Here is a 57,671-nt window from a genome sequence, read left to right on the forward strand (position 1 = left end):
CACGTCGGACCAGCCGAGGGCGGTGCCGATGACCATGCCGAGGACCTCACCGATGGCACAGCCGGTGAGGCAGTGCAGCGTGGCCGAGACCGCCAGACGGGTCAGCGCGCGGCCGGTCGGGCGCTGGGTGTGCATCGCGTGTTCCATCTCTGCTCCTCCGTCGGGCGCCGGACGGGCGCCTCGCCTCCCCCCACCATTGATACCCCCATGGGGTATATGGGCGCAAGGGTCCTCCGCCGCCTGTCCCGCGGCGCTCGGCCGGCGCCTGACAGGCTGCGGTCCATGACGGTCGTGCGCTCGGTGGTGCTGTTCGTCCTGGCCGCGGTCGCCGAGATCGGCGGCGCCTGGCTGGTCTGGCAGGGCGTGCGGGAGCACCGCGGCTGGCCGTGGGTCGGGCTGGGCGTGCTCGCCCTCGGGGCTTACGGCCTCGTCGCGACCCTGCAGCCCGACGCCCACTTCGGCCGGGTCCTGGCCGCGTACGGTGGCGTGTTCGTCGCCGGCTCGCTGGCATGGGGCGTGGTGGTCGACGGCTTCCGGCCCGACCGCTTCGACATGCTGGGTGCGCTGGTCTGCCTGGTCGGTGTCGCGGTGATCGCGTATGCGCCCCGGTCGGCGTAGCACCCCGGTCTCCGGGCCGAGTACGACCGGCGCGAGGTGGTCGCGCGCAGCAGCGGGGTGCGCGCGGCGGACCGGGTCAGCGCGGCCCGCGGTCGGCCTGGGTGGCCGGCGCGTCGACGAGCACCGCCCGCTGCTCGTCCGGGGCTCCCCTGTCGCGGAGACCCGGTCGGACGTCTCGTGGACCTGCTGCCCGACCGGCCCGGGCAACGCCTCGCGCATCGGGGCGCCGATGAACCCCGGCCGGGCGACGAACTCCCGGTGGACGGCGTCGGCGGCCAGGGAGGCCCGTTCCGCAGGGCCGTCGGCGGGGCACCCCACCCTCCTGACGCCACCGGCCCGGCCCCTCGCAGGGGGCCGGGCCGGTGGCGACCTCAGGGTGCCGGTGCGGTCAGCTGCAGCCGCTGGTGGAGCCGCAGCCCTCGCAGACGTAGCAGCTGCCGGCCGGGCGCATCTTCGTGCCGCAGGTCATGCACAGCGGCGCGTCGGTGGCGGTCCCGGTGACCAGTTCGAGCAGCTCGGCCGAGGAGTGCGCCTCCTTGGCCGGCTTGTCGGCGGCCTTGGTCGACACGGCCTCCGGCGCGGTGGGGGCCTCGGTCGGTGCGGAGCCGCGCAGCGCCTCGAGGTCGACCTCCTCCTCCTCGACGACCGCGGTCGTCGAGGCGGAGACGCCGTAGCCGGACACCTGTGCCGCACGCTCCTCGGCGGTGAAGATGCCGAGGGTCGCGCGGGTCTCGACCGGCAGGTGGTCGAGGGCCAGGCGGCGGAAGATGTAGTCCATCACCGACTGGGCGATGCGGATGTCGGGGTCGTCGGTCATGCCGGCCGGCTCGAAGCGCATGTTGGTGAACTTCTGGATGTAGGTCTCCAGCGGCACACCGTGCTGCAGCGCGATCGACAGCGAGATCGAAAAGGCGTCCATGACACCGGCCAGGGTCGACCCCTGCTTGCCCAGCTTGAGGAACACCTCGCCGAGGCTTCCGTCCTCGTACATCCCGGCGGTCATGTAGCCCTCGGCGCCGGCGACGCTGAACGACGTCGTCATGCTCTGCCGCTTCTTGGGCAGCCGGCGGCGCACCGGGTGCGACGTCGTGGCGACCGGCGCCGCCTCGACCTCGACCGCGGTCTCGGTCTTCTTCGCCTTCGCGTCGGACAGGGGCTGGCCGACCTTGCAGTTGTCGCGGTAGATCGCCAGCGCCTTGAGGCCGAGCTTCCAGCCCTGGAAGTAGATGTTCTCGACGTCCTCGACGGTCGCCGTCTCCGGCATGTTGACCGTCTTGCTGATCGCGCCGGAGATGAACGGCTGCACCGCGGCCATCATCCGGACGTGGCCCATCGGGGAGATGGCCCGCTCGCCCATGGCGCAGTCGAAGACCTCGTAGTGCTCCGGGCGCAGGCTCGGCGCGTCGACGACGTGGCCGTGCTCGGCGATGAACTCGACGATCGCCTCGACCTGCTCGTCCTGGTAGCCCAGGCTCTTCAGCGCCCGCGGGACCGTCTGGTTGACGATCTGCATGGAGCCGCCGCCGACCAGCTTCTTGTACTTGACCAGCGAGAAGTCCGGCTCGATGCCGGTCGTGTCGCAGTCCATCATGAAGCCGATGGTCCCGGTGGGGGCCAGCACCGAGGCCTGCGCGTTGCGCCAGCCGTTGTCGGCGCCGAGCTCCAGGCAGTCCTGCCACTGGGCGGTCGCGACCCGCAGCACGTCGGCGTCGTCGGCGCCGACCGGGCGGATGGCGTCGTTGGCCGCGGCGTGCTTGCGCATCACCCGGGCGTGGGCGTCGGCGTTGCGGGCGAAGCCCTCGTAGGCGCCGACGATGCCGGCCAGCTCGGCCGAGCGGCGGTAGGCGGTGCCGGTCATCAGCGAGGTGATCGCCGCGGCCAGCGTCTGGCCGCCGCGCGAGTCGTAGGCGTGGCCGGTGGCCATGAGCAGCGCGCCGAGGTTGGCGTAGCCGATGCCCAGCTGCCGGTAGGCGCGGGTGGTCTCACCGATCGGGTCGGTCGGGAAGTCGGCGAAGCAGATCGAGATGTCCATCGCCGTGATGACCAGCTCGACGGCCTTGACGAAGGTCTTGGCGTCGAAGGTCCCGTCGTCGTTGAGGAACTTCATGAGGTTCAGCGACGCCAGGTTGCACGAGCTGTTGTCCAGGCTCATGTACTCCGAGCAGGGGTTGGACGCGTTGATCCGGCCCGTCTCGGGGTTGGTGTGCCAGTCGTTGATGGTGTCGTCGTACTGGATGCCCGGGTCGGCGCACTCCCACGCGGCCCGGGTGACCTTGCGGAAGAGGCCCTGGGCGTCGACGGTCTCGATCACCGAGCCGTCGAGGCGGCCGCGCAGCGCGAAGCCGGTGCCGTCCTCGACCGCCCGCATGAACTCGTCGGAGACGCGGACCGAGTTGTTCGCGTTCTGGTACTGGACGCTGGTGATGTCCCTGCCGCCGAGGTCCATGTCGTACCCGGCGTCGCGCAGCGCGCGGATCTTGTCCTCCTCGCGCGCCTTGGTCTCGATGAACTCCTCGATGTCGGGGTGGTCGATGTCGAGGACGACCATCTTGGCCGCGCGGCGGGTGGCCCCACCGGACTTGATGGTCCCGGCGGAGGCGTCGGCCCCGCGCATGAAGCTGACCGGGCCGGAGGCGGTGCCACCGGAGGAGAGCAGCTCCCTGGAGGAGCGGATGCGGGAGAGGTTCAGGCCGGCGCCCGAGCCGCCCTTGAAGATCAGCCCCTCCTCGCGGTACCAGTTGAGGATCGAGTCCATCGTGTCGTCGACGGCGAGGATGAAGCAGGCGCTGACCTGCTGCGGCGCGCTGGTGCCGACGTTGAACCACACGGGGCTGTTGAAGCTGAACACCTGGTGCAGCAGCATCCACGTCAGCTCGTGCTCGAAGACCTCGGCGTCGCCCTCGCTGGCGAAGTAGCCGTGCTCGCGGCCGGCGGCACCGTAGGTGAGCACCACGCGGTCGATGAGCTGGCGCAGGCTGGTCTCGCGCTGCGGGGTGCCGACGGCACCGCGGAAGTACTTGGTGGTGACGATGTTGGTGGCGTTGATGCTCCACTCGGCCGGGAACTCGACGCCGCGCTGCTCGAAGTTGATCGACCCGTCGCGCCAGTTGGTCATGACGACGTCGCGCCGCTCCCAGGTCACCTCGTCGTACGGGTGCACCCCGGCCGTCGTGTAGACCCGCTTGACCTTCAGGCCCTTCCCCCGGGTCGGCGCCTTGGCGGCGGTCCGACGCGTGCGGCCGGTCACGCGGTCCTCGATCTCGGTCACGAGCTCTCCCTTGGTGAGTGGTCCGGGCGGCTGGGGAAGAGAGCCGCCCTGTTCCTATCTGGCACTGCTGACGGTTTCGGTGGTGCGGGGTGGGCCGGCGACGCTGCCGGCCGGGTGCGGTGACGGGTGGGCGGCGGTCAGCCGTCGCGGGTGGCCGACGGGCTGCGGGCCGACCCGCGGCGGCGGGGCGCCGGGGGCTCGATCTGCAGGCCGGGCAGCGGCGGGGTCCCGCCGCGGTGGTGCCGCGCCCGCAGCTCGGTGATCTCCTTCTCGAAGTCCTCGACCGAGGTGAAGGCCCGGTAGACGCTGGCGAAGCGGAGGTAGGCCACCTCGTCGAGCTCCCGCAGCGGCTGCAGGATGGCCAGCCCCACCTCGTGGCTGGGGACCTCCGCCACGCCGCTGGCGCGGATGGCGTCCTCCACCTGCTGGGCGAGCTGCTGCAGCTGGTCCTCGTCGACCGGCCGGCCCTGGCAGGCCCGGCGGACGCCGGCGACGACCTTCGAGCGGTTGAACGGCTCGCTGACGCCGCTGCGCTTGACGACGGCGAGCACCGCCTCCTCCACGGTGGTGAACCGGCGGCCGCAGGCCGGGCACGAGCGACGACGACGGGTGGTGGCCCCCTCGTCGGCCTCGCGCGAGTCGATCACCCGGCTGTCGGGGTTGTGGCAGAACGGGCAGCGCACTGCGGATCACCTCCCTCCGCGGACGGTGGTGCCGGCGGCCGGACGGTGCTCCGGGAGGAGCTCGCTCGACGTCGACGTGTGGACTTCCCTGGGGACATCCGGTGGATGTCCGGGGGAGGTCCTGAGGACGGCCTGTGGACGACTTCCGACGGTGCAACTACTAGATGTAGGGGGACCTTAGGTCGCCCAACACAAGATCTGCAAGCCGAACGCGGGCGTGTCGATTCCGCCGAGATGCGCTCGTGACCCGGTGGTGACCAGGCGCGAGCAGGTCCCCCACCCGTCACACGACGCGCCGGGGCGTCCCGCGTGTCGGCGCGCACGGCACCGCGGGGTGGTGTAGACGCCGCCGCCCGGACACCGGCGGCCGGACGCCGGTGGCCGGACGTGCGACGGCCCGGGCGGCGGACCGTTCCCGGCCGCGGCCGCCCGGGCCGGGGGACGCCGTGCGCGCCGGCTAGCGCGAGGGGCGGACCGCGGGACGGCCGCCGCGGTGGGACACGAGGTCGTCGAGGCGGATCGGGCGGGTGAGACCGTCCTCCTCGGCGCCCGCGGTCGGGGCGGCCGGGGTGGGGACGGCCGCGGACACGGCGGCGGTCACGGCGGGCATCTCGGCGGTCAGCGCACGGTGCCGGCCGGAGTCGGCGGGTGCCCGGTGCCGGCCCGCGGTGACCACGCCGACGGCGGGCTGCTCGGCGGTGACGTCACCCCCGTGGCGGCGTCCGGCGCGGCGCGGCCGGCCCACCGGCTCGACGACGGCCATGGCCACCGTCGGCGCGGACACGGGCACACCCGTCGACACCGACACCGTGGCGTCGGCCGCCGACGCGGCACCCGGCTCGCCGGCGAGCGCGAGGTGCCGCTCCGGCAGCCGGACGGCGGCGAGGTCGAGCCAGCGGCCCTCCCCGTCCGCGGCGGGCAACGGGCCGGAGCGGTCGTCGCGCGAGCGGACGAGCGCCTCGCAGCCACCGGCCTCGTCGTGCCGCCAGCCGAGCATGGCGCCGGGCACCCAGGTGCCGTCGAGGAGCACCTCGACGTCCTGCGGGGCGCGGAAGACGACCGAGGCGCGGCTGTTCACGGCTGCTGACACGCCGTCGACCGTAGGTGCCCGACCGGCCCGGCCCCGGGAGCGACCTCGCGCGGAGGGTTGACGAACTCGGCGCCGCGGCCTCGTCCATGTCTGCCGGGCCGCCGCGTGCCGGGCCGCCGCCTGCCCGGCAGCGGCCGCCGGACGGGAGGTGCGCCGCCGGTCACGGCAGCCGGAGGACCTGGCCGGGCACCAGCACGGCGCCGTCGAGGTCGTTGAGCTCCTCGATGGCGTCGACCACCGCGCGCACGTCCTGCCCGTCGCCGGCCACCTCGCCGGCGAGGGACCACACCGTGTCGCCGGGCCGCACGACGACGCTGCTCTCCCCCGCCAGGCGCAGCCCGGCCTCCCCGCCGGTGACCCACGGCGTCACCACCGACCCCAGGACGACGCCGGCCCCCAGGACGAGCGCGAGGACCAGCCGCCGACCCCGGCGGGTCAACCGGAGCCGCGCCGGCGCCCGCCCGGGCCCGGTCCCCCCGCGGACCGCCCCGGCGGCGACCCGGGCGCGCGGCAGCCGCCCTCCCGGGCGGACCGGGTCGCGGCGGGCCCCCGGAGCCTCGGCGGATGGCCCGGCGGTGCGGGCCGGTGGAGCGGCGGGGCGGTCGGGGACCGGCCGCAGGTGCCCGGTGACCCGGGGACCCGATCCCGGCAGGGGTGCCCGCCCGGCCGGCCGCGCCGGACGGGACGGCCGCTCGCTGCGGGACCCCGGCTCCAGCAACGGCCGCCACGGGACCTGGACCGCTGCGTCGAACTCCAGCACGGCCTGCCGCACGCTGCCCATGACCAGTCCTCCTCGTCGGTCCACCGTCCGAACGTCGAACACGCGTTCGATCGAACGTCTGTGCGATGTCTACCGCATGCGTCCGACACGGTCGACCCGACACCTCGCCACGGTTTCGAACACACGTTTGAAGTACCGGCGTCGAGGCGCTACCGTCCGACCAGCACCCGTCCGCCGTCGCCTGCGGGCACCGGCGGGGCCGCGGCCGCGGGTCCCGGAGAGGACGGCGCGACCCGGCAGCGGGCGGACACGAGGGGCTGTGGGGGCACAGCCGGCGAGGAGGAGACGTGGCGGGCAGCAGCGGCACCGGCCAGCGCACGCGGACCGGCGGGGCGGCGACCCGGCGCACCCCGAGGGCCGCCGCGGACGCGGCCGGTCCGGGCGGCGGGACCGGGGCGGTGCGCACCTTCCCCGACCGGACCGAAGCCGGCGACGGCCTCACCCAGCGGCAGCGGCGCGTCCTGGAGGTCATCCGCGACTCGATCGAGCGCCGCGGCTACCCGCCCTCGGTCCGCGAGATCGGCGAGGCCGTCGGCCTGTCCTCGGCCTCCTCGGTGGCCCACCAGCTGTCGGTGCTGCAGAAGAAGGGCTGGCTGCGGCGCGACCCCAACCGCCCGCGGGCGCTCGACGTCCGGCTCCCCGGGGACACGCCGGCCGAGACCGCCGCCCCCGCGGCCGAGGCGGGCGCCGGCGCGCCCACCTACGTGCCGCTGGTCGGCCGGATCGCCGCCGGTGGCCCGGTGCTCGCCGAGCAGGCCGTCGAGGACGTCTTCCCGCTCCCCCGCGAACTGGTCGGCGACGGCACCCTGTTCATGCTGCGCGTCGCCGGCGACTCGATGGTCGACGCGGCCATCTGCGACGGCGACTGGGTGGTCGTGCGCCAGCAGCCCACCGCGGAGAACGGCGAGATCGTCGCGGCCATGCTCGACGGCGAGGCCACGGTGAAGACCTACAAGCGCCGCGACGGCCACGTCTGGCTGCTGCCGCACAACCCGGCCTACGAGCCGATCCCCGGCGACGAGGCGACCGTCCTCGGCCGCGTCGTCACCGTCCTGCGGCGGGTCTGACCGGAGTCCGGGGCGGCGGTCGACCGCCGCCCCGGTCAGGCCCCCGGCGGACCGGGGGTGCGTCGGCGGCGCAGCCGGCCCCCGACGAGGACGAGCAGGGTGGCCACGCCGGCCGCGACGAGCGCGGCGGTGACCACGGACAGGCCGGTGCTGCCGTCGTCGAGCAGCGACGACAGCGACGGCTCCGCCGCCGGGCCGGGCGCGGGCGTGGTCGCGGGCGTCGCCGCGGGGATCGGCACCTGCGTCACGTCGCCGGGCACGCCCTCCCCGGCCACGAGCAGGGCCTGGCCGTCGGCGGTGAAGCTGACCGCCTCCCCCTGCGGCGCCTCCGGCAGCGCGATCCGCACCGGCTCGCCGGCCAGCGCGCCGGGCACGTCGGACCCGGCCAGCGTCCAGACGTAGGCGTCGGTGTAGGTGCGCAGCGCGATGCGGCTGCCGTCGCGGGCGACCGCGCCGCCGGTCACCAGCAGCTGCCCGGCGCGGCCCACCGGACCGCCCGGCGTGCCGGTCAGGGTGAAGGTCACCGTGCCGACGTCGGCCAGGGCGACCGTGCCGCCCTCGACCAGCGGCGCGGCCGGCCGGTAGAGGTGACTGGCGCCGAGCACCTCCTTGGTCACCACGTACGGGGTGCCGTCGGGGGCCAGCAGCAGCGCCTCGGCGTCGTGCGCACCGTCGGGGTAGGTCAGCCGGTACAGGGCGGTGGACCCGTCGGGGCGCAGCGCCACGAGGGCGACGGTGTCGCGGGTGGCGTTGTTGTCGCCGGTGTCGGCCAGCCACACCGTGCCGTCGGCGCCCACGCCGAGGTCCTCGGGGTCGTAGGGGTCCAGGGGCGCGGTGACCACGTCGGCCACCGCGCAGGTGCCGTCGAGCACGTACAGGGCCACCTGCTCCCCGCCGTCGACCACGGCCAGCAGCCGGTCGCCGACGTCGACCAGGCCGGAGAGCTCGGCCAGCCGCGGGTCGGTGACCGTGCACCGCGTGCTCGGCGCGGCGGGCTCCTCCGCGGCGGCCGGCGCCGGGAACGCGGCCGGGCCGAGCCCCAGCAGCAGAGCCGCGCCGGCGCCTGCGACCCGGCGCCGCACGTCAGGACGGGGCGGTCGGGCGACCGGCGCGGGCACTCGCCCAGCGTGACAGCAGCACTGCGTCGAGTGCGTGAACCACGCCCAGCAGCAGCAGGCCCACGGCCGCCCCGACCACCGCGTCGGTGACCCAGTGGAAGTCCAGCGAGACCATCGCGATCCCGGTGACGACCGGCCCCGCCACGCTGAGCCACCACAGGACGCGCTGCAGCCGGGCCCCGAGCCGGTACTCGACGGCCTGCCAGCGGGCCACCCCCCACATGAGCACGGCGTTGGCCACGTGCCCCGAGGGGTAGGAGGCGCCGTCGCGGTGGAAGAACGACCCGGGGTAGGCCGGGGCCGTGCGCCCGGTGCCGAACTTGAACGCGTACACCACGACGGTGAGCAGGGCGAGCGCGGTGAGCACCCGGACCAGGGGCAGCAGCGTGCGCCGGCGGACGCACAGCCAGCCGACCAGGACGGCCAGCACGGCGAGGATGGTGCCGCGGCCGCCGATCTGGGTGACCGCCCAGACCGGCCAGTAGGCCGGCGAGTCGCGCAGGTCCCAGGAGCTGACCAGCTCGGACACCTGCAGGTCCAGCCGCTCCAGGTAGCCGCGGCTGAGCAGGTCCGCGGTGACCGCCACGGTGACCAGGAGGGCCCCGAGCAGCAGCCACCACGGCGGGCGCCCGGTCGTCCCCACGCGCGCCGGCACGGCCGGGGCGTCGCCGGGGTCGTCCCCGGCCGACGCGCCGGCCTCGCGCCGCACCACGCCGCTGGTCACCCGCTCACGGTACCGGGGCCGTGACCGGCCCGTGACCTCCCGCGGCCGACGGCGAGCCGCCCGGACACCCGATCGGGTGCCCGGGCGGCCGGGACGGCGGGGGGTCAGGCGACCGGCGCCGCGAACCCCTCGAGAGCCGCGGCCAGGCCGCCGTCCACGCGGGCGGAGAGCCGGGTGCCGGCCGCCTCGTGCAGCTCGCTGAGCACCTCGCCGTCCCGGTGGACGCGCGCCACCAGGTCGCCGCGGTCGTAGGGCACGAGCACCTCGACCTCGACGTCGGGGTGCGGCAGCCGGGCGGCCAGCACCTCGCGCAGCTGCTCGATGCCCTCGCCGGTGCGGGCCGAGACCCAGATCGCGCCGGGCAGGGCGCGGCGCAGGGTCAGCACGTCGTCCTCGGTCATGGCGTCGACCTTGTTGACGACGATCAGCTCGGGCACCGCCGCGGCGTCGATCTCCCCGAGCACCACGTGCACCGCGTCGATCTGGCCGAGCGGGTCGGGGTCGGAGCCGTCGACGACGTGCAGCAGCAGGTCGGCGCCGGCCACCTCCTCCAGCGTGGACCGGAAGGCGTCGACCAGCTGGTGCGGCAGGTGCCGGACGAAGCCGACGGTGTCGGTCAGCGTGTACTCGCGGCCGTCGGGCGACTGTGCGCGGCGCACCGTCGGGTCGAGGGTGGCGAACAGCGCGTTCTCCACCAGCACGCCCGCGCCGGTGAGCCGGTTGAGCAGGCTCGACTTGCCGGCGTTGGTGTACCCGGCGATGGCCACGCTGGGCACGGCGTTGCGGTCGCGCGCCGAGCGCTGGGTGGCGCGGGCGGTGGCCATGCCGGCGATCTCGCGGCGCAGCTTGCTCACCCGCGAGCGGATGCGGCGCCGGTCGGTCTCGATCTTGGTCTCACCGGGACCGCGGGTGCCGATGCCGCCACCGCCCGCGACGCGGCCACCGGCCTGCCGGGACAGCGACTCACCCCAGCCGCGCAGCCGGGGCAGCATGTACTGCATCTGCGCCAGCTCGACCTGGGCCTTGCCCTCCCGGCTGGTGGCGTGCTGGGCGAAGATGTCGAGGATCAGCGCGGTCCGGTCGACCACCTTGACCTTGAGGATCTTCTCCAGCGCGTTGAGCTGGCCCGGGGTCAGCTCGCCGTCGCAGATGACGGTGTCGGCGCCGGTGGCGGCCACGATCGAGCGGATCTCGGTGGCCTTGCCCGAGCCCACGTAGGTGCCGGCGTCGGGCTTGTCCCGGCGCTGGCTGACCGCCTCGAGCACCTCCGAGCCCGCCGTCTCGGCGAGCGCGGCCAGCTCGGCCAGCGACCGGTCGGCGTCGGCCTGGGTGCCCTCGGTCCACACCCCGACCAGCACGACGCGCTCGAGGCGCAGCTGCCGGTACTCGACCTCGCTGATGTCGGCGAGCTCGGTGGACAGCCCGGCGACCCGGCGCAGCGCACCCCGGGCCTCGAGGTCGTAGGAGCCGGTCGTGTCGTCGTCCCACTGGTCGGCGGGGGCCGGGCGGGTGCCCTCGGCGCGCGCGGCGCGCTCCTGGGCGTCGGCGAGCACGGCGCGGTTCTGTGCGGTCGTCATCGTCTCCAGCGTGACACGCGGGTCGTCGCGGGTCACCTCGGTTACCTGTGCAGTCGTCATACGTCGGGGAGAACGCCGCGGGGCCGCGGAACCATCCCGGTACGCGTGGCCGGGTCGGGGCCGGGTAGGGCGCAGCCAGGACCCGACGGAGGACCCGACACACGAGGAGGCTCGAGATGAGCGAGACGGGCAGCAGCGCCGCGGGCGGGAGCGGGGAGCTCGAGGACCCGGGCCGGGACCCGGCCGGCCTCGACCCGCCGCGCAACCTCTTCGGCGGCGCCGACCAGGACACCGGCCGCGGCGAGCCGCGCGGCACCGGCAACACCGGGCCGGCCGACAAGCCGGAGGCCCCGACGGACGACCCGGAGACCCGCGCCGACACCCCGGACAGCCCCTAGGAGTCGAGCCACTCCCGGGTGAGGTCACCGGCCGCGACGACGACGGCCGGCCCGCGCAGCACCGTCGTCTCCGGGGAGACGTCCACCGACAGGCGGCCGCCGGGGACGTCGACGACGACGGTGCCGCGCTGGGGACCGTCCGACCCGGCGGCCAGCGCGGCGTAGGCGGTGGCGCACGCGCCGGTGCCGCAGGAGCGGGTCTCCCCCACGCCCCGCTCGTGCACCCGCAGCCGCACGTGCGCGTCGGCGCCCTCGGCCGGCCGGGCGAGCACCCGCACGAACTCGACGTTCACGCCCTCGGGGAACAGCCCGGCGTCGAAGCCCGGCTGCCGGGTGAGGTCGAGGCCGTCGAGGTCGGCGTCGGTGAGGCAGACCAGGTGCGGGTTGCCCATCGACACCGCCTGCCCGGGGAACGCCTGCCCGGCGACCGTCGCCTCGCCGCGGCCGAAGGGCTGGGCCGGCCCCATGTCCACCCAGTACGAGCCGTCGGCGCCGGCGCCCACCCGGCGCGGGCCGCCGCGGGTGCCCACCAGGACCCCGTCGGCGCACGCGGCGCGGTCGAGCAGCCCCTCGGTGACCAGCACGTGCAGGAACAGCCGGACGCCGTTGCCGCACATCTCCGCGTGCGAGCCGTCGGCGTTGCGGTGGTCCATGAACCACTCGCAGCGCCCGAGGTCGTCCCCCAGGACGGCGGGGGCGTCGGGCACGTGCCGGCTGCGCACCACCCGCAGGACGCCGTCGCCCCCGAGCCCGGAGCGGCGCTCGCACAGCCGCCGCACCAGGGCGGCGTCGAGGCGGTCCTCGGGCCAGCGGTCCCCGTCGGGGTCGGGCAGGACGACGAAGTCGTTCTCGGTGCCGTGCCCGAGGAGGAACCGGTCGCTCACCACCCGATCGTACGGCCGGCCAGCAGGCCGGTGACCGCGTCGGCCAGGTCGGGCCGGGCGGCGTCGAACCACGTCGTCACCGGGTCGCGGCGGAACCAGGAGCGCTGCCGGCGGACGAACCGGCGGGTGGTCACGACCGTCCGCTCGCGCGCCTCGTCGGCGGTCAGCGTGCCGTCGAGCTGGGCGAGCACCTGCGCGTACCCGAGCGCGCGGGAGGCGGTGGGCCCCTCGCGCAGGCCCTGCGCGGCCAGCGCCTCGACCTCCGCGACGAGGCCGGCGGCCCACATCCGGTCCACCCGTTCGGCGACCCTCGCGTCCAGCTCCGCGGGCTTGCGGTCCAGGCCGACGACGACCGCCGGGTAGTGCGGCCGCGGCTCGGGCAGCGTCGCCCGGAACGGGCCGCCGGTGAGCTCGACGACCTCCAGGGCGCGCACGATCCGCCGTCCGTTCGACGGCAGGACGGCGGCCGCGGCCTCCGGGTCGACCGCGGCGAGGCGGGCGTGCAGCGCGGCCGGTCCGGCCTCGGCCAGCTCGGCCGCCAGCCGCGCGCGGACGGCCGGGTCGGTGCCGGGGAAGTCGAGGTCGTCGAGGACCGCGCGCACGTAGAGGCCGGAGCCGCCCACCAGCAGCGGCACGACGCCGGCCGCGCGCAGCCGGTCGACCTCGGCGCGCGCCAGCCGCGCGTACTCGACCACCGAGGCGGGCTGCCGCACGTGCCAGACGTCGAGCAGGTGGTGCGGCACCCCCTGCCGCTCGGCGGCGTCGGGCTTGGCCGTACCGACGTCCATGCCGCGGTAGAGCTGCATCGAGTCGGCGTTGACCACCTCGCCGCCCAGCCGGCGGCCCAGCTCCACCGCCAGCGCCGTCTTGCCCGTGGCCGTGGGGCCGACGACGGCGACGACCGGCGGTGCGCTCACCGCGCCGTCCACGCCGCGACCAGGTAGCCGACGCCGTAGGGGGCCTCGTCGGCCAGCAGCTCCGCGGCGACCGTGCGGCCGGCGAGCAGCGCACCGACCGCGCGCCACACGGGGACGCCCGCCGCCAGCAACCGCGCGCCCTCGGCCGGGTCCAGCGCGGCCAGGGCCGCCGCGTCGCCGGTGGCCAGCGCCGCGGCGACGGCGGCGTCGAAGGGCGCCGCGGCCCCGTCGAGGTAGCCGGGGGCCTTGACGCTGCGGCGGGCCGAGCCGTCACCCATGGCCAGCACCGCGACCGGGCCGGGCACCTCCGCCACCACACCGGCGAGCTCTCCGGGCGCCGCGCCGACGCGCGGGCCGGTGTGCCCGGCGGCGTCGAGCAGCGCCGCGCCCACGGTGAGCGAGAGCGGCAGCCGCCTTCCACCGGGACGCACCGGGCCCGACAGGGGCACCTCGAGGTCGACGCCGAAGCCGCGCAGGTCGCCGGCGTCCCCCGGGCCGTGGCGGCCCTCGGCGTCGGGCCCGACGACCACGACCGCGGCCGTGGTCGGCAGCGTCCCGACCGCGGTGGCGCAGGCGGCGCGCAGCGCGGCGGTGTCCTCGGCGGCCCGGCCGGCGACCGCGGGCACCAGCAGCGGCGGGCACGGGCAGAAGGCGACCGGGACCGGTGCGGCGGGCAGGCTGCTCACCGCAGCAGTGTCTCCGACGCGGCGTGGGAGACTGCGGTGCGTGTCGAGCACGGAGAACCCCGGAGACGGGTCGCAGCAGGTCCCCTCGCCCGAGACGACCGGTCCCGACGCGGTCACCCCGGAGGCCGGGACGCCTGCCGCGCCCACCCCCGCGGCCGCGGAACTGGCCGACCCGACGGCGGCCGAGAGCGCGCCGGAGGCCACCGCCCCGGAGGCCACCAGCGCGGAGGTCACCAGCGCGGAGGTCACCGCCCCGGCCGTCGTGCCGCCCGCGCCCGCCGCCGAGGCGGCGTCGGACCCCACCCGGTGGGGCCGGGTCGACGAGGAGGGCACCGTCTACGTGCGCACCGCCGACGGCGAGCGCCCGGTCGGCTCGTGGCAGGCCGGCGAGCCCGCCGCGGGGCTGGCGCACTTCGCCCGCCGCTACGACGACCTGGCCACCGAGGTCACGCTGCTCGAGGCGCGGCTCAAGGCGCACACCGGCAACCCGAACGAGATCAAGGCCAAGGCGCAGGCGCTGGCCGACACCATCCCGACCGCGACCGCCGTCGGCGACCTCGACGGGCTGGCCGCCCGTGCCCGCGCCATGGTGGACACGGCCGACTCCGCCGTCGCCGAGTCGCGCGCGGAGAAGGCCGCCGCCCGCGCCGCGCAGGTCGCCCGCAAGGAGGCGCTGGCCGCCGAGGCCGAGCAGATCGCCGCGGAGTCGACGTCGTGGAAGGCCGCCGGCGACCGGCTCAAGGCGATCGTCGAGGAGTGGAAGACGATCCGCGGCATCGACCGCAAGACCGACGAGGCGCTGTGGTCGCGCTTCGCCGCGGCGCGGGACGCCTTCGGCCGCCGCCGGGGCGCCCACTTCGCCGCGCTCGACGCCCAGCGCGGCGAGGCCCGGGCGGCCAAGCAGGAGCTCATCGCCGAGGCGCAGCGGCTGTCGGCGTCCACCGACTGGGGTCCCACGAGCGCCGCGATGCGCTCGCTCATGGACCGCTGGAAGGCCGTCCCCCGCACCAGCCGCGACGGCGACGACGACCTGTGGAAGCAGTTCCGCGCCGCCCAGGACGTGTTCTTCAGCGCCCGCACCGAGTCGGACAAGGCCCGCAGCAGCGAGCAGCTGGCCAACCAGCAGGCCAAGGAGGAGCTGCTCGCCGAGGCCGAGAAGCTCGACCCCTCGACCGACCTGCGGGGCGCCCAGTCCGCGCTGCGCCGGATCCAGGAGCGCTACGACGCCATCGGTCACGTGCCGCGGGGCGCGATGCGCTCGCTGGAGGACCGCATGCAGGCCGTCGAGCAGCGGGTGCGGGGCGCCTCCGACGCGGGCCGGGTGCGCACCGCGCCGGAGAACCCGATGGTCGCCTCGATGCGGGCCGCGGTGACCAAGGCCGAGGAGCAGCTGGCCAAGGCCGAGGCCGCCGGGAACGCCCGCCGCGTCGAGGAGGCCCGCGCGAACCTGGAGACCCGCCGGGAGTGGCTGGCCGAGGCCGAGAAGACCGCGTCGCGCCGCTAGCAGCTCGGGGCGGGCTCCAGCGGGGCGGGGACCCCGATCCCCGGCATGCCGAGGGAGACGCCCGGCGTCGTCGGCCGGGTGCCGGCCTCGTGCGCGTCGCCGGCGCGGGTGCGGCGGTGCGACAGCAGCGGGCCGTCGGCGACGAGGTGGTGCGGTGCGGCCGCGGTGACGACGGTCTCGACGACGTCACCCGGCCGCACGCCCGCACCTCCGGAGAAGTGCACCAGCCGCCCGTCGCGGGCCCGGCCCGAGAGCCGCCCGGTGCGCGCGTCCTTGCTGCCCTCGCCCGCCGCGACCAGCAGCTCGACGGTCCGGCCGACCTGTGCGCGGTTCTCCGCCCAGCTGATCTCCTCCTGCAGCGCGGTCAGCCGCAGGTAGCGCTCCTGCACGACCTCCTTGGGCAGCTGGCCGTCCATGGTGGCGGCCGGCGTCCCGGGGCGCTTGGAGTACTGGAAGGTGAAGGCGCTGGCGAAGCGCGCCTGCCGGACCACCTCGAGGGTCTGCGCGAAGTCGGCCTCGGTCTCACCCGGGAAGCCCACGATGACGTCGGTGGTGATCGCGGCACCGGGCATCGCGGCCCGCACCCGGTCGATGATCCCGAGGTAGCGGTCCTGCCGGTAGCCGCGGCGCATGCGGCGCAGGACGTCGTCGGACCCGCTCTGCAGCGGCATGTGCAGCTGGTGGCACACGGCCGGGGTCTCGGCCATGGCCTCGATGACGTCGTCGGTGAACTCGCGCGGGTGCGGGCTGGTGAACCGGACCCGCTCCAGGCCCTCGATGCGGCCGGTCGCGCGCAGCAGGTCGGCGAAGGCGCCGCGGTCGCGGAACCCGACGCCGTAGGCGTTCACGTTCTGCCCGAGCAGGGTCACCTCGAGCACGCCCTGGTCGACCAGTGCCTGCACCTCGGCCAGGATCTCGCCGGGGCGGCGGTCCTCCTCCTTGCCGCGCAGCGCCGGGACGATGCAGAACGTGCAGGTGTTGTTGCACCCGACGCTGATCGACACCCAGCCGGAGTAGGCGGAGTCCCGCTTCGCCGGCAGCGTCGAGGGGAACACCTCGAGCGCCTCGGCGATCTCCACCTGCGCCTCGGCGTTGTGGCGGGCGCGCTCGAGCAGAGCCGGCAGCGAGCCGACGTTGTGCGTGCCGAAGACGACGTCGACCCACGGCGCGCGGCGCACGATCTCACCGCGGTCCTTCTGCGCCAGGCAGCCGCCGACGGCGATCTGCATGCCCGGGTGGGCGTCCTTGACCGGCCGCAGGTGGCCGAGGTTGCCGTACAGCCGGTTGTCGGCGTTCTCCCGCACCGCGCAGGTGTTGAGGACGACGACGTCGGCGTCGGCCCCCTCGGGTGCGGCGGCGTAGCCCGCGGCCTCGAGCAGCCCGGACAGGCGCTCGGAGTCGTGCACGTTCATCTGGCACCCGTAGGTGCGCACGCGGTAGGTGCGCGACGGGTTGGCGACCTCGGTTCCCATGGCGTCTGCGAGGGTACGGCGCGACGTCGGTCACCCGGCGTGAGCGGACCCGTTACTGGATCGTGATGACCTCGGGACCGCGCCGTCCCCCGGCGGCTCTAGGGTTCCCCGGGTGACCAGCCAGCTCGCCGGAGGACCTCTCGTCCAGCTGACCGGCGTCAACAAGTGGTTCGGTGAACTGCACGTCCTCCAGGACGTCGACCTGTCGATCGACCGCGGCGAGGTGGTCGTCGTCATCGGCCCGTCGGGCTCCGGCAAGTCCACGCTCTGCCGCACGATCAACCGGTTGGAGTCCATCCAGCAGGGCGAGATCCGCATCGACGGCGAGAAGCTGCCCGACGAGGGCAAGGCGCTGGCCCGGCTGCGCAGTGACGTCGGCATGGTCTTCCAGAGCTTCAACCTCTTCGCGCACAAGACGATCCTCGAGAACGTCACCCTGGCCCCGACCCGGGTGCGCCGGCAGGGGAAGGCGCAGGCCGAGGCGCGCGCCCGCGAGCTGCTCGAGCGCGTGGGCGTCGCCCAGCAGGCCGACAAGTACCCGGCGCAGCTCTCCGGCGGCCAGCAGCAGCGCGTGGCGATCGCCCGCGCCCTTGCGATGGACCCCAAGGTCATCCTCTTCGACGAGCCGACCTCGGCCCTGGACCCGGAGATGATCAACGAGGTCCTCGACGTCATGACGTCGCTGGCCCGCGAGGGCATGACGATGGTCGTCGTCACCCACGAGATGGGCTTCGCGCGGCGGGCGGCCAACCGGGTCGTGTTCATGGACGGCGGCCGGATCGTCGAGGCCGCCGACCCGGAGACGTTCTTCACCAACCCGCGCTCGGACCGGGCGCGCGACTTCCTCTCCAAGATCCTCAACCACTGACCCACCCCCGGGAGGACCCACCCATGCGCAGCACCCGACGGCTCGCGGCGTTCGCCGCGCTCGGCCTCACCCTGGCCGCCTGTTCCAGCGAGGCCGGCAACCAGGCCGCGGAGGAGTCCTCCAGCGCGCCCACCGCCGCCGAGGACGTCGAGTTCGACGCCGGCACGACGATGGCCGAGCTCAACGAGGCCGGCACGATCACCGTCGGCACCAAGTACGACCAGCCCGGCTTCGGCCTGCTCAACCCGCAGAGCGGCCAGCCCGAGGGCTTCGACGTCGAGATCGCGAAGATCATCGCCGGTGAGCTGGGCATCGCGCCCGAGGACATCGAGTTCACCGAGACCGTCTCGGCCAACCGCGAGCCGTTCATCCAGAACGGGCAGGTCGACATCGTCGTGGCGACCTACACCATCAACGACGCCCGCAAGCAGGTCGTCGACTTCGCCGGCCCGTACTACGTCGCCGGCCAGGACATCATGGTGGCGGCGGGCAACCCCGAGGGCATCGAGGGCCCCGACGATCTGGCGGGCAAGACCGTCTGCTCGGTCGAGGGCTCCACGCCGGCGCAGAACATCCGGGACAACTACCCGGAGGCCCAGCTGGTGACCTACGACGTCTACTCCAAGTGCGCCGACGACCTGGCCAACGGCAACGTCCAGGCCGTGACGACGGACAACGTCATCCTCACCGGCCTGGTCGCCGGCAACCCCGAGGGCTTCGAGCTGGTGGGCAACCCGTTCACCGAGGAGCCCTACGGCATCGGCCTGGAGCTCGGTGACACCGAGTTCCGCGACTTCATCAACGACGTCCTCGAGGAGTCCTTCGAGGACGGCCGCTGGGCCGACGCCTGGGACCGCACCGCCGGCTCCATCACCGGCGAGGAGGCCCCCGAGCCGCCGTCGGTCGACCGGTACTGACCCCACCGACCGGTCCGGACGCCGCCGGGCGGGCTCCCCGCCCGGCGGCGTCCGGCGGTGACTGAGAGATCGAGGGCGCGGTGCAGTTCCTCAGCGACAACTCCGACCTGTTGTGGAGCGCGTTCCTGACGACGCTCTCCCTCGCGGTCGTCAGCGGCCTGTGCGCGCTGGTGCTCGGCACCCTGCTGGCCGGGATGCGGGTGAGCCCGGTGCCCCCGCTGCGCGGGCTGGCCACCTTCTACGTCGAGGTGTTCCGCAACACCCCGCTGACCGTCGTCTTCTTCTTCCTGGCGTTCGGCATCGTGCAGATCGACCTGCAGTTCCCGAGCCGCTTCCTCACCGCGGTCGCCGCGCTGTCGCTCTACACCGCCGCGTTCGTCTGCGAGGCGCTGCGGTCGGGCATCAACTCCGTCCCGCCGGGGCAGGCCGAGGCGGCCCGGGCGCTCGGGCTGACCTTCGGGCAGTCGCTGCGCCAGGTCGTCCTCCCGCAGGCGTTCCGCACCGTGGTGCCGCCGCTGGGCAACGTGTGGATCGCGCTGGCGAAGAACACCTCCATCGCCGCCGGCTTCGCCGTCACCGACCTGACCGCCGCACTGCAGCGGCTGGCCAACGCCAACGCCGACCAGCTGCTCGCCGTCTTCGCCGCGGTCGTCGCCGGCTACCTCGTGATCACGCTCCCCTCCGCCTGGCTCATCCGGGTGGTCGAGAACCGGGTGGCGATCGTCCGATGAGCACCAGCGTCCTGTTCGACGTCCCCGGTCCGCGCGCCCGTCGCCGGCAGCTGGTGGGCACCGTGGTCGGTGGCCTCGTCGTCGCCGCGCTGGTCGGGCTCGCCCTGTGGCGGCTGGCGGCCAACGGCCAGCTCGAGCCCGACCGGTGGGCGGTGCTGTTCGACCCGGCGTCGGGCGTGCCGCAGGCCCTGTGGGAGGGGCTGCTGAACACGCTGGCGGTCGCCGCGGTCGGGATGGTCCTGGCCACCGTGCTGGGCGCGCTGCTCGCGGTCGGGCGGCTGTCCGACCACGCGTGGGTGCGCATCCCGGTCGGTGTGGTCATCGAGCTGTTCCGTGCCGTGCCGCTGCTGATCCTGATCCTGTTCTGCCTGCTGTTCCTGCCCACCGTCGGCGTCCCGATGACCGCCTTCCGGGCGCTGGTGCTGGGGCTGACGCTCTACAACATGGCCGTGCTGGCGGAGATCTTCCGGGCCGGGATCCTGTCGGTGGACCGGGGCCAGCGGGAGGCCGCCTTCGCGCTGGGCATGCGCAAGACGCAGGTCATGACGCTGGTCCTGCTGCCGCAGGCGGTCCGCCGGATGCTGCCGGTGCTGGTGGCCCAGCTCGTGGTGCTGCTCAAGGACTCCTCGCTCGGGTTCATCGTCGGCTACGTCGAGCTGCTGCGGACCGCGCGCAGCCTGGTGGAGTTCTTCAACTTCTCCTTCGGCAGCCAGTACACCTTCCAGCTGTACGTCGCCGCCGGCCTCATCTACATCGTCGTGAACGTGGCGCTCTCGCAGGTGGCCCGCAGCGTGGAGAAGCGCACCCGCCGCAGCGCGAAGGCCGCCGCGGCCGCGGACGTCGAGCTGCCCGCCGACGTCCAGATGGGCGGGGGCGGCGCGCCCACCGGGCAGGCCTGACAGCCGCGGGGCGGACACGGAACGGTCACGTGCCGTCCCGCTCGCCCCGCGGACCCGCCGGCGGTCAGGGGCGGCGACGGGTCTGCCGAGAACGGGTCCGTGGACACCGCTCTCTGCCCCGTCGTGCCGCCGCTGCCCGCCGTGGTGCGCCTGCCCGACGTGCACGTCGACGCCGCCCAGGAGTTCGTGACCCGGCTGCGGGCGGCCTCGGCCACCTTCGCCGGGGCCGCGGGTGCCGACTCCGCCGTCGTCCGCGAGGCGGTGCCTCCGGCCCGGCACCGGCGGGCCCGCTGCCGGGTGGTGCTGCGCCTGTTCGACGGCACCGAGCTGGACCTGACCTTCCTCGGCCCGGTCAGCCGTCCCGGCGTGGTCCCCGGCCACTCCTTCGAGTCCCTCGTCGCCCGCTGGCTGCGCGCCGGCCACGCCCGCGGTGCCCGGGGGCCGTGGCTGGTGCCCGACGACGACGCCCCCGGCGGCCGCGCCGTCGACCTCACCGCCTGGACCTCGGGCGTGGGGTCGATCGCCGGCTGACCCGGCGCGCACTCCCCCGGCACGCGCACGGGCCCCGTCGCCGGCTCCAGGAGCCGGCGACGGGGCCCGTCGTCGTGCCGCCGGTCAGGGCAGGTCGTCCTCCCAGTCCGGCCCGTCCGGCCCGTCGGGATCGGGGTCGGTGCCGAAGCCGGTCCCGTCGAGGACCTCGCGGACCACACCGGCGGCCAGGCCGCCGGGGTAGCCCTTGCGGGCGAGCATCCCGACCAGCCGGCGGGTGGCGGTGACGCGGTCCACCCGGCGCAGCGCCGGGAGCCGCCGCTCCACCAGGTGGCGGGCGGCCGCGCGCTCGTCCTCGTCGTCGACCAGGGCGAGGGCCTGCTCGGCGTCCTCGCCGTCGACGCCCTTGGCCCGCAGCTCCGTGCGCAGGGCCCGGCGGGCCAGGCCGCGGCCGGCCTGCCGGGAGCTCACCCAGGCGCGCGCGAAGGCGGCGTCGTCGATCAGGCCGACCTCACCGAAGCGGTCGAGCACGGCGGTCGCGGCGTCCTCCGGGACGCCGCGGCGCTCGAGCAGCTCGGCAAGCTGCCGGCGGGTCTTCGGCGCGCCGGTGAGCGCGCGGAGGCAGATCGCCCGGGCCACCGACTCCGGGTCGCCCGGCTCGTCGGCCGGGTCCCCGGTGTCGGGCTCCGCACCGTCGGCGAGGTGGGCGGCGGCCGGACCGTCCGGGTCAGGGGACGGCCCGGACCGCCGCCGCCGGCCGGACCGCCCGCGTGGGGAGTCCCCGAACGGGCGGCGCCGGCCGGCGGGCCGGTCGGACCGCTCGGGCTCGTCGTCCCAGGGGGACGGGCCCGGCCGGCCGCTCACCGGAGTGCTCAGAAGTCGACCGGGTCGGCGGCGGGTGCGTCGACCTGCGGGCCGATGCCCAGCTTCTCCTTGACCTTCTTCTCGATCTCGTCGGCGAGGTCGGGGTTGTCGCGCAGGAAGGAGCGGACGTTCTCCTTGCCCTGGCCGAGCTGGTCGCCCTCGTACGTGTACCAGGCGCCGGACTTGCGGATGAAGCCCTGCTCGACGCCGGCGTCGATGAGGCCGCCCTCGCGGCTGAAGCCCTGACCCCACAGCAGGTCGAGCTCGGCCTGCTTGAACGGGGCGGCGACCTTGTTCTTCACGACCTTGACCCGCACCCGGCTGCCGACGGCGTCGGTGCCCTGCTTGAGGGTCTCGATCCGGCGCACGTCGAGGCGGACCGACGAGTAGAACTTCAGCGCGCGGCCACCGGTGGTGACCTCGGGCGAGCCGTAGACGATGCCGACCTTCTCGCGCAGCTGGTTGATGAAGATCGCCGTGGTGCCCGAGTTGTTCAGCGCACCGGTGATCTTGCGCAGCGCCTGGCTCATCAGGCGGGCCTGCAGACCGACGTGGCTGTCACCCATCTCGCCCTCGATCTCGGCGCGGGGCACGAGGGCCGCCACGGAGTCGATGACGATGATGTCGAGCGCGCCGGAGCGGATGAGCATGTCGGCGATCTCGAGTGCCTGCTCACCGGTGTCGGGCTGGCTGACCAGCAGCGCGTCGGTGTCGACGCCGATGGCCCGGGCGTACTCGGGGTCGAGGGCGTGCTCGGCGTCGATGAAGGCGGCGATGCCGCCGGCGGCCTGGGCGTTGGCCACCGCGTGCAGGGCGACCGTGGTCTTGCCGGAGGCCTCGGGACCGTAGACCTCGACGACGCGGCCGCGGGGCAGGCCGCCGATGCCCAGCGCGATGTCGAGCGCGATCGAGCCGGTCGGGATGACCTTGATCGCCTGGGCAGCGCTGTCGCCCAGCCGCATGACCGAGCCCTTGCCGAACTGCTTGTCGATCTGGGCGAGGGCCATGTCGAGGGCCTTGTCGCGGTCGAGCGTTGCCATGGTGCTCACCTTCGGGAAGTCGCGTGCGGAGTCGTTGTGGTGTCGCGGACGACGCTAGGTCGGGGGTCTGACACTTTCCGGGAACGGGCCGGACCTGTGGAGGAGCGACTCCCCTGTGGACGCCACTGTAGGGCGAACACACGTTCGAGTCGAGCGACACGCGCGGGTCCCGGCCGACCCTCAGACGAGCCCGTGCGTGTGCGCGAACACCGCCGCCTGGGTGCGGTCGCGCAGCCCCAGCTTGCCCAGGACACGGGCCACGTGGGTCTTCACGGTGAGCTCGGAGAGCACGAGCGCGACGGCGATCTCGGCGTTGGACTCCCCGCGGGCCACCGCGCGCAGCACCTCCCGCTCGCGGGCGGTGAGCGAGGCCACCCGCGGGTCGGGCGGGGTGCCCGCCGGCAGCCGGTGCGCGACCGTGTCGAGCAGGCGGCGGGTCACCCGCGGCGAGACGACGGCGTCCCCCTGCGCGACCGCCCGCACCGCCCGCAGCAGCTCGCCGGGCTCGGCGTTCTTGGGCAGGAAGCCGCTCGCCCCCGCCCGCAGCGCGGCGAAGGCGTACTCGTCGAGGTCGAAGGTGGTGAGCACCAGCACCCGCCCGGGCAGCTGCTCGGCGACGATCCGGCGGGTGGCCTCGACGCCGTCGACACCGGGCATGCGCACGTCCATCACCACCACGTCGGGGCGCAGCTCGCGGGTGAGCGCGACCGCCGCGGCGCCGTCCCCGGCCTGGCCGACGACGGTCAGGTCGTCCTGGGCCTCGAGCACCATCGACAGGCCGGCGCGCACGAGGGGCTCGTCGTCGACGAGCAGCACGCGCGTGGTCACGGGGCCGCCACCGGGGTGCCGTCCTGCTCCGCGCGGGCCGCGGCGAGGGGCAGCACCGCGGCCACCCGCCACCCGCCGGCCGGACCCGGGCCCGCGGTGACCGACCCGTCCCAGGCCGCCACCCGCTCCCGCATGCCGACCAGCCCGTGGCCGGCGCGGTCGGGGCCGGCGAGGTCGGGGCCGGCGCGGTCGGGGCCGGCGCGGTCGGGGGCAGCCGCTGGGGCGCCGTCGTCGGTCACCGAGACGGCCAGCTCCGCCGCCCGCCAGTCGAGCCGGACCTCCGCCGACCGCGCACCGCGGGCGTGCCGCAGCGTGTTCGTCAGCGCCTCCTGCACCAGCCGGTGGACGGCGAGCTGCGCTCCGGCCGCCAGCGGCCGCGGGCTGCCGGTGACCGTGAGCACCGTGGGCAGCCCGGCGGCCCGCACCTGCTCGACGACGCCGGCCAGGTCGGCCAGGCCCGGCGCCGGCGCGCGCTCGGCCGGGTCGTCGTCGGTGCGCAGCACCCCGACCAGCCGGTGCATCTCGGCGAGGGCCTGCCGGCCAGTCGCGGCGATCTGGGCCACCGCCTCCAGGGCCTGCGCGGTGCCGGGGGCGAAGCCGGCGCCGTCGGCCAGCGCCGTCATGACCGAGAGGTTGTGCGCGACGACGTCGTGCAGCTCCCGGGCGATCCGCGCCCGCTCCTCGACGACGGCGACGCGCGCCCGGGCGTCGCGCTCCCGCTCGGCGCGCAGGGCGCGGTCCTCCAGCGCGACCAGGTAGGCGCGCCGGGTGCGCCGGTCGCGGCCCACGACGGCCGCGGTGACGGTGACCGCGGCCAGCGGGACGACGGCGGCGGCGCCGGGGCGGCCGGCCAGTGCGGCCGCTCCCGCGAGCAGGGGGACGGCGAGGCAGGTGGCGACGGCGGCGGCCGCCGTCCGCGGGCCGCAGCGGTCGACGACCCACACGAGCAGCAGCAGCACGGCCGCCCCGGCGGGCAGCAGGTGCCGCGGCTCGAGGCCGTGGAGCAGCCACCAGCCGACCACCACGGACGCGCTGGCGGCGAAGGCCGGCAGCGGCGCCCGGGCGCGGGCCAGCGCCGGCGCCCACGCCAGCAGCGTGACGACGACGTCGGCGGGGGTCGGCCCGCCGAAGCGGACGAGCGGGCCGACGGAGAGGACGGCGCCGGCGATCACCGGTCCCACCGTCCCCACCGCCGACCTCACCTGCACGGGAGCCCCTCCACGGACGCCATCGTGCCCCGCGACCGGGTCGGGCCGGGACCTCACGCGTCCCGTCGGCGCACCGTGACCACCGCGGCCGCGAAGAGCAGCACCAGGTAGCCGCAGAGGACGGCGTAGCCGGTCCACGGCGCGAACTCGTCGGCCGTGGTGACGCGCTGCAGGACGCTCGACCCCGCCTGCCCGGGTAGCCAGCGCACGACGTCGGGGCCCCAGCTGGACGGCAGCAGGCCGCCGAGCACCGGCAGCAGGAAGACGATCCCGAACAGCGTGCCGATCGCGCCGCCGGTGGAGCGCAGCAGCCAGCCGAGCGCCGAGCCGAGCAGCCCGATGGCGGTGACGTAGAGCCCGGCGCCGAGGACGGCGCGCGCCACCCCGTCGTCGGCGAGCGACACCCCGGCGTCGCCGAGCGCGGCCTGGCCGACGAGGAAGGCGGCCACCGCGGCCGCCGTCGTCGTCGCCAGGGCCACGGCGGCGAGGACCGCGGCACGGCCGAGCAGCACCGGCCAGCGCTGCGGCACGGCGGCGAAGGTGACCCGCACGGCGCCACTGGTGTACTCGCCGGTGACCAGCAGCACGCCGAGCACGCCGGTGGCCAGCGCGGCCAGGTTGTACCCGCCGAGGCTCAGCGCGACCGGGTCGGCCAGGTCCAGCCCGGGCGGGCCGCCCCGTCCGCCGGGGCCGCCGGACTCCGAGGTCGAGGTGAACAGCAGCCCGAGCAGGACCATCGCGACCGAGGCCCCGCCGAGCACCCACCACGTGGTGCGCAGCGACCGGAGCGCCAGCCACTGCCCGACCAGCAGCCCGCGCACGCCGCCGCCGGCCGGGCGCCACGCGGGCGCCACGCGGGCGGAGCGGGGGTGCAGCGTGTCGGTGCTCATGCCAGGACCTCCTGCGGGGCGTCGGTGCGGTACTCCCGCTCGTCGCGGGTCAGGTCCATGAAGGCCTCCTCGAGCGAGGCCGACACCGGGGTCAGCTCGTGCAGCGCGATCCCGGCCCGGGCGGCGCGGTCGCCGATCTCGGCCGCCGGCAGCCCGCGCACCTCGACCAGCCCGCGCTCCGGGGAGTCCAGGACGACGCCCTCGCCGGCCAGCAGGTCGACCAGCTCCACCGCCCGCGGGCTGCGCACCCGCACCGACGAGCCGCCGGCCTGGCGGAGGACGTCGTCGGTGGGGGCGTCGGCGACCAGCCGCCCGCGGCCGAGGACGACGAGGTGGTCGGCGGTCACCGCCATCTCGCTCATCAGGTGCGAGGACACCAGCACCGTGCGCCCCTCGGCCGCCAGCCGCCGGGTGAGGGTGCGGATCCAGAGGACGCCGTCGGGGTCGAGGCCGTTGACAGGCTCGTCGAGGACGACCGTGGCCGGGTCACCGAGCAGCGCCGTGGCCACCCCCAGGCGCTGGCCCATGCCGAGCGAGAACACGCCGACGCGCCGGTCGGCGACCGCCGTCAGCCCGGCGAGGTCCAGCACGGCGTCGACCCGCGACCGCGGCAGCCCGGCCGTGGCGGCGAGCAGGCGCAGGTGGTCGCGCGCGGTGCGCCCGGGGTGCGCCGAGCGGGCCTCCAGGAGGGCACCGACGGCGCGCAGCGGGGCGGGCAGGTCGGCGTAGCGGCGGCCGTCCACCAGCACGGTGCCCGCGGTCGGCCGGTCGAGGCCGACGACGACGCGCATCGTCGTCGACTTCCCGGCTCCGTTGGGGCCCAGGAACCCGGTCACCCGGCCGGAGCGGATGGTGACGGTGAGGTCGTCGACGGCCGTGCGGTCGCCGTAGCGCTTGGTCAGTCCACGGATCTCGATCACGCCGTCGACGCTAGGGAGCGCGGCCCCCTCCGCGCGTCGGCCGGCAGGACGGACCCGGGGCCGGCGCACCTGCTCCGCACGGAGTACGCCGCGGGGTCAGCGGTCCTTCCGCGGGACCTCGTACTCCTCGCAGATGGCCAGCCAGACCCGGCGGACGGGCAGCCCGGCCTCGATCGCGTCGAGGGCCGTCCGGCCGCCGAGCGCGGAGAAGACGTGGTCGCGGGCCACGGTCTGCGCCCGCATCGACCCGAACTGGTCCTCGAGCCGGGACCAGAACTCCTGCAGGCGCACGTCCCGACGCTAGCGCGCCTCGCCGTCCGGGGCCGCGGCCGCCGCGTGGTCGGCGATCCCCTGGCGCAGCCGTCGGACCAGGGCCGCGGGGTCGTCGGCGGCCAGCCGCAGCTCGTCGACCGGCCGGCCGCCGGTGCGCGCGAGGGGCAGCACCAGCGGCGTCCGCAGCTCGACGTCCACCTGCGTCGAGGACACGACCGTCACCGACACCGCGCGCCGCTCCCCCTCCTCGACGACGACCGTGCGGGAGCCCTCCACGCTGCGCCGCCGCACCCGGACCGCGGCGATCGCCGCCCACGGCACCCGGACGTCGACGGAGAACCCGGACCGCACCCGGAGACCGTCGCCGTCGACGGCGTGCGGGTACACCGTCATCGACGCGAGCAGGCCGACCATCCAGAGCAGGCCGTAGACGCCGGCGACGAGCAGGGCGGCGCGCAGCGACGGCCAGGGCAGCAGCAGGTCGACCAGCGGGATCTCCACGGCCGACAGCACGACGAACGTCCACAGGACCGGCGAGACGGCCGAGGCGTACGGGAAGGCGTCGGCGCCGGCGGCCACGTCGGGGCGGCGCCGGAGCCAGCGCGCCAGGCTGCGCCACGTGCCGATCTCGTAGACGACCGCCCTGCGGGCGAGCCTGAGCAGGATCACGACGCCGCTCCGCCCGGGACGAGGGGCCGCAGCCGCTCGAGCACCTCGTCGAGCACGGACACCAGCCCGTCGAGCCGTTCCCGGGAGAGCCCGCCGAAGAGCTGCCCGGCCAGCTCGGCCTGGCCGCGGGCGAGCTCGTCGAGGAGCTCCTGCCCGCGCGGGGTCGGGGTGACGAGGGTGGCCCGGCGGTCGGCCGGGTGGGGCTCGCGGCTGACCAGACCGGACTCGGCCAGCCCGTCGACCAGGCCGGTGACGTTGCGCGCACTGACGCCGAGCGCGTCGGCCAGCGCCCGCTGGGTGCTCGGGCCGGCGCGCAGGTGCCACAGCAGGGTGGTGCGGGCGACCGTGAGCCCGGAGGCGGCCAGGGACGCCGCCATGTCCCGGCCCAGCAGCACCGTCAGCTCCAGCACCCGGTCCAGCGCGGCCACCCGCCCGTCGTCCGCCGGCATCGTGACCCTCCTGCACCGTGAAGTGTCTTCACGGTATCGGACGACCTAGGCTGGTCCCGTGTTCCCGACCACCGGCTCGGCGACCTGGGACACCGTCCTGGAGCTCGGCATCGCGCTGTGCCTGCTCGTGACCCTCGTGCTGCTCTGGCGCGGCATGCGCGGCCGCTAGGCCCTCAGCGCCGGGCCCACACCACCGCGAGCGGGACCACGAGCGCCGCCGAGACCCCCGCCACCAGGGCGAACCCGCCCACCGCCAGCAGCGGCCCGCCGACCGCGCCGGCCAGCGCCGCGCCCAGGCCCATGAGCAGGTCGGTGCCGCCCTGCGCGGTGGGCCGCACCTCCGCCGGCACCGACTCGGTGACCAGCGTCGAGCCGGCGATGAGCCCGCACGACCAGCCCAGCCCGAGCAGCAGCAGCCCGCCGCCCAGGCGCCACGCGGCCTCCGGCGGCGCGGTGCCGGCGATCGCGGCGGCGGCCAGCAGCAGCGCTCCGCCGACGGCGACCGTGGCCCGCCGCCCGGCACGGTCGGCGAGCAGCCCGACCACGGGACTGAACAGGTACATGCCGGCCACGTGCACGCTGATGACGAGCCCGACCAGCCGCAGCGTCGTCCCCTCGGGACCGCCGGCGTGCCCCATGTGCACCGGCGTCATGACCATGACCCCGACCATCACCGCGTGGGACACCACGACGGCCACCAGCCCGAGCCGGCCGCCCGGGTCGGCCCACACCGCGGCCAGCGCCGCCCGGGTGGCCCGCGGCGGGCGCACGGCCGGCGTGCCGGCGCCGTCCCGGAGCCGGCGGGCCAGCAGCAGCGGGTCGGGGCGCAGCGCGGCCCAGAGCCCGGCGGCGACGAGGGCGAACACCGCGGCCGACACGACGAACCCGCCCCCGAGCGCCGGCAGCCCGAGCGTCGCGGCCAGCCCGGCTCCCGGCGCGGCCAGCTGCGGGCCGAACACCGAGCCGACGGTGGTGGCCCAGACGACCAGCGCCAGCGCCCGGCCGCGCCGCTCGGGCGCGGCGAGGTCGGCGGCGGCGTAGCGCGCCTGCAGCCCGCACGCGGTGGAGGCGCCGAAGGCGAACAGGCCCACCAGCAGCAGCGGCAGCGACGACAGCGCGGCGGCGACGACGGTCAGCGCGGCCCCGGCGAGGGCCACGGCGTACCCGGCGACCAGACCGGCCCGGCGCCCGGCGCGGTCGGACAGCCGCGCCAGCGGGACGGCGAGCACCGCGGCGCCGAGCACGCCCGCGGTCTGCCCGAGCCCGGCGGCCGAGTCGCTGGCGGAGACCTCCCGGGCGAGCAGGCCGCCGACGGTGATGCCCACGGTGACGCCGAGCCCGCCGAGCGCCACCGCGCCGGCGAGGACGCCGACGGTCCGCCGCTGGACGCCCTCGACGTCGGGGACGGCCGGGGCGCCGGGGGTCACAGCCCCAGGGAGCGGCCGATGATCTCCCGCATGATCTCGTTGGTGCCGCCGTAGATGGACTGGACGCGGGCGTCGCGCCAGGCCTTGGACACCGGGTACTCGTCCATGTAGCCGTAGCCGCCGTGCAGCTGCAGGCAGCGGTCGGCGACCTTGTTCTGCAGCTCGGTGGTCCAGTACTTGGCCATCGCCGCGTCGACGGCGTCGAGCTCGCCGTCGTTGTGCCGGCGCACGCACTCGTCGACGAAGGTGCGCGCGATCGTCGTCTCGGTGTGCAGTTCGGCGAGGACGAACCGGCTGTGCTGGAAGCTGCCGACCGGGCGGCCGAACGCCGTCCGCGAGGTGACGTACTCGCGGGTCTGCGCCAGCACCGTCTCGGCCGAGGCGACCGCGCCGACGGCGATCGACAGCCGCTCCTGGGGCAGGTTGCCCATGAGGTGGGCGAAGCCGCCGTTCTCCCGCCCGAGCAGGTTCTCCGCGGGCACCCGCACCTCGTCGAAGAACAGCTCGGCGGTGTCCTGCGCCTTGAGGCCCACCTTGTCCAGGTTGCGGCCGCGGCTGAAGCCGGCCATCCCCCGCTCGACGACGAGCAGGCTGGTGCCCTTGGCGCCGGGGGCGTCGGGGTCGGTGCGGGCCACCACGATCACGAGGTCGGCGTTGATGCCGTTGGTGATGAACGTCTTGGCGCCGGTCAGCACCCACGAGTCGCCGTCGCGGCGGGCGGTGGTGCGGATGGCCTGCAGGTCGCTGCCGGTGCCCGGCTCGGTCATGGCGATCGCGGTGATCAGCTCACCGCGGCAGAAGCGGGGCAGCCAGCGCGCCGCCTGCTCCTCGGTGCACAGGTCGCGCAGGTAGGGGGCGACGACGTCGTCGTGCAGGGTGAAGCCGACCCCGCTGGCGCCGATGCGGGTCAGCTCCTCGTTGAGGACGGCGTTGTAGCGGAAGTCGCGGACCCCGCCGCCGCCCCACCGCTCGTCGACGTCGAAGCCGAGCAGCCCCTGCTCCCCGCCGGAGAGCCACACGTCGCGCGGGACGATGCCGTCGCGCTCCCACTGGTCGTGGAACGGGGCGATGGTCTTCTCCGCCCAGTCGCGGACCATCCGGCGGAAGTCCTCGTGCTCGGCCTCGTAGAGCGAGTGGCGCATGCCCGGCAGTGTGCCGCACGCCACCGCCGGATCGGGTGACCCCGCCCGCTGCCGGCGTCCGCGCAGGCCAGCGGACTGTCGTACCCGCGGGGACACTGGACGACGTGCCTGCTCGCCCGACCGCCCTGGCCCGGTTCTCCGAGCCCACCCGGGCCTGGTTCACCGGCGCCTTCGCCGAGCCCACGGCCGCGCAGGAGGGCGCGTGGGAGGCCATCAGCAGCGGCGGGCACGCCCTCGTCGTCGCCCCCACCGGGTCGGGCAAGACGCTCGCGGCCTTCCTGTGGTCGCTCGACCGGCTCACCGCCACCCCGCCGGCCGACGAGGGCCGGCGCTGCCGGGTCCTCTACGTGTCCCCGCTCAAGGCGCTGGCCGTCGACGTCGAGCGCAACCTGCGGGCGCCGCTGACCGGCATCGGCCAGGCGGCGATGCGGCTGGGCCTGCCCCGGCCGGAGATCTCGGTCGGCATCCGCTCCGGCGACACCCCCGCCGACGAGCGGCGGGCGTTCACCCGGCGGCCCACCGACATCCTCATCACCACGCCCGAGTCGCTGTTCCTGCTGCTCACCAGCTCCGCGCGGGAGGCGCTGCGCGGCGTGGAGACGGTGATCGTCGACGAGGTGCACGCGGTCACCGACAGCAAGCGCGGCGCGCACCTGGCGGTCTCCCTCGACCGGCTCGACGAGCTGCTGGACCGCCCGGCGCAGCGGATCGGCCTGTCGGCCACCGTGCGGCCCATCGAGGAGGTGGCCACCTTCCTCGCCGGGGGCCGGCCGGTGCAGGTCGTGCAGCCGCCGTCGGTCAAGGAGTGGGACCTCTCCGTCGTCGTGCCGGTCGAGGACATGAGCTCGCTGGGCCAGCCCACCGGCGAGCTGGAGGGCTCGGCGGCCGGCGACCAGCCGCGGACGTCGATCTGGCCGGCGGTCGAGGAGCGGGTGCTCGACCTGGTCGCGGCGCACCGCAGCACGATCGTCTTCGCCAACTCCCGGCGGCTGGCCGAGCGGCTGACCAGCCGGCTCAACGAGATGTCCTACGAGCGCACCACCGGCGAGGTCGTGCCCCCGGGCACCAACGCCGCGGCGCTGATGGCGCAGGCCGGCTCGGGCGGCGGCACGCCGGAGGGCTGGCAGCCGGTCGCCGCGGCCCACCACGGGTCGGTCTCCCGCGAGCAGCGGGCGGTCGTCGAGGAGGCGCTCAAGTCCGGCCGGCTGCCGGCGGTGGTGGCCACGTCGAGCCTCGAGCTCGGCATCGACATGGGCTCGGTCGACCTCGTCGTCCAGGTGGAGGCGCCGCCCACCGTGGCCGCGGGCCTGCAGCGGGTCGGCCGCGCCGGGCACCAGGTCGGCGCGGTCAGCCGCGGCGTGCTGTTCCCCAAGTACCGCGGCGACCTCGTGCAGTGCGCGCTGGTGGCCGAGCGGATGAAGGCCGGCGCGATCGAGTCGATCCGCTACCTGCGCAACCCGCTCGACGTGCTCGCCCAGCAGGTCGTGGCGATCGTGTCGGAGGGCCCGCGGACGGTGGAGGAGGTCGGCGCGCTGCTGCGCCGGTCGGCGCCGTTCTCCGGCCTGCCCGACTCCGCGCTGCACGCCGTCCTCGACATGCTCGCCGGCCGCTACCCCTCCGACGCGTTCGCCGAGCTGCGGCCGCGGCTGACCTGGGACCGGGTCACCGACACCCTCACCGCGCGCAGCGGCGCCCAGCGGCTGGCGGTCACCAGCGGCGGCACCATCCCCGACCGCGGCCTGTTCGGCGTCTTCCTCGTCGGCGGCGAGGGCTCCGGCGGGCGCCGGGTCGGTGAGCTCGACGAGGAGATGGTCTACGAGTCGCGGGTCGGCGACGTCTTCCTGCTCGGCTCGTCGTCCTGGCGGATCGAGGAGATCACCCACGACCGGGTGCTGGTCTCCCCCGCCCCCGGCCAGCCCGGGAAGATGCCGTTCTGGCACGGCGACGCCCCGGGCCGCCCGCTGGAGCTGGGCCGGGCGCTGGGCGCGTTCCTCCGCGAGGTCGGCTCGGCCACCCCGGAGAAGGGACGGGAGCGGGCGCAGGCCGCGGGCCTCGACGACTGGGGCGCGGCCAACCTGCTGGCCTACCTCGCCGAGCAGAAGGCGGCCACCGGCCACCTGCCCGACGACCGCACGCTGCTCGTCGAGCGGTTCCGCGACGAGCTCGGCGACTGGCGGCTGGTCGTGCACTCCCCCTTCGGCGCGCAGGTCAACGCGCCGTGGGCGCTGGTGCTCGCCGCCCGGCTGCGCGAGCGCCACGGCGTCGACGTCGCGTCCATGCACTCCGACGACGGCATCGTGCTGCGGCTGCCCGACACCACCGGCGAGCCGCCCGAGGCCGACCTCGCCGTCCTCGACCCCGACGACGTCGAGCGGGAGGTGACCGCGGAGGTCGGCAGCTCGGCGCTGTTCGCCAGCCGGTTCCGCGAGTGCGCCGCCCGCGCGCTGCTGCTCCCCCGCCGCGACCCGCGCCGGCGCACCCCGCTGTGGCAGCAGCGGCAGCGCGCCGCCCAGCTGCTCAGCGTGGCCAGCGAGTTCTCCAGCTTCCCCATCACGCTGGAGGCCGCCCGCGAGGTGCTGCAGGACGTCTACGACGTGCCCGGCCTCGTCGAGCTGATGCGCGACGTCCGCTCGCGGCGGGTGCGGGTGGTCGACGTGCAGACCCAGGCCGCCTCGCCGTTCGCCCAGTCGCTGCTGTTCGGCTACGTCGGGCAGTTCCTCTACGAGGGCGACGCGCCGCTGGCCGAGCGGCGGGCGCAGGCGCTGGCCCTGGACACCGGGCTGCTCGCCGAGCTGCTCGGCCGCTCGGAGCTGCGCGAGCTGCTCGACGCCGAGGCGCTGGCCGAGGTGGAGCGGGAGCTGCAGCGGCTCCCGGCCGAGCGGCACCCTCGCGACGTCGACGGCGCCTCCGACCTGCTCCGCGGCGTCGGCGACCTCACCCCCGCCGAGGCCGCGCAGCGCGGGGTGCCGGCGGAGTGGCTGGCGGAGCTGGTGGCCTCCCGGCGGGTGATCGTCGTGCGGATCGCCGGCGAGGAGCGGCACGTCGCCATCGAGGACGCCGGCCGGCTGCGCGACGCGCTGGGCACGGCGCTGCCCGTGGGCGTCCCCGAGGCGTTCACCGAGCCGGTCGCCGACCCGCTGGGCGACCTGGTCGGCCGCTACGCCCGCACGCACGGGCCCTTCCAGCCGGCCGAGGTGGCCACCCGGCTCGGGCTCGGCGTCGCCGTCGTCACCGCGACGCTGCAGCGGCTGGTGGGCACCGGCCGGCTGGTCACCGGCGAGTTCCGGCCCGGCGGCAGCGGCCAGGAGTGGTGCGACGCCGACGTGCTGCGCTCGGTGCGCCGCCGCAGCCTGGCCAAGCTCCGCCAGGAGGTGGAGCCGGTGCCGATCGGCACGCTGGCGCGCTTCACGCCGTCCTGGCAGTCGGTGGGCAGCCGCGTGCGCGGGGTGGACGGCGTGCTCGCCGTGGTCGAGCAGCTGGCCGGGGCGCTCGTGCCGGCCAGCGCGCTGGAGAGCCTCGTGCTGCCGTCCCGGGTGCGCGACTACTCCCCCGCGATGCTCGACGAGCTGACCAGCGCCGGCGAGGTGCTGTGGGCCGGTGCCGGCGGGCTGCCGGGCGGTGACGGGTGGGTCAGCCTGGTCCCGGCCGACCTCGCGCCGCTGCTGCTGCCCGACCCGGTGGAGCTGCCGGAGGAGGGCGGGGTCGGGTTCGCCGTCCTCGAGCTGCTGGCGGCCGGGCAGGCGGTGTTCTTCCGCGGCCTGTCCGACCTGGTGGGGTCCACCGACGACACCGCGCTCGCCGACGTCGTCTGGGACCTGGTGTGGGCCGGGCTGCTCACCAACGACACCCTCGCGCCGCTGCGCACCCGGCTGGCCGGCGGGGGCACGCACAAGCGGGCACCCGCGCCGCCGCGCGCCCGGGTCGACCGCACCCGCTACGGCCGCCCGCGCCTGGGCCGACCGGCGATGCCCACCCGCACCGGCCCGCCCACCGTGGCCGGCCGGTGGTCCCGGCTGCCCGAGCGGGAGGCGAACCCCACCCGGCGCACCACCGCCCGCGCCGAGGCGCTGCTGGAGCGGCACGGCGTGCTCACCCGCGGCGCGGTGATGGCCGAGCAGGTGCCCGGCGGGTTCTCCGCGGTCTACCCGGTGCTGCGCGCGTTCGAGGAGAACAACCGGGCCCGCCGCGGCTACTTCGTCGAGACGCTGGGGGCCGCGCAGTTCGGCACCCCCGGTGCGGTCGACCGGCTGCGCGCGTACGCCGTCCCGGACCGGACGCCCGAGGGTGCCGTGGTGCTGGCGGCCACCGACCCGGCCAACGTCTACGGCGCGGCGCTGCCCTGGCCCGACCGGGGCGGACCGTCCGACGGCGAGCCGGCCGACCAGGTCGCCGTCGACGTCGGCGAGGGCACCGGCGGGCCGAAGCGGCCCAGCGGTCACCGCGCCGGGCGCAAGGCCGGGGCGCTGGTGGTGCTGGTCGACGGCGAGCTGGTGCTCTACGTCGAGCGCGGCGGCAAGTCGCTGCTGTCGTTCACCGAGGAGGAGCAGACGCTCAAGGAGGCGGCCACCGCGCTGTCGGGCGCCGTCGCCGCGGGAGCGCTGGGCCGGATGGTGGTGCAGAAGGCCGACGGCGCCTCGGTGCACCAGGACACCCCGCTGTCGGCCGCGCTGCAGGCGGCCGGGTTCGCCGCCACCCCGCGGGGGCTGCGGCTGCGCGGCTGACCGGCCGCGCGTGGTGCCCGCGTACCGTGGACGGTCGCAGTCGTGAGGGATGAGGGAACAGACATGGCAGCCGGCACGGTCCGCTGGTTCGACGCGGACAAGGGCTTCGGGTTCATCGAGCCGCAGGACGGCGGGGAGGACGTCTTCGTCCACTTCTCGGCGATCGAGGACACCGGCGGCTTCCGCACCCTCGAGGAGGGGCAGGCGGTCGACTTCGACGCCACCGCGGGTCCGCGCGGTCCGCAGGCCGACCGGGTGCGCCCGGTGGGCGGTGCCCCGCGCGGCCGCCGCGACGACCGGGGCGACCGCGACCGGGGTGGCCGCGATGACCGCTCCCGCGACGACCGGGGCCGCGGGGGTTCGCGCGCCCCGCGCGGCATCGTCGTCCAGGGCACCGTGGCCCGCTTCGACGCCGACCGCGGCTTCGGGTTCATCGTCCCGGAGGACGTGTTCGTGCACGTCTCGGCGGTGACCCGCGGCGGCGACCTCGAGGAGGGCGACCGCGTCGAGTTCGAGCTCGTCGAGGGCAACCGCGGGCTGCAGGCCGAGGCCGTGCGCCTGCTGCCCTCGACCCCGCGGCGCGGCGGCTACGACCGCCCCGCGCCCCGGGACCGCGACCGCCGCGACGACCGGCGGGACGACCGCGGTGGCCGGGAGCAGCGCCCGGCCCGCGCCCCGCGCGGCGACAGCGGCGGGGCCGCCGGGGGCGACGCCCAGGGCACCGTGCAGTGGTTCGACTCCGGCAAGGGCTTCGGCTTCATCACCCCGGACGACGGTGGCGACGACGTCTTCGTCCACTTCTCCGAGATCGCCGACGACGGCGGCTACCGGGAGCTGGAGGAGGGCCAGCGCGTGGCCTTCACCCGCACCTCCGGCGCCCGCGGCACCAGCGCCAGCGGCGTCCGCCCGCTCGACTGAGTCACCGGCTGCGGGCTGCCCGCTCCTCGCGGGCGGCCCGCAGCAGCACCACGGCCCAGCTCCGGTAGGGGCGCCAGGCCTCCGCGACCCGCGTCAGCTCGGCCGGCGAGGGGTCGGTCAGCCCGTAGCGGTGCGCGATCTCCCCGTGCAGCCGCGGCTCGGCCTCCGGGAAGACGTCCGGGGCGCCCGCGCCGCGCACGACGACCAGTTCGGCCGAAGACGGGCCGATGCCGGGCAGCTCGCGCACCTTGGCCAGCGCCTCGACCGCCGGCAGCGCGCGCAGCCGCCCGCCATCGAGCCGCCCGTCCAGCGCCGCCTCTGCCAGGCCGCGCAGCCGCTCCCGCTTCACCGGCGGCACCGGCAGCTCCGCGGCGAGGGCCACCAGCCGCGACGGCGTCGGGAACGCGTGCGTGGCGACCCCGTCGAGCTCGTGGACGGTGCCGAACCGCTCGGCGATCCGCGCCTTCACCGCGGCCGCCGCGGTGACGCTCGTGCGCTGGGAGAGAACCACCCAGCACGCCGCCTCGTACGGCGACCAGAAGGAGACCGGCCGGAACCCGGGACGCTGCGCGGCCAGCGGCGCCAGCACCGGGTCGGCCCCGGTCACCCCCCCTCGAGAAGCCGGGCGCTCTGCGCGAGGTCGAACGGGCCGCGCTGCGCGATCTCCTGCACGCCCTCGGTCTACGCCGGGGGTGTGACGGTGCTCAGCGGCGGCGCAGCCAGGGGGCGAACCAGCGGGTCAGCCGCGGCATGACGACGTGGCCGAGCAGCACCACCACGACGACCGCCGACAGCAGCAGGCGGGCCGGCAGCGGCCACGAGGCCACGTGCGGGGTCACCAGCAGCTGGAAGGCCAGGGTGATGACGAAGACCGCGGCGGTCGTCAGCACGGTCAGCTTCCACCGCGGGCCGGGCCGGGCCGGCGTCAGGGCGGTGAAGAAGCTGTCCAGCCCGGCCACGCGGGCGTAGTCGACCGAGTCGGTCAGGTGCTCCACCCGCGCCAGGGCGGCGCGCCGCTCGGCCGAGCGCTCCCAGCGGGCCAGCGACTCACCGTCGGCGAACCGGTAGACCAGGTGGTAGCGGGTCGACCCCGGGCCGGGCCGCAGCAGGCTGGTGCCGAGGTTGCCGGGGAAGCCCGCCGCCAGGCCGAGCACGTCGGCCGCCCAGCGCTCGAACGCCTCGCGCTGGTCGGCCCGCACGTCGCGGGCGACGGTCACGGTCACCGGCTCGGCGGTGGCCTCCACCGCCTCGGGCGCGGTGACCGGGGAGCTCGTCGGGCGGTCGCGTCGCAGCACGGGAGGACCAGCGCCCGGGCCGCCCGCCGTCATCCCACCAGCGGCGTGACCTGCACCGCTGTCCCGGCGGCACAGCCGGCAGCGGAGGACACTGGGCGGGTGCCCGAGGGAGACACCGTCTGGCTGGCGGCCAAGCGGATGAACACCGCGCTGGCCGGCCAGACGCTGCGCCGCGGCGAGCTCCGGGTGCCGCAGCTGGCCGCCACCGACCTGACGGGCCGCACCGTCGCCGAGGTGGTCCCCCGCGGCAAGCACATGCTCACCCGGTTCACCGACGGCTGGACGCTGCGCACCCACTACCGCATGGACGGCAGCTGGCACATCTACCGCACGGGCGCCCGGTGGCGCGGCGGGCCGGCGTTCTCCATCCGGGCCGTCCTCGCCACCGACCAGTGGGACTGCGTCGGCTACCGGCTGCACGACGTCGCCATGGTCCGCACCGCCGACGAGTCCTCCGTGGTCGGCCACCTCGGTCCCGACGTGCTCGGCCCCGACTGGGACCTCGACGAGGCGCTGCGCCGGCTGCGGTCGCACCCCGACGAGCAGGTCGGCGTCGCGGTCCTCGACCAGCGCAACCTGTGCGGGCCGGGCAACCTCTACAAGGTCGAGGGGTTGTTCGTCTGCGGCGTGCACCCGTGGGTGCGGGTGGCCGACGTCGCCGACCTGCCCGGCCTGGTGAAGCGCACCCGCGGGCTGATGCTGGCCAACCGCGACCGCCCGGAGCAGAGCACCACCGGCGACCTGCGCCGCGGCCGCGACCACTGGGTCTACGGCCGCAAGGACAAGCCCTGCTACCGGTGCGGCACGCCGATCCTGCGCGGCGACCAGGGCCCCGACCTGCAGGAGCGGATCACCTACTGGTGCCCCACCTGCCAGGCCACCGACGCGCCCGTCGACCCGGCCGCCCGCACCGGCGAGCCCGACCACCCGCCGCCGCTGCCCGGCGCGCACTGAGCCGGGGTCAGCCCGGTGGCAGGAGCAGCCCGACGGCTGCGGTGTAGCGGTCGGGGTCGACGTCGCCGAGCAGCGCGTGCTGCAGCACCGCCCCGACCAGGAGCGAGAACAGCACCTGCCCCAGCGCGCCGGCGTCGGTGTCCGGCGGCAGGTGCCCCGCGTCGCGCCACTGCGCCACCCGCTCGGTGAGCCGGCGACGGACCAGCCCGTAGGTGCGCTCGGCGATGCCGTGCACCGTCGGGTCGCGCAGTGCCTCTCCCCAGGCGGTCACCGCCACCCGCGTGTAGTCGGCGTCGCCGCCGACGGCGATGGGCCAGACCCCGCGCAGCACGTCCTGCACCACCTCGGTCGGCGCGTGCCGCCCGTCGGCCAGCACGCGGTCGAGCACGCCGGTCACCGTCTCGAGGATCGGCTCGACGACCGCCAGGACGAGGTCGTCCTTGCTCGGGAAGTAGCTGTAGACCGCGCCCGCGGACAGTCCCGACTCCCGGACGACGTCGCGCACCGACGTGGCGTGGAAGCCGTCGCGCTCGAAGCAGCGCAGCGCGGCGTCGAGGACCTGGCGGCGTCGGGCGGCGAGGTGGTCCTCGGAGACACGGGGCACGGACGCCAGTCTAGAAGAACGGACGTCCGTCTTGCCATCGCCACGTTCGAGGGAGACACTGGTCGCCGTAAGAGAACGAGCGCCCGATTTATCTCCGGGAGGTCGCCGTGACCACCGCACCGCCCCTGCCGTCCCCGCCCCGCCACGTCGCGGCGCACGCGCCGGAGGCCGGCCCGACACCCTGGCCCCGCGTCGTCGCGCTGGCCGCCGCGGTCGCCGTCGGGCTGACCGTGCTGCTCGCCGCGTTCGCCTGGCCGGCCACCCGCACCGCGCCCCGCGACGTCCCCGTCGCCGTGGTCGGTCCGCCTGCCGCGGTCGAGCAGCTGCGGGCCGCCGTCGAGGAGAGCGCGCCGGGCGCGCTGGACCTGCGCCCGGCCGTGGACCCGGCCGAGGCCCGGCAGCTGGTCGAGGACCGCGAGGTCTACGGCGCGCTGGTGCTCGACCCGGCCGCACCCACGGTCGTCGTCGCCACCCAGGCCGGTCCGGCGGTCGCCCAGCTGCTCACGACCGCGGCCACGACGGCCACCGGCGGCAGCGCCGTGCGGGTGGACGACGTCGCCCCGGCCCCGGCCGACGACCCGCGCGGTGCCGGGCTGGCCGCCGGCGCGCTGCCGCTCGCGCTGGGCGGCGGCGCGGGGGCGGTCCTGCTGGCGCTCCGGATACGCGGGAACGGACGGCAGGCGGCCGGCGCGCTCGTGCTGGCGCTGCTCGGCGGCCCGGCGGCGGCCGGCGTGCTGCACGGCTGGCTGGGCGCGCTCACCGGGGACTGGTGGGCCGAGGCCGGGGTGCTCTCCCTCGGGCTGGCCGCCACGAGCCTCGGCGTCCTGGGGCTGGCCGCCGTCGCCGGGCGGGCGGGTCTGGGCCTGGGCATGGCCACGGTCGTCGCGCTGGGCAACCCGCTGTCGGCGGCGTCGAGCGCGCCGGTGCTGCTGCCCGGGGGCTGGGCCGGGCTCGGCCAGGCGCTCCCGCCGGGGGCGACCGTGGCGGCGCTGCGCGCGGTGTCCGGTTTCGGCGGCACCGGCGCGGCCGGCCCGCTCACCGTGCTCGCCGTCTGGGCGGCCGGTGGCCTGCTGCTGCTCGCGGTCGGCGCCGCGCGCGGGCGGCGGCACCCCGCCTGACGCACGGCACGGGGGCCGGCCGCGCGGGTGCGCGGCCGGCCCCCGGTCGGGGCTCAGGCGCCCTGCTGCTCCGGGCGGTGCGCCTGCTGCTCGGCGGTCTTCTCGAACGACGGGACACCCGGACCGATCGCGCCGGCCGCCCCGGTGCCGCCCTCGACCGCCTGCGGGCCGGTGCCGCCCCCGCCCATCGCCGCGCGGATCTGCTCCAGCCGGGAGGCCCCGGCGACGTCGAGGGTGGCCTTCTGCACCTCGAGCATCCGGCCCTCGACGGAGTTCTGCGCGAGCTCCGCCTGGCCGAGCGCGTTGGCGTAGCGGGCCTCGATCTTGTCGCGGACCTCGGCCAGGCTCGGCGTGTTGCCCGGCGCGGAGAGCTCGTTGACCTGGCGCATGGAGGCGGCCACGTGCTCCTGCATCTTGGCCTGCTCGAGCTGGCTCATCAGCTTGGTGCGCTCGGCCAGCGTCGTCTGCAGCCGCATCCGGCTCTGCTCGACCGCGCCACGTGCCTGTTCGGCGGCCTGCAGCGCCTCGTCGTGGCTGCGCTTGAGGTCCTCCATCGCCTGTTCGGCGGCCACCAGCTGGGTGGCGAAGGCCTGCGCGGCCTGCTCGTACTCGGCGGCCTTGGCCGCGTCGCCCCGCGAGCGCGTCTGGTCGGCCAGCACGAGCGCCTGGCGGGCCGAGGCCTGCAGCTTCTCCACCTCACCCAGCTGCCGGTTGAGCCGCATCTCCAGCTGCCGCTGGTTGCCGAGGACGGCGGCGGCCTGGTTGGCCAGCGCCTGGTGCCGCTGCTGCTCGGCCTCGATGGCCTGGGCGATCTGGATCTTCGGGTCGGCCCGCTGGTCGATCTGGGCGTTGGCCGACGCGGTCAGGTACCGCCACAGCTTGACGAACGGGTTGGGCACGGCTTCCTCCTGCTCCGGCGCGCCGGGCGCCGCCAACGGGCCGACCACCGCGCGGCGGTGGTCCTCGACGGCCATGGTCCCAGGAGGACCGGTGCCCCGGCCAACAGGGACTCCCCTGATCCTCCGTCCGGGGACCACCGGGTGCCGGTGGCCGGGGAGCCCTAGGGTCGGCACGTGGCCACCGGAGCGCCCGTCCTCACCGTCCTCGGCGAGCTGGTCGTCGACCTGCTGCCCGACGCCTCGGCCGACGCCGGGCCGGAGGGCACCGCGCCGCACTACGTCGCCCGCCCCGGCGGCAACGCCCTCAACGTCGCCGTCGCCGCCGGCCGGCTCGGCACCCGGGTGTCCCTGCTCGCCCGGCTGGGCACCGGCCCGCTGGCCGCGCCGCTGCGCCGGCACGCGGAGCTCTCCGGCGTCGACGTCGCGGGGATGGTGGCGGCCGTCGAACCGGTCAGCCTGGCCGTGGTCGGCCTCGACGAGACCGGCTCCCCCGACTACGGCTTCCACGTCCAGGGTGCCGCCGACTGGCAGTGGACCGACGACGAACTGGCCGCCGTGCTGCCCGTGGACACCGCGGTGCTGCACGTCGGCTCGATCTCCTCCTGGACACCCCCGGGCTGCGACGCGATCGCCCGGCTCGCCGAGCGCCTAGCAGGCAGCGCGCTCCTCAGCGTCGACCCCAACCTGCGGCCGATGCTGGCCGGCGGCCCGGTGGGCGCCTCGCTGGGCAACGACCCCGGTGCCGTCCGCGCCCGGCTGGACCGGCTGCTCGCCGTCGCCGACGTCGTCAAGGTCAGCGCCGAGGACCTCGCGTGGCTCGACCCCGGCGCCGCCGCCGACCTCGACGGCACCGCGCGGGCCTGGGCCGACCGCGGCCCGGCGCTGGTGCTGCTCACCGACGGGGGCGCGCCGCTGCGGGTGGCGCGGCCGGGCCGCCCGCTGCTGCACCGGGAGCCGCCGCGGGTCACCGTTGCCGACACCGTGGGCGCTGGCGACTCGCTGGCCGCGGGGCTGTTCGCCGGGCTGCTCGACCGCGGCGTGACGTCCCGGACGGCCCTCGAGCAGCTCACCGACGACGACCTGCTGCGCGTCGTGGACGACGCCGCCCTGGTCGCCGCGCTGAACTGCACCCGCGTGGGCGCCGACCCGCCGACCGCCGCGGAGCTCGCCGCCGCCCGGGACCAGCGCGTGGGTGGGGCCGCCGGGGACTAGCCCGGCGCCAGCCAGGCGGCGGTGTCCGGCGGCAGGTCGGCGCCGACGTCCTCGCTGGTCAGCAGCGGCCGCCCCAGCCCGCCGAGCGGGACCGGTCGCGCGGAGAGGTTGACGACGCAGCGCAGGGCACGACCCCGGTCGAAGGCCAGGACGTCGTCCCCGAGGTCGAGCCAGCTCAGCGGCTCCTCGGCCAGCAGCTCCCGCCGCAGCCGCAGCGCCGAGCGGTAGAGACTGAGCGTCGAGGCCGGGGCGTCCCGCTGGGCGGCGACAGCCAGGTCTCGCCACGACGGCGGTTGCGGCAGCCACGGCTGGCCCGCACCGGGGCCGAAGCCGAACGGCGGCCGCTCCCCCGACCACGGCAGCGGGACCCGGCAGCCGTCGCGGCCGCGTGCCGTGCGGCCCGAGCGCTCCCACGTGGGGTCCTGCAGCGCCTCCTCGGGCAGGTCCTCGACCTCGGGCAGGCCGAGCTCCTCACCCTGGTAGAGGTAGGCGCCACCGGGCAACGCCAGCGTGAGCAGGGCCGCGGCCCGCGCCCGGCGCCGGCCGAGGGCGAGGTCGACCGGGGCGCCGAGCGCGTCGAAGCCCATGGTGGCCGCCCCGCTGCTCGCCCGGCCGAAGCGGGTGAGGTGGCGCGTCTCGTCGTGGCTGGAGAGCACCCAGGTCGCGGGGGCGCCGACCGGGGCGAGGGCGGCCAGCGTGCCGTCGACGGCGGCGTGGAGGGCCCGGGCGTCCCACGGCGCGCGCAGGTAGTCGAAGTTGAACGTGGTGTGCAGCTCGTCGGGACGGACGTAGCGGCTGAGTCGCTCGGGTCCCCGCACCACCGCCTCGGACACGAACAGCCGGTCGCCGTCGTAGCCGTCGGCGATGCGGCGCCACCGACGGAAGACCTCGTGCACCGCGTCGACGTCCCAGTGCGGGTTGTCCACCCAGCCGGCGCTGTCGAAGGTGGCGTCCGCGGCGTGCCCGGCGTCGGGCAGCCCGGGCACCTTGGCCATGGCCGGGGCGGCGTCCACGCGGATGCCGTCGACACCCCGGTCGAGCCAGAAGCGGACGACGTCGTCGAACTCCGCCCGCACGGCGGGGTGGTCCCAGTCCAGGTCGGGCTGCTCGGGCGCGAACAGGTGCAGGTACCACTGGCCGGGCCGGCCGTCGGGCTCCGTGACGCGCGTCCACGCCGGGCCGCCGAAGGCGCTGATCCAGTCGTTGGGCGGCGCCTGGCCGCCGTCGCGCCCGTCGCGGAAGAAGTAGTGGGCCCGCTCGGGCGCCTCCCGCCCGCCGGCCAGCGCGGCCCGGAACCAGGGGTGTTCCGCGGACGTGTGGTTGGCGACGAGGTCGACGACGAGCCGCAGACCCCGCTCGTGCGCCTCGGCCAGCAGCGCGTCGGCGTCGGCCAGCGTGCCGTAGCGCGGGTCGATGTCGCGGTGGTCGCTGACGTCGTAGCCGCCGTCGGCCATCGGCGACGGGTACCACGGGGTGATCCAGACGGCGTCCACCCCGAGGTCCACCAGGTACGGCAGCCGGCTGCGCAGGCCGCCGATGTCGCCCACCCCGTCGCCGTCGGAGTCGGCGAAGCTGCGCAGGTAGACCTCGTAGACGACCGCCGTCCGCCACCACGGACGGCGGCAGCCCTCAGACGGCGCCGGCCCGGTGCGCCCCGGAGCCCTGGCCCCCGCCCGTGGTCGCCCCGGAGACGGTCTGGCCGCTCGCCTGCGCGTCCTGCACCTGCTCGACGCGGTCCTCGGTGGCCATCTGCGTCAGCCGCGCCCCGGCCTCGGCGTCGCGGGTCAGGTTCTCCCCGGTCTGCGGGTCGAAGACGTGCACCTTGCGGCTGTCGAGCCAGAACTCCGCCTCCCGGCCCTCCCGGATCCGGCTGGTCGCGTCGATCGACACGATCGCCTGGGTGCGCAGCTCCTCGGAGTCCAGCTCGCGCGACAGCGCCCGCAGCTGGGTGGTCACCGCCTCCGGTGCCTCGTAGGGGATGTAGGCGTACTGCGAGTCGCCCAGCCACTCCGTCACGTCCACCCGCGCCCGGAACACCGATCCCAGCGGCCGCTTGGCCTCGTCGACCAGCGTGGCGTCCTCGAAGTACTCCGGCCGGATGCCCACGAGCAGCAGCTCGCCGCGGCCGCGCACCGCCGCCGCCCGCCGCTCGTCGAGCACCACCGGCCCGAACGGCGTCTGCAACCGGTCGCCCTCCAGCGTGGCGGGCAGGAAGTTCATCGGCGGGGAGCCGATGAACCCGGCGACGAAGAGGTTCACCGGCTGTTCGTAGAGCTCCCGCGGCGAGGCCACCTGCTGGATGCTGCCCTTGCGCAGGACGCACACCCGGTCGCCGAGGGTCATCGCCTCGGTCTGGTCGTGGGTGACGTAGACCGTGGTGATGCCCAGCCGCCGCTGCAACCGGGCGATCTCGGTGCGCATCTGCCCGCGCAGCTTGGCGTCGAGGTTCGACAGCGGCTCGTCGAAGAGGAACGCCTCGGCCTGGCGGACGATCGCCCGCCCCATCGCCACCCGCTGCCGCTGCCCACCGGAGAGGTTGGCCGGCTTGCGCTCGAGGTGCTCCTTGAGCTCGAGCACGTCGGAGGCCTCGGTCACCCGGCGGCGCACCTCGTCGTCGGGCGTCTTGGACAGCCGCAGCGGGAAGGCGATGTTCTCGTACACCGTCATGTGCGGGTAGAGGGCGTAGTTCTGGAACACCATCGACAGGTTCCGCTCGCGCGGGGCGAGGTCGTTGACCCGCTTGCCGCCGATGACCATGTCGCCGCTGGTGATGTCCTCCAGCCCGACGATCATCCGGAGCAGCGTGGACTTCCCGCAGCCCGACGGCCCGACCAGGATCATGAACTCGCCGTCGGCGATGTCCAGGCTCACGTCGTTGACCGCCGGGTAGCCGTCGCCGTACTGCTTGACGATGTTCTTCATCTCGATGGAGGCCATCAGGACCAGTCCCCTCGGAGGGTCGCAGGAGTACAGGGCACGGCCGGGTCAGCCCTTGACCGCGCCGTTGGTGAGGCCGGCGACGATGCGCCGCTGGAACAGCAGGACCAGGACGACGACGGGGATGGTGACGATCACCGCGGCCGCGGCGATCGCCCCCGTCGGGTCCTCGAACTGCGAGGCGCCGGTGAACAGGCCCAGCGCGGCGGGGACGGGGCGGGAGGCGTCCGTCGACGTCAGCGAGATGCCGTACGCGAAGTCGTTCCAGGCGATGAAGAACGCGATGATCGCGGTGGTGAAGACGCCGGGCGCGGCGAGCGGGACGATCACCTTCCGGAACGCCTGCCAGGTGGTGGCGCCGTCGACCTGGGCAGCCTGCTCCATCTCCCAGGGGATCTCCCGGAAGAAGGCCGACATCGTCCAGATGGAGATGGGCAGCGTCAGCGACAGGTACGGGATGATCAGCCCGGGCCAGGTGTCGTAGAGCCCGATCTGCCGCCACAGGTTGAACAGCGGCGTCACGATCGAGATCACCGGGAAGATCGCCACCGCCAGCGCGGTGCCGAGGATCAGCTTCTTCCCGGGGAAGTCCAGCCGGGCGATCGCGTAGGCGGCGAACATCGACAGGATGCAGGAGATGAACGTCGCGATGAGGCAGATCCCGAAGCTGTTGCGCAGCGCCGGCAGGAACAGGTCACTGGCCGCCCCGGTGAGGATCGTCGAGTAGTTCCCCCACGACGGGTCGGTGGGGAGGAACTGGCCGTTGGAGATGTCCGACGGCGCCTTGAACGACAGCGAGACGATCCAGGCGATCGGGAACAGGCAGTAGACGATGATCAGGATGCTGCCGACGATCCACCAGACCTTCGACCTCGTCGACATCAGCGATCACCCCTCGCCTGGGCCAGGTCGACCTTGAAGCCCTTGATGAACAGGAAGGCGATGAGCACCACCGCCAGGAACAGCAGCACCGAGACCGCCGAGCCCAGGCCGATCTCGACCCGGGCGATCGTCTGCCGGTAGGCCAGGAACGACACCGACTCGGTGCCGTTGGCGCCCGCCGTCATGATGTAGATGCTGTCGAACACCCGGAACGCGTCGAGGGTGCGGAACAGCAGGGCCACCATCACCGCGGCCTTCATGTTCGGGATGGTCACCCGCCACATCCGCTGCCACCGGGTGGCACCGTCGACCTTGGCCGCCTCCTGCAGCACCTCCGGGACCTGCGCGAGGCCGGCGAGCAGCAGCAGCGAGATGAACGGCGTGGTCTTCCAGATCTCGGCCAGGCAGATGACGAACAGCGACGTCCCCGTCCCGCCGAACCAGTCGGTCGTGTCGCTGACGCCGGGCAGCCAGGCGAACCAGCTGTTGACGAAGCCGGTCGTGAGGTTGAAGGCGAACTGCCAGGCGAAGGCGGACACGACGGTGATGACCGCGTACGGGATGAGGATCGCCGCCCGGACGACGGGCCGCAGGGACGCGAGCGCCTTGACCATCACCAGCGCCAGCGCGAACCCGAGGACGAGCTCGACCGCCACGGTGATGACCGTGATGAGCAGCGTGACGCCCACCGACTGCCACCACAGGGGGTCGGTCAGCACCACCCAGTAGTTGGACAGCCCGTTGAACGACCGGTTCTCCGGGTCGGTGAGCCGGTAGCTGAACAGCGAGTAGTAGACCGCCTGGAGGATCGGGTAGGCGGTCACCAGCAACATGACGACGAACGCGGGGCCGGCGAGGAGCCAGCCGAGCTTGCGCTCGGCCCGCGCGCGGTCGCTGATCGTCCCGCGCGGGGAGGAGACCGGTTGGGTCTTCTCCACCGGCGGGAGGGTGGTCTGCGTCACAGCAGCTGCTCTCCCCTCAGGACTTCGCCGATGAGCTCCTGCGCGCGCTGCCCGGTCTCGGGCGTGACGGAGGACGGCGGGTGGTACTCGCGCTGGATGCCGCCGGACACCTCGCTGTAGTACGGGGTCTGCGGCCGTGGCGCCGCGGCCTCCAGCGAGTCCCGGATGGTGTCGGCCATCGGGAACGCCTCCTGGACGTCCGGGTCGTCGTACACCGCCACGGACGAGGCCGGGTTGCCGTTGGTGATCATGTACTCGGCCTGGTTCTCGTCACTGGTGATGCACTCCGTCGCCTGGTAGGCGAGGTCGACGTGGTTGCTGAAGGCGCCCACGCCGAGGTTGATGCCGCCGTACGGCGGCGCGGCCGGGGTCCCCTCGTCCACGGCGGGGTAGATCGTCCAGCCGTAGTCGTCGGGCACCGACTGGTCGAGCGTGCCGGCCTCGACCGCCGACAGGGCGCGGGACCAGACGAACGGCCAGTTGACCATGAAGCCGGCGTCGTCGCTCTCGAACTGCGTGGCGCTGGTGTCCTCGCTCGCCGTGGAGAAGGCGGCGCCGACGACCCCGGAGTTCGCCACCGTGGCCATGACCTCGGCGGCCCGCACGCCGGCCTCGTCGGTCAGCCCCAGCTGAATCTGGTCGGGGTCGGTGGAGTTCTCGGCGATGACCGAACCGCCCGCCGACTCGATGAGCGCGTTGAACCACACGGTCAGCGACTCGGCCCGCCGGCCCTGGGCGCTCAGGATCGTGTCGGTGGCCTGCGCGGCCTCGACGAGCTGGTCCCAGGTGACCGGCTGGGTCATGTCCAGACCGGCGGCCTCGGCGACCGACTTGCGGTACCAGAGCAGCTGGGTGTTCGCCCAGAACGGCACGGTGACCAGCTCGTCGTCCCAGGTCGCGCCCTCGATGGAGCTCTGCACGACGCCCTCGGTCACCCGCTCGGCGAGGTCCGAGGGCACCGGCGCGAGGAAGCCGGCCTGCGCGAACTCGGGGATGTAGGGCGGGTCGAGACTGATCAGGTCGATCGACGCGTCGTTGGCCGCCAGGCGGCGGACGAGCTGCTCGCGCTGGGCCGAGGACTCACGCGGCAGGATCGACACCGCGATCCGGTACGCGCCCCCGGACTCCTCCGAGCACCGGTCGGCGATCGTCTGCTGCCCGCCGGAGTCGGGGTTGATGTACCAGTTGAGGACCGGGGTGGCGGAGTTCCCGCCCCCACCGCCGCAGGCGGCCAGCGTGGACGACACCACGAAGGCGGCCGCCGCGCTCCCCAGGACGCGTCGCGACCGCCTGCCCGGGCCTCCGGGACGACCACGCCCCCTGGCCCCTGGACTGCGTCGTTGTGCGAAGGACAAGACCGATCGCCTCCGATCCGGCGAGCTCGACGATCACCGCCCCCGTACCGTGGCGCAGGCCACAGGTCGCCGCAACCCGGTCGTGTCCGCCGTGTGACCAGGCCAGCGGCGCCGGACCGGTCAGGACCGGTTGGCGATGACCGACGGCGTGGTGAGCTCCTCCGGGGTGGCCGGGAGGACGGTGCGGACGTAGGACCGCGCCGCCGCCGTGGTGCCGACGTCCCGGCCGGCCTGCTCGGAGAGGAACCACCGGTGCTCGAGCACCTCGTGGAAGACCTCGGCCGGTGCCAGGCGGCCGGCCAGCTCGGGCGGGATGGCGTCGATGACCGGCTGGTACACGTCGGCCAGCCACCGGGCCCCGGCCACCGCCTCCGACACCGGCGCCCCCGACCTCTGCTCGAGGTAGGCGCGGTAGGTGCGCAGGTCGTTGAGCAGCCGGCGCGCCTGGTTCTCCTGCACCTCGAGGCCGGTGAGGCGGAACAGCTCGCGACGGTGCTGCCCGGGAGCGGAGACGCGCGTCTCCACCCGCAGCCGGGCGCCCTCGTCGGAGGTCACCAGCTCCACCTCGCCGACGTCGAAGCCGAGGTCGTTGAGCCGCTGCAGCCGCTCGGCCACCCGGTAGCGCTGCTCGTCGGCGCGGAAGACCTCCTCGTGGGTGACCTCGTCCCAGAGCCGGTCGTAGCGCACCGGCAGGCTGTCGGCGACGTCGATCGGGTCGACGCCGTCGGGGAGCAGTTCGCCGGCCTGCAGGTCGAGGAGCTCCGCGCCCACCCGCTCGCGCGCGAGCTCGAGGTCGTAGTGGCGCTGGCCGCGGGAGAGCTGGGGGTGCCGCTCGGCGGTCTCGGCGTCGACCAGGTGGGCGGCGAGCGCGCCGGCGTCGAGCCGGAACAGGGTGTTCGACAGCGAGCAGTCACCCCAGAAGATGCCGGCCAGGTGCAGCCGCACGAGCAGCACCACCAGGGTGTCCATGAGCTGGTCGACCGACTGCCGGGCGCTGGGCCGGGAGAACAGGTAGCGGTAGGACATCGAGTACTCGAGGTACCGGGTCACCAGGATGGCGTCCTGCCCGCCGGGGCGGTCGATGCAGATGCCCAGCACCGACACCGACGGCAGGCCCTCCTCCTCGAACTCGCCGAGCAGGGCGTACTCGTGCCGGGCCAGCGGCTCGGCGATCTCCTTGAGCGCGAAGACCCTGCCCTGCTCGGCGACGAAGCGGACGACGTGCCGCGAGATGCCGCGCTGCGGGACCTCCAGGAGCAGCGCCGGGTCCCACTCCTCGAGCGGCTCGTGCCAGGGCAGGGCGAGCAGCGCGGCGCCGTCGGTGCCCGGTGGGCGGAACAGGTACCGCACGGCGCGACCTCCGTTGCTGGCCTCGTGCAGCCCACCACCGGTGGTGGGTGGTCCCGTGGTCAGCCTGCCACGGACGGTCCCCGGTCGCGCGGCGCCGGTGAGGGCACCCGGGGCGGGTGCGTCGTCAGGCGGCGAGCGAGACGGCGGAGCCGGCGCGGTGGGCCGTGCGCGTGGTGGCGCCGACCAGGGCGAGGGCGGGCTCGGCGGCCGCGGGCTCGGCGGAGGCGGTGGCCGCCGGCACGGCGACCTGCTCGGCGGCCGGCTGCTCGGCGGTCTCGGCCGGCACGCCGGCGGCGGGGACCAGCGGGCGGACGCGGCGGTCGGGGCCGCGCAGCTCCGTGCTGACCTCGGCCAGCAGGTCGGCGAGCTCGACGTCGAGCGCGTCGCAGATGGAGGCGAGCAGCTCGGAGGAGGCCTCCTTCTGGCCGCGCTCGACCTCCGAGAGGTAGCCCAGGCTCACCCGGGCGGCACCGGAGACGTCGCGCAGCGTCCGCCGCTGGCGCAGCCGGTGACCGCGCAGGGTGCGCCCGAGCTCGGTGCGCAGCAGCGTCATGGCCGTCTCCTGTCTGGCAGGGGGGAAGCGGCGGCACCTGCCGGTGCCGTGCGCCCACGGTACGCGGCGGGCCCCCCGGTTCCCGCGCCGGCAGGGCCGCGTCCGCTCATGGCGTAACGCCGAGGTGGGCGCGGACGTTCCGCCCGCCGCGGCCTCCGTCGGTGGCCCTCCTGCAGGGGCCCGCCGGGCGCCGGCGAGGGGTGGGGGCAGGAGGGTCCTTCCTCAGGCGGCCGCGTCGGGGGCGTCGGAGCGCCGGCCGGCCGGCCCGGCGGCGCGCCGCGCGGCGGCCGCGCGGGCGGCGCGGGCGCTGGTCCGCCGCAGGGCGAGCGCGCGGTAGACGTAGTCCGCGCCGGTGACCACGGTGAGCACGAGCGCGACGGCCATGACCCACCAGCGGGCGCTGGCCAGCAGGCCCTCCAGCGGCAGGGTGTACAGGCCGATCGCCAGTGCCTGGACGACGGTCTTGGCCTTGCCGCCGCGGCTGGCGGCGATGACCCCGTGCCGGATCACCCAGAACCGCAGCAGGGTGACGCCGACCTCGCGCACCAGGATCACCAGCGTCACCCACCACGGCAGCAGCCCCAGCACCGACAGGCCGACGAGCGCGGTGCCGGTGAGCGCCTTGTCCGCGATGGGGTCGGCGAGCTTGCCGAACTCGGTCACCTGGCCCGTGCGCCGCGCGATGAGCCCGTCGTAGCGGTCGGTGATGATCGCCAGGGCGAAGACCACCGTGGCCCACACCCGCCGGTCGTCGTCCATGCCGCCGTCGGACAGCAGCAGGACGGCGAACACCGGGACGACCGCCAGCCGCAGCACGGTCAGGGCGTTGGGCACGTTGACCAGCCGGGCCGTCTGCGGCGGGGTGGCCGCCGGGTCGGGTGCCACGGCGCTCACCGGCACCTCACCGGCCGGCCGGGACCGGCGCGAGCGCGGCGGCCACGAGGTCGACGCCCTCGGTGCCCACCACCTCGGCGGCCACCAGCTGGCCGGGGCGGGCGCCGTCGGGGACGCCGGTGACCGTGGTGGTGCCGTCGGCGTCGGGGTCCTGGTGGGCGGCGTGCCCGGACCAGACGCCCGGGCCGTCCCCGGCGTCCGGGACGGCGGAGAGGTCCTCGGTGAGCAGCACCTCGGCGCGGGTGCCGACGCGCTCCTCGGCGCGTTGCGCGGTCAGCTCCTCGACCAGGTCGGTGACCCGGCGCACGCGCGCGTCGATCTCGGTCCGGTCGAGCTTGCCGGGCAGGCCCACCGCCTCGGTGCCCTCCTCGTCGGAGTAGCCGAACACGCCCACGGCGTCGAGCCGGGCCGCGGTGAGGAAGCGCTCGAGCTCGGCGACGTCGTCCTCGGTCTCGCCGGGGAAGCCGAGGATGACGTTGGTCCGGAAGCCGGCCTCCGGGGCCAGCGAGCGGGCGCGCTCGACGAGCGCGAGGAAGTCGTCGGTGCCGCCGAAGCGGCGCATGCGGCGCAGCAGCCCGGGCGAGGAGTGCTGGAAGGACAGGTCGAAGTAGGGCGCGACGCCCTCGGTGCCGGCGATGACCTCGAGCAGGCCGGGCCGCAGCTCCGCCGGCTGCAGGTAGGCGACGCGCACCCGGACGACGCCCTCGACGGCGGCCAGCTGCGGCAGCAGGCGCTCCAGCGAGCGCAGGTCGCCGAGGTCCTTGCCGTAGGAGGTGGAGTTCTCGCTCACCAGCACGAGCTCGGTGACGCCCTGGGACGCCAGCCACCGGGCCTCGCCGAGCACCTCGGCCGGCGGCCGCGAGACGAACGAGCCGCGGAAGGTGGGGATGGCGCAGAAGGCGCAGCGGCGGTCGCAGCCCGAGGCCAGCTTGAGCGCGGCCGTCGGCCCGGAGGCCAGCCGGCGGCGCTGCACCCAGCCGTGGCCGGGGATGGCCGGCGCCTCGGCCGCGGTGGCCGCGGCGGTGCGCGCCACCGGGCTGATCGGCAGCAGCGTGCGGCGGTCGCGCGGCGAGTGCGGCACCAGCGGCCGGCCGGTCAGCACGTCGTCGAGCCGGTCACCGATGGCGGCGTAGTCGTCGAAGCCGAGCACGGTGGCCTCGGGCAGCGCGCCGGCGAGCTCGGAGCCGTAGCGCTCGGCCATGCAGCCGACCGCGACGACCTCCGCGCCGGAGTCCGTGGCGGCCAGGATGGCGTCCACCGAGTCCTTCTTCGCCGACTCGATGAACCCGCAGGTGTTGACCAGGACGGCGTCGGCGCCCTCGGGGTCCTCGACCAGCCGGTAGCCGTCGGCGGCCAGCCGGCCGGCCAGCTCCTCGGAGTCGACCTCGTTGCGGGCGCACCCGAGGGTCACCACCGCCACCGTGCGGGCAGGGGAGGACGGAGCTGTCACCGCCCCATCGTAGTCGACGGACCCCCGCACCCCCGGCTGCTCGCCGGGCCGCGGTGGGACGCGACCCGGCAGCCGCCGCCCGTCACGCCTCGGCGGGCAGCGTCCCACCGCGGAGGGTGAACAGCACCGACTCCAGCTCGTCGGGCTTGACGAGCACGTCGCGGGCCTTGGAGCCCTCCGACGGGCCGACCACGCCCCGGGTCTCCATGAGGTCCATCAGCCGGCCGGCCTTGGCGAAGCCGACCCGCAGCTTGCGCTGCAGCATCGACGTCGACCCGAACTGGCTGGTGACGACGAGCTCGACGGCCTGGCACAGCAGGTCGAGGTCCCCGCCGATGTCCTCGTCGATCTCCCGCTTCTCGACCTCGGCGGCGCTGAAGACCTCCTCGCGGTACTCCGGCTCGGCCTGCCGCTTGGTGAACTCGACGACCGACTCGATCTCTTCGTCGGACACGTAGGCGCCCTGAACGCGTATCGGCTTACCCGCACCGATCGGCAGGAACAGCGCGTCGCCCATGCCGATGAGCTTCTCTGCACCGGGCTGGTCGAGGATGACGCGGCTGTCGGTGAGGCTGGAGGTGGAGAACGCCAGCCGCGAGGGCACGTTGGCCTTGATCAGGCCGGTGACGACGTCGACCGAGGGCCGCTGGGTGGCCAGCACCAGGTGGATGCCGGCGGCGCGCGCCTTCTGGGTGATGCGCACGATCGACTCCTCGACGTCGCGCGGGGCGACCATCATGAGGTCGGCCAGCTCGTCGACGATCGCCAGGATGTAGGGGTAGGGCCGGTAGACCCGCTCACTGCCCGGCGGGGCCGTGATCTCTCCGCCGCGAACCTTGCGGTTGAAGTCGTCGATGTGCCGGACGCCGGTGGCCCGCATGTCCTGGTAGCGCTGCTCCATCTCCTCGACCAGCCAGGCCAGCGCGGTGGCCGCCTTCTTCGGGTCGGTGATGATCGGCGTGATCAGGTGCGGGATGCCGTCGTAGGGCGTCAGCTCGACCATCTTCGGGTCGACCAGGATCATGCGGAGCTCGTCTGGGGTGGCGCGCAGCAGCAGCGACGTCAGCAGCGAGTTGACACAGCTGGACTTACCTGCGCCAGTGGCGCCGGCCACGAGCAGGTGCGGCATCTTCGCCAGGTTGGCGCAGACATAGCCACCCTCGATGTCCTTGCCCAGGCCGACCAGCATTGGGTGCTGATCCGCCTTGGCGACCTGAGACCGCAGAACATCTCCGAGGCTCACCATCTCGCGATCCGCGTTCGGCACCTCCACTCCCACCGCGGACTTCCCGGGGATCGGCGCGAGGATGCGGATGTTGTCGTTGGCGACGGCGTAGGCGATGTTCTTGGTCAGAGCGGTGATCTTCTCGACCTTGACCGCGTTACCAAGCTCGATTTCGTAGCGGGTGACGGTCGGGCCTCGCATATAGCGCCTTGCGACGGCGTCCACGCCAAACTGCTGCAGGACAGCATTGATTGCTTCCTTGACGCCCTCATTGGCCGCCGTGCCAGCCCGTGGCGGCGTGCCCTGCTGCAGCATCCTGAGCTTCGGCAGTTGATACTCGCCCTCGACGGGCTGGATGGTGAGCTGCTCCGGCTCATCAAGAGGCGGTAGCCCCTCTGGCACTGGCGTGGGCGGCCTTGCATCCACCGAAGCTTCCTGTATGGCGGAGACCGGAATCGGCTCCTGCCGGACGGCCTCCTGCACCTCGGTATAGGGCACGTGGTCGATCGGGCCGGTGGTGGTGAGGTCGGGGGCGTCCTCGTGGAGGACCTCGGACAGCGCGGCGCGCTTGGAGCGGCGCGGCCGGACGGGCTCCTCCTCGACCTCCTCGTCGGCGTGGTCGTCGGCGTGGTCGTCGGTGTCGTCCCAGTACTCGTCGGTGCGGCCGGTGGCCCGGTCGGCGAAGGCGCGCAGCCGCTCGGGCACCTGGTGCAGCGGCGTCGCGGTGAGCACGAGGACGGCGAAGACGGCGAGCAGGGCGAGCAGGAGGACGGCGACGACGGCGCCCAGGCCCGCGGTCAGCGGCGTGCCGACCGCCCAGCCGACCAGGCCGCCGGTGCCGGGCCGGCCCTCCAGCGGGGCGCCGGGGTCGCCGATCACCGAGGCGATGCCCAGGACCGACACGACGGCGCACAGCCAGCCGATCGCCAGCCGGCCGCGCTGCTCGGGGCGGGGACCGCGCCGCAGCAGGCGCAGGGCGGCGAGGAAGAGCACGGCGGGCAGCACGACGAGCAGGGCGCCGACGACCCAGCGCACGCCGTCGGCGAGGCCGGCGCCGACCGGGCCGATGCCGTCGAACCAGGCGGCCGCACCGAGGACGACGGCCAGGCCGAGGACGGCGAGGCCGGCACCGTCGCGGCGGTGCTCGGGGGCCAGCGGCTCGGCCTCCTCGGGGCGGGCGACCGAGCGGGCCAGGCCGCCGGCGCCGCGGGCGAGCAGCGACCAGGCGCCGGCGGTGGCCCGCCAGACGGCGGCGGCCGCACCCGGGCCCTGCGGGGCGGGCTTGCGGGCCGGGGGCCTGCGGTTGCCGGTGCGGGCGGGCGTCCGCGAGGCCGGCCGCTTGCCGGAGGCCGTCGACCCGGACCGGCCCTTGGGGGCCGAGCCGGCCGGCCGGCGCGAGGGCGTGGTGCGGGCAGGCATGCGTCGACGGTAGCCGCCGGCCGGCGTCCTCCCAGGCAGGCGCGCACGCCGTGTCCCCGGCCTACGGTCGCTGCATGCCGACCCCCTCCCCCCTCCCCCACGGCAGCTGGCCCACCCCGCTCACCTCGGCACTGGTCGTCCGCTCGGCGGCGCGCCTCGGCGAGGTCGCCGTCGATGACGCCTCCCCCGCCGGCCCCGACGTCTGGTGGTCGGAGTCACGCCCCGGCGAGGGCGGCCGGTCGGCGCTGGTCCGGCGCTCGGCCGACGGCACCACCACCGACGTCCTCCCCTCCCCCTGGAACGCCCGCACCCGGGTGCACGAGTACGGCGGGGCGGCGTGGACGGTCGCCGGCGGCACGCTGTGGTTCACGCACTTCGACGACCAGCGGCTGTACCGGCTGTCCCCCGGCGACGACGCGCCGGTCGCCGTCACGGCCGCGCCGGTGCTGCCGGCCGGGGTGCGGTACGCCGACCTGACCCCGGACGCCGAGGGGTCGCTGCTCGCCGTCCGGGAGACGCACACCGCCTCCGGCGCGGCGGCCGACGTCGTCGACGAGGTGGTGCGCATCGCCTCCGACGGCACCGTCACGGTGCTGGTGACCGGGCCGGACTTCGTCTCCGACCCGCGGCCCGGCCCGGGCGGCCGGCTGGCGTGGCTGCAGTGGGACCACCCGGACATGCCCTGGGACGCCGCGCAGCTGGTCGTGCGCGCCGCCGACGGCACCGAGACGGTGGTCGCGGGCGGTCCGGGTGAGTCGGCGGTGCAGCCCACCTGGGACGCCGACGGCACCCTCTGGTTCTGCTGTGACCGGACCGACGTGTGGTCGCTGTGGCGGTGGCGGCCGGGCGGCGAGGCGGAGCTGGTCCTCGACACCGGCACCGAGATCGCCGGGCCGCAGTGGGTCTTCGGCGCCCGCCGGTTCGCGCTGCTGCCCGGTGGCCGGGTGGTCGCCGCGGCCGGCGGCGAGGGCGGGGACCGGCTGGTCGTGGTGGAGCCCGACGGGGCGGCGCGGGAGGTGGCGCTGCCCGGGTGGACCGCGCTGCGGTACCTCACCGCGCACGGCGAGGACGTCGTCTGCGTGGCCGGCGGCCCCGCGAGCGAGCCGGTGGTGCTGCGCGCGGACCTCTCCGGGCGCAGCGAGGTGCTGCGCCCGGCGCGCGACCTCGGGCTCGACCCGGCCTGGTTCTCCGTCCCGGAGCACCTGACCTTCCCGACCGACGAGCGCGGCACCGGGGTCGCTGAGGCGCACGCCGCCGTCTACCCGCCGACGAACCCGCAGGTCACCGCGCCGGAGGGCGACCTGCCGCCGCTGGTCGTGATGGTGCACGGCGGCCCGACGTCGGCCCACCCCCGCGTCCTGGACCTGGAGGTCCAGTACTTCACCTCGCGCGGGTTCTGCGTGGCGCACGTCGACCACCGCGGCTCCACCGGGCACGGCCGCCGCTACCGCGACGCGCTGAGGGGGCAGTGGGGCGTGGTCGACCTCGACGACGTCGTCGCCTGCGCCGGCTCCCTCGCCGCGGCCGGCCGGGTCGACCCCGCGCGGATGGCGATCCGCGGCGGCTCGGCCGGGGGCTTCACCACGCTGGCCGCGCTCACCCGGCGGCCCGGGGTCTTCACCGCCGGCGCGAGCCACTTCGGCGTGGCCGACCTCGGCGCGCTGGCCGCGGACACGCACAAGTTCGAGTCCCGCTACCTCGACGGCCTGGTCGCGCCCTGGCCCGAGGGCGCCGAGGTCTACGCCGAGCGCTCGCCGATCACCCACGTGGCCGCCCTCGACACCCCGCTGGCGGTGTTCCAGGGCGCCGAGGACCGCGTCGTCCCCCCGGAGCAGGCCGAGGTGATGGTGGCGGCGCTGCGCGAGCGGGGCGTGCCGCACGCCTACCTGCTGTTCGAGGGCGAGCAGCACGGCTTCCGGCGGGCGGAGAACATCCGCGCCGCCCTCGACGGCGAGCTGTCCTTCTACGCGCAGGTGTGGGGCTTCGACCTGCCCGCCGGCGAGGGCATCGAACCGGTCGAGGTGGTGCGCTGAACCGTCCGGGCCCGGCAGCCGTACGCCTCCCGCGAGGGGACCGGAGGCCGGGAGGGCGCGGATGGGACGGCACGCACGGACGCCGGCGGCGCCGCTGGACGTGCGGGCGGCCTACGCCGCGCACGGTCCGGAGCTCTACCGCTTCGCGCTGCGCCAGCTCGGCGACGGCGGGGCGGCGCAGGACGTCGTCCAGGAGGTGTTCCTGCGCGCCTGGCGGGCGTCGGGCTCCTACGACCCGCAGCTGGCCGGCCTGCGGACGTGGCTGTTCGCCATCGCGCGCAACGTCGTCGTCGACGAGGTGCGGCGCTTCGCCGTCCGCCCCTGGCAGCGGCAGCTGACCGACGTCGGCGAGCGGGACGCGCCGGCGGTCGACGCCGACGACGCACGGCTGGTCGACGCGTGGGTGGTCGAGGAGGCGCTGCGCCGGGTCAGCGAGGAGCACCGCACCGCGATCGTGCAGACCCACCTGCGCGGGCGGCCGTACGCCGA

Annotated in this window: 53 protein-coding genes (2 of these 53 only partly in view); 16 read left to right on the top strand and 37 right to left on the bottom strand. The window is 75.5% G+C overall.

The genetic code is table 11. From position 1 onward, the window contains the following. Positions 1-147, bottom strand: partial view of a DUF4396 domain-containing protein gene (locus BLQ97_RS13065; RefSeq protein WP_091366287.1) — the beginning only. The gene continues 393 nt to the left of window position 1, outside the view; only the first 147 of its 540 coding nucleotides appear in the window; the start codon lies at positions 145-147; the stop codon falls past the left edge of the window. A gap of 135 nt (positions 148-282) precedes the next feature. On the opposite strand from BLQ97_RS13065, the gene BLQ97_RS13070 reads away from it, so the two are divergent. Further along, positions 283-618, top strand: coding sequence for a YnfA family protein (locus BLQ97_RS13070; protein ID WP_091366289.1), 336 nt, complete (start codon positions 283-285; stop codon positions 616-618). Positions 619-1,006: 388 nt separating this feature from the next. Here the strand turns inward: BLQ97_RS13070 and BLQ97_RS13075 are convergent, their stop codons facing one another. From BLQ97_RS13075 to BLQ97_RS24235, 4 genes are all read right to left on the bottom strand, one after another. Continuing rightward, the gene (locus BLQ97_RS13075; RefSeq protein WP_091366291.1) at positions 1,007-3,886 is read right to left on the bottom strand and encodes a vitamin B12-dependent ribonucleotide reductase; all 2,880 of its coding nucleotides are present in this window, start codon (positions 3,884-3,886) and stop codon (positions 1,007-1,009) included. 137 nt (positions 3,887-4,023) lie between these two features. Continuing rightward, complete coding sequence (gene nrdR / locus BLQ97_RS13080; protein ID WP_091366292.1) at positions 4,024-4,569, bottom strand: transcriptional regulator NrdR; 546 nt, start codon at positions 4,567-4,569, stop codon at positions 4,024-4,026. A 457-nt stretch (positions 4,570-5,026) separates the two neighbouring features. Next, positions 5,027-5,659: a hypothetical protein gene (locus tag BLQ97_RS13085; RefSeq protein ID WP_139173625.1), complete on the bottom strand. Its 633-nt coding sequence runs from the start codon at positions 5,657-5,659 to the stop codon at positions 5,027-5,029. Positions 5,660-5,819: 160 nt separating this feature from the next. Continuing rightward, positions 5,820-6,098: a LysM peptidoglycan-binding domain-containing protein gene (locus BLQ97_RS24235; protein WP_139173627.1), complete on the bottom strand. Its 279-nt coding sequence runs from the start codon at positions 6,096-6,098 to the stop codon at positions 5,820-5,822. A 629-nt stretch (positions 6,099-6,727) separates the two neighbouring features. On the opposite strand from BLQ97_RS24235, the gene lexA reads away from it, so the two are divergent. Continuing rightward, positions 6,728-7,507, top strand: coding sequence for a transcriptional repressor LexA (gene lexA, locus BLQ97_RS13095; protein WP_091366297.1), 780 nt, complete (start codon positions 6,728-6,730; stop codon positions 7,505-7,507). Between the two features lie 35 nt (positions 7,508-7,542). On the opposite strand, the gene BLQ97_RS23365 is transcribed toward lexA, so the two are convergent. The 3 genes from BLQ97_RS23365 to hflX form a co-directional block, all read right to left on the bottom strand. Continuing rightward, complete coding sequence (locus BLQ97_RS23365) at positions 7,543-8,589, bottom strand: hypothetical protein (RefSeq protein WP_091366488.1); 1,047 nt, start codon at positions 8,587-8,589, stop codon at positions 7,543-7,545. Position 8,590: 1 nt separating this feature from the next. Continuing rightward, positions 8,591-9,349 (bottom strand): phosphatase PAP2 family protein, encoded by a 759-nt coding sequence (locus tag BLQ97_RS13105; RefSeq protein ID WP_245692141.1) that lies wholly within the window; start codon positions 9,347-9,349, stop codon positions 8,591-8,593. A 104-nt stretch (positions 9,350-9,453) separates the two neighbouring features. Next, a complete protein-coding gene (hflX, locus tag BLQ97_RS13110; RefSeq protein ID WP_091366491.1) occupies positions 9,454-10,926 on the bottom strand; it encodes a GTPase HflX in 1,473 nt (490 codons plus the stop codon). A 176-nt stretch (positions 10,927-11,102) separates the two neighbouring features. Between hflX and BLQ97_RS13115 the strand changes: the two genes are divergently transcribed. Next, positions 11,103-11,324 carry a hypothetical protein gene (locus tag BLQ97_RS13115; RefSeq protein ID WP_091366299.1) on the top strand — a complete coding sequence of 74 codons (222 nt, stop codon included), beginning with the start codon at positions 11,103-11,105 and terminating at the stop codon, positions 11,322-11,324. On the opposite strand, the gene dapF is transcribed toward BLQ97_RS13115, so the two are convergent. The 3 genes from dapF to BLQ97_RS13130 are packed head-to-tail and all read right to left on the bottom strand — an operon-like array spanning position 11,321 to position 13,811. Then, the gene (dapF, locus tag BLQ97_RS13120; RefSeq protein WP_245692142.1) at positions 11,321-12,208 is read right to left on the bottom strand and encodes a diaminopimelate epimerase; all 888 of its coding nucleotides are present in this window, start codon (positions 12,206-12,208) and stop codon (positions 11,321-11,323) included. The two genes, BLQ97_RS13115 and dapF, sit on opposite strands and share 4 nt — an antisense overlap. Continuing rightward, entirely contained in the window at positions 12,205-13,125 is a 921-nt protein-coding gene (miaA, locus tag BLQ97_RS13125) for a tRNA (adenosine(37)-N6)-dimethylallyltransferase MiaA (protein WP_091366493.1), read from the bottom strand. The genes dapF and miaA overlap by 4 nt, the downstream gene beginning before the upstream one ends. Further along, the gene (locus tag BLQ97_RS13130; protein WP_217637175.1) at positions 13,122-13,811 is read right to left on the bottom strand and encodes a class III extradiol ring-cleavage dioxygenase family protein; all 690 of its coding nucleotides are present in this window, start codon (positions 13,809-13,811) and stop codon (positions 13,122-13,124) included. The genes miaA and BLQ97_RS13130 overlap by 4 nt, the downstream gene beginning before the upstream one ends. A 40-nt stretch (positions 13,812-13,851) precedes the next feature. On the opposite strand from BLQ97_RS13130, the gene BLQ97_RS13135 reads away from it, so the two are divergent. Beyond that, a complete protein-coding gene (locus tag BLQ97_RS13135; RefSeq protein ID WP_091366301.1) occupies positions 13,852-15,315 on the top strand; it encodes a DUF349 domain-containing protein in 1,464 nt (487 codons plus the stop codon). On the opposite strand, the gene miaB is transcribed toward BLQ97_RS13135, so the two are convergent. Continuing rightward, positions 15,312-16,787: a tRNA (N6-isopentenyl adenosine(37)-C2)-methylthiotransferase MiaB gene (gene miaB, locus BLQ97_RS13140; RefSeq protein ID WP_091366303.1), complete on the bottom strand. Its 1,476-nt coding sequence runs from the start codon at positions 16,785-16,787 to the stop codon at positions 15,312-15,314. The genes BLQ97_RS13135 and miaB overlap by 4 nt on opposite strands. Before the next feature lie 112 nt (positions 16,788-16,899). Between miaB and BLQ97_RS13145 the strand changes: the two genes are divergently transcribed. From BLQ97_RS13145 to BLQ97_RS13165, 5 genes are all read left to right on the top strand, one after another. Continuing rightward, entirely contained in the window at positions 16,900-17,655 is a 756-nt protein-coding gene (locus BLQ97_RS13145) for an amino acid ABC transporter ATP-binding protein (protein WP_091366304.1), read from the top strand. A gap of 23 nt (positions 17,656-17,678) precedes the next feature. Further along, the gene (locus BLQ97_RS13150; protein ID WP_091366306.1) at positions 17,679-18,572 is read left to right on the top strand and encodes a glutamate ABC transporter substrate-binding protein; all 894 of its coding nucleotides are present in this window, start codon (positions 17,679-17,681) and stop codon (positions 18,570-18,572) included. A gap of 80 nt (positions 18,573-18,652) precedes the next feature. After that, positions 18,653-19,303 carry an amino acid ABC transporter permease gene (locus BLQ97_RS13155; protein ID WP_091366308.1) on the top strand — a complete coding sequence of 217 codons (651 nt, stop codon included), beginning with the start codon at positions 18,653-18,655 and terminating at the stop codon, positions 19,301-19,303. Further along, positions 19,300-20,202 (top strand): amino acid ABC transporter permease, encoded by a 903-nt coding sequence (locus tag BLQ97_RS13160; RefSeq protein WP_091366310.1) that lies wholly within the window; start codon positions 19,300-19,302, stop codon positions 20,200-20,202. The genes BLQ97_RS13155 and BLQ97_RS13160 overlap by 4 nt, the downstream gene beginning before the upstream one ends. Positions 20,203-20,301: 99 nt before the next feature. Next, positions 20,302-20,733 (top strand): hypothetical protein, encoded by a 432-nt coding sequence (locus BLQ97_RS13165; protein WP_091366312.1) that lies wholly within the window; start codon positions 20,302-20,304, stop codon positions 20,731-20,733. A gap of 84 nt (positions 20,734-20,817) precedes the next feature. Here the strand turns inward: BLQ97_RS13165 and BLQ97_RS13170 are convergent, their stop codons facing one another. The 11 genes from BLQ97_RS13170 to BLQ97_RS13220 all read right to left on the bottom strand — a co-directional run bounded on the left by BLQ97_RS13170 (position 20,818) and on the right by BLQ97_RS13220 (position 30,401). After that, on the bottom strand, positions 20,818-21,555 hold the full coding sequence (locus BLQ97_RS13170) for a regulatory protein RecX (protein ID WP_175471721.1): 738 nt from the start codon (positions 21,553-21,555) through the stop codon (positions 20,818-20,820). A gap of 8 nt (positions 21,556-21,563) precedes the next feature. Beyond that, complete coding sequence (gene recA / locus BLQ97_RS13175) at positions 21,564-22,595, bottom strand: recombinase RecA (RefSeq protein WP_091366314.1); 1,032 nt, start codon at positions 22,593-22,595, stop codon at positions 21,564-21,566. A gap of 180 nt (positions 22,596-22,775) precedes the next feature. Next, a complete protein-coding gene (locus BLQ97_RS13180; RefSeq protein ID WP_091366315.1) occupies positions 22,776-23,423 on the bottom strand; it encodes a response regulator in 648 nt (215 codons plus the stop codon). Then, positions 23,420-24,595 carry a sensor histidine kinase gene (locus BLQ97_RS13185; protein ID WP_175471722.1) on the bottom strand — a complete coding sequence of 392 codons (1,176 nt, stop codon included), beginning with the start codon at positions 24,593-24,595 and terminating at the stop codon, positions 23,420-23,422. Before BLQ97_RS13185 ends, BLQ97_RS13180 begins: the two co-directional genes overlap by 4 nt. A gap of 89 nt (positions 24,596-24,684) precedes the next feature. Then, the gene (locus BLQ97_RS13190; RefSeq protein WP_091366318.1) at positions 24,685-25,521 is read right to left on the bottom strand and encodes an ABC transporter permease subunit; all 837 of its coding nucleotides are present in this window, start codon (positions 25,519-25,521) and stop codon (positions 24,685-24,687) included. Continuing rightward, complete coding sequence (locus BLQ97_RS13195; protein WP_091366320.1) at positions 25,518-26,441, bottom strand: ATP-binding cassette domain-containing protein; 924 nt, start codon at positions 26,439-26,441, stop codon at positions 25,518-25,520. The genes BLQ97_RS13190 and BLQ97_RS13195 overlap by 4 nt, the downstream gene beginning before the upstream one ends. A gap of 96 nt (positions 26,442-26,537) precedes the next feature. Next, complete coding sequence (locus BLQ97_RS13200; RefSeq protein WP_091366321.1) at positions 26,538-26,732, bottom strand: DUF3046 domain-containing protein; 195 nt, start codon at positions 26,730-26,732, stop codon at positions 26,538-26,540. A gap of 9 nt (positions 26,733-26,741) precedes the next feature. Then, positions 26,742-27,383, bottom strand: coding sequence for a hypothetical protein (locus BLQ97_RS13205; RefSeq protein ID WP_091366323.1), 642 nt, complete (start codon positions 27,381-27,383; stop codon positions 26,742-26,744). Then, entirely contained in the window at positions 27,380-27,832 is a 453-nt protein-coding gene (locus BLQ97_RS13210) for a MarR family winged helix-turn-helix transcriptional regulator (protein WP_091366324.1), read from the bottom strand. The genes BLQ97_RS13205 and BLQ97_RS13210 overlap by 4 nt, the downstream gene beginning before the upstream one ends. A 173-nt stretch (positions 27,833-28,005) precedes the next feature. After that, on the bottom strand, positions 28,006-29,259 hold the full coding sequence (locus BLQ97_RS13215) for an MFS transporter (RefSeq protein ID WP_091366326.1): 1,254 nt from the start codon (positions 29,257-29,259) through the stop codon (positions 28,006-28,008). Then, positions 29,256-30,401 (bottom strand): acyl-CoA dehydrogenase family protein, encoded by a 1,146-nt coding sequence (locus tag BLQ97_RS13220; RefSeq protein ID WP_091366496.1) that lies wholly within the window; start codon positions 30,399-30,401, stop codon positions 29,256-29,258. Before BLQ97_RS13220 ends, BLQ97_RS13215 begins: the two co-directional genes overlap by 4 nt. A gap of 104 nt (positions 30,402-30,505) precedes the next feature. Between BLQ97_RS13220 and BLQ97_RS13225 the strand changes: the two genes are divergently transcribed. Both BLQ97_RS13225 and BLQ97_RS24430 read left to right on the top strand, forming a co-directional pair. After that, positions 30,506-35,122, top strand: coding sequence for an ATP-dependent helicase (locus BLQ97_RS13225; RefSeq protein ID WP_091366327.1), 4,617 nt, complete (start codon positions 30,506-30,508; stop codon positions 35,120-35,122). Between the two features lie 63 nt (positions 35,123-35,185). After that, positions 35,186-36,040, top strand: a complete 855-nt coding sequence (locus tag BLQ97_RS24430; RefSeq protein WP_091366329.1) for a cold shock domain-containing protein — start codon at positions 35,186-35,188, stop codon at positions 36,038-36,040. A gap of 1 nt (position 36,041) precedes the next feature. Here BLQ97_RS24430 and BLQ97_RS13235 read toward each other — a convergent pair whose 3' ends face one another. Continuing rightward, the gene (locus BLQ97_RS13235) at positions 36,042-36,647 is read right to left on the bottom strand and encodes a DNA-3-methyladenine glycosylase family protein (RefSeq protein WP_091366330.1); all 606 of its coding nucleotides are present in this window, start codon (positions 36,645-36,647) and stop codon (positions 36,042-36,044) included. A 97-nt stretch (positions 36,648-36,744) separates the two neighbouring features. Next, positions 36,745-37,335: an antibiotic biosynthesis monooxygenase gene (locus BLQ97_RS13240; RefSeq protein ID WP_091366332.1), complete on the bottom strand. Its 591-nt coding sequence runs from the start codon at positions 37,333-37,335 to the stop codon at positions 36,745-36,747. Positions 37,336-37,434: 99 nt separating this feature from the next. Between BLQ97_RS13240 and BLQ97_RS13245 the strand changes: the two genes are divergently transcribed. Continuing rightward, positions 37,435-38,289, top strand: coding sequence for a DNA-formamidopyrimidine glycosylase family protein (locus BLQ97_RS13245; RefSeq protein WP_091366333.1), 855 nt, complete (start codon positions 37,435-37,437; stop codon positions 38,287-38,289). A gap of 7 nt (positions 38,290-38,296) precedes the next feature. Here BLQ97_RS13245 and BLQ97_RS13250 read toward each other — a convergent pair whose 3' ends face one another. Continuing rightward, the gene (locus BLQ97_RS13250; RefSeq protein WP_175471723.1) at positions 38,297-38,893 is read right to left on the bottom strand and encodes a TetR/AcrR family transcriptional regulator; all 597 of its coding nucleotides are present in this window, start codon (positions 38,891-38,893) and stop codon (positions 38,297-38,299) included. A 107-nt stretch (positions 38,894-39,000) separates the two neighbouring features. Between BLQ97_RS13250 and BLQ97_RS22970 the strand changes: the two genes are divergently transcribed. Next, positions 39,001-40,011 (top strand): hypothetical protein, encoded by a 1,011-nt coding sequence (locus tag BLQ97_RS22970; RefSeq protein WP_139173631.1) that lies wholly within the window; start codon positions 39,001-39,003, stop codon positions 40,009-40,011. Positions 40,012-40,064: 53 nt separating this feature from the next. Here the strand turns inward: BLQ97_RS22970 and BLQ97_RS13255 are convergent, their stop codons facing one another. Next, the gene (locus BLQ97_RS13255) at positions 40,065-40,985 is read right to left on the bottom strand and encodes a PspA/IM30 family protein (RefSeq protein ID WP_281181407.1); all 921 of its coding nucleotides are present in this window, start codon (positions 40,983-40,985) and stop codon (positions 40,065-40,067) included. Positions 40,986-41,084: 99 nt separating this feature from the next. Here BLQ97_RS13255 and BLQ97_RS13260 point away from each other — a divergent pair, with 99 nt between their 5' ends. Then, positions 41,085-42,122 carry a PfkB family carbohydrate kinase gene (locus BLQ97_RS13260; RefSeq protein WP_091366337.1) on the top strand — a complete coding sequence of 346 codons (1,038 nt, stop codon included), beginning with the start codon at positions 41,085-41,087 and terminating at the stop codon, positions 42,120-42,122. Here the strand turns inward: BLQ97_RS13260 and BLQ97_RS13265 are convergent. The 10 genes from BLQ97_RS13265 to BLQ97_RS13310 form a co-directional block, all read right to left on the bottom strand. Next, a complete protein-coding gene (locus BLQ97_RS13265) occupies positions 42,119-43,702 on the bottom strand; it encodes a glycoside hydrolase family 13 protein (RefSeq protein WP_091366338.1) in 1,584 nt (527 codons plus the stop codon). The two genes, BLQ97_RS13260 and BLQ97_RS13265, sit on opposite strands and share 4 nt — an antisense overlap. Before the next feature lie 49 nt (positions 43,703-43,751). Beyond that, a complete protein-coding gene (locus BLQ97_RS13270; RefSeq protein WP_091366340.1) occupies positions 43,752-45,059 on the bottom strand; it encodes an ABC transporter ATP-binding protein in 1,308 nt (435 codons plus the stop codon). A gap of 48 nt (positions 45,060-45,107) precedes the next feature. Then, positions 45,108-45,941, bottom strand: a complete 834-nt coding sequence (locus tag BLQ97_RS13275; RefSeq protein ID WP_091366341.1) for a carbohydrate ABC transporter permease — start codon at positions 45,939-45,941, stop codon at positions 45,108-45,110. After that, positions 45,941-46,879 carry a carbohydrate ABC transporter permease gene (locus BLQ97_RS13280; protein ID WP_245692145.1) on the bottom strand — a complete coding sequence of 313 codons (939 nt, stop codon included), beginning with the start codon at positions 46,877-46,879 and terminating at the stop codon, positions 45,941-45,943. Before BLQ97_RS13280 ends, BLQ97_RS13275 begins: the two co-directional genes overlap by 1 nt. A gap of 20 nt (positions 46,880-46,899) precedes the next feature. Beyond that, on the bottom strand, positions 46,900-48,153 hold the full coding sequence (locus BLQ97_RS13285) for an extracellular solute-binding protein (RefSeq protein WP_091366344.1): 1,254 nt from the start codon (positions 48,151-48,153) through the stop codon (positions 46,900-46,902). A gap of 225 nt (positions 48,154-48,378) precedes the next feature. After that, positions 48,379-49,608, bottom strand: a complete 1,230-nt coding sequence (locus tag BLQ97_RS13290; protein WP_091366346.1) for a DUF4032 domain-containing protein — start codon at positions 49,606-49,608, stop codon at positions 48,379-48,381. 124 nt (positions 49,609-49,732) lie between these two features. Next, positions 49,733-50,161, bottom strand: a complete 429-nt coding sequence (locus tag BLQ97_RS13295) for a helix-turn-helix domain-containing protein (protein WP_091366347.1) — start codon at positions 50,159-50,161, stop codon at positions 49,733-49,735. Positions 50,162-50,383: 222 nt separating this feature from the next. Next, positions 50,384-51,055, bottom strand: coding sequence for a CDP-diacylglycerol--glycerol-3-phosphate 3-phosphatidyltransferase (gene pgsA / locus BLQ97_RS13300; RefSeq protein WP_091366348.1), 672 nt, complete (start codon positions 51,053-51,055; stop codon positions 50,384-50,386). 7 nt (positions 51,056-51,062) lie between these two features. Further along, on the bottom strand, positions 51,063-52,505 hold the full coding sequence (locus BLQ97_RS13305; RefSeq protein WP_091366350.1) for a MiaB/RimO family radical SAM methylthiotransferase: 1,443 nt from the start codon (positions 52,503-52,505) through the stop codon (positions 51,063-51,065). 82 nt (positions 52,506-52,587) lie between these two features. After that, positions 52,588-55,149 (bottom strand): DNA translocase FtsK, encoded by a 2,562-nt coding sequence (locus BLQ97_RS13310; protein ID WP_091366352.1) that lies wholly within the window; start codon positions 55,147-55,149, stop codon positions 52,588-52,590. Positions 55,150-55,223: 74 nt separating this feature from the next. On the opposite strand from BLQ97_RS13310, the gene BLQ97_RS13315 reads away from it, so the two are divergent. Both BLQ97_RS13315 and BLQ97_RS13320 read left to right on the top strand, forming a co-directional pair. Beyond that, positions 55,224-57,182, top strand: a complete 1,959-nt coding sequence (locus BLQ97_RS13315; protein ID WP_091366353.1) for an alpha/beta hydrolase family protein — start codon at positions 55,224-55,226, stop codon at positions 57,180-57,182. Positions 57,183-57,243: 61 nt separating this feature from the next. Then, positions 57,244-57,671 carry the 5' portion of a sigma-70 family RNA polymerase sigma factor gene (locus tag BLQ97_RS13320; RefSeq protein ID WP_091366355.1) on the top strand. Its footprint extends 106 nt past the window's final position, so only the first 428 of its 534 coding nucleotides appear in the window; its start codon is at positions 57,244-57,246; the stop codon falls past the right edge of the window.

Source organism: Geodermatophilus telluris (genome assembly GCF_900102745.1).
Lineage (GTDB): Bacteria > Actinomycetota > Actinomycetes > Mycobacteriales > Geodermatophilaceae > Geodermatophilus > Geodermatophilus telluris.

Coding starts and splice junctions, on each gene's coding strand:
- BLQ97_RS13255 (WP_281181407.1), bottom strand. CDS start 40,985: ATGGCCGTCGAGGACCACCGCCGCGCGGTGGTCGGCCCGTTGGCGGCG.
- BLQ97_RS13315 (WP_091366353.1), top strand. CDS start 55,224: ATGCCGACCCCCTCCCCCCTCCCCCACGGCAGCTGGCCCACCCCGCTC.
- hflX (WP_091366491.1), bottom strand. CDS start 10,926: ATGACGACCGCACAGAACCGCGCCGTGCTCGCCGACGCCCAGGAGCGC.
- BLQ97_RS24430 (WP_091366329.1), top strand. CDS start 35,186: ATGGCAGCCGGCACGGTCCGCTGGTTCGACGCGGACAAGGGCTTCGGG.
- BLQ97_RS13115 (WP_091366299.1), top strand. CDS start 11,103: ATGAGCGAGACGGGCAGCAGCGCCGCGGGCGGGAGCGGGGAGCTCGAG.
- recA (WP_091366314.1), bottom strand. CDS start 22,595: ATGGCAACGCTCGACCGCGACAAGGCCCTCGACATGGCCCTCGCCCAG.
- BLQ97_RS13295 (WP_091366347.1), bottom strand. CDS start 50,161: ATGACGCTGCTGCGCACCGAGCTCGGGCGCACCCTGCGCGGTCACCGG.
- BLQ97_RS13070 (WP_091366289.1), top strand. CDS start 283: ATGACGGTCGTGCGCTCGGTGGTGCTGTTCGTCCTGGCCGCGGTCGCC.
- BLQ97_RS13310 (WP_091366352.1), bottom strand. CDS start 55,149: ATGCCTGCCCGCACCACGCCCTCGCGCCGGCCGGCCGGCTCGGCCCCC.
- BLQ97_RS13275 (WP_091366341.1), bottom strand. CDS start 45,941: ATGTCGACGAGGTCGAAGGTCTGGTGGATCGTCGGCAGCATCCTGATC.
- BLQ97_RS13220 (WP_091366496.1), bottom strand. CDS start 30,401: ATGCGCCACTCGCTCTACGAGGCCGAGCACGAGGACTTCCGCCGGATG.
- BLQ97_RS13210 (WP_091366324.1), bottom strand. CDS start 27,832: ATGCCGGCGGACGACGGGCGGGTGGCCGCGCTGGACCGGGTGCTGGAG.
- BLQ97_RS13160 (WP_091366310.1), top strand. CDS start 19,300: ATGAGCACCAGCGTCCTGTTCGACGTCCCCGGTCCGCGCGCCCGTCGC.
- miaB (WP_091366303.1), bottom strand. CDS start 16,787: ATGGGAACCGAGGTCGCCAACCCGTCGCGCACCTACCGCGTGCGCACC.
- BLQ97_RS13150 (WP_091366306.1), top strand. CDS start 17,679: ATGCGCAGCACCCGACGGCTCGCGGCGTTCGCCGCGCTCGGCCTCACC.
- BLQ97_RS13270 (WP_091366340.1), bottom strand. CDS start 45,059: ATGGCCTCCATCGAGATGAAGAACATCGTCAAGCAGTACGGCGACGGC.
- BLQ97_RS13190 (WP_091366318.1), bottom strand. CDS start 25,521: ATGAGCACCGACACGCTGCACCCCCGCTCCGCCCGCGTGGCGCCCGCG.